The organism is Janthinobacterium sp. SUN026 (assembly GCF_030397625.1).
GTDB classification, from domain to species: domain Bacteria; phylum Pseudomonadota; class Gammaproteobacteria; order Burkholderiales; family Burkholderiaceae_D; genus Janthinobacterium; species Janthinobacterium kumbetense.
This window is the reverse complement of sequence record NZ_JAPQNU010000002.1, coordinates 743,137-800,807: the sequence shown is the minus strand read 5'-3', so window position 1 is coordinate 800,807 and position 57,671 is coordinate 743,137. Positions and strand designations below refer to the sequence as shown.

Below are 57,671 nucleotides of genomic sequence, written 5' to 3'. Positions count from 1 at the left end.
GGGTCGAGGCGATGGGCGTGTTGGCGGCGCCCGCAAACACGGCAACGAAGCCGATGGCGGCCAGCAGGGTGACGGGTTGGTGCAGCAGCGGCCCCAGCGCATTGCCCAGGGTCGCGCCGATGAAGAACAATGGCGTCACTTCGCCGCCCTTGAAACCCGTGCCCAGCGAGACGATGGTAAACGCCATCTTGCCGAGGAAATCCCAGGCGGCCAACGGTTCCTTCAGCGCATCGACGATGGTGGGGATGCCCAGGCCGATATAGCGATCCGTGCCCAGCAGCCACACGGCGAGCGCGACGACGAGGCCGCCTATCAGCGGGCGCAGCGGGGCGTAGGCAATCTTGCGTTTCATCAAGGCACTCAAGCCGTGCGTGGCTTGCGCAAACACTTTGCCGGTCACGCCGAACAGCACGCCCGCGATGACCATCGCGGACAAGGTCCAGGCAGAAATGGCGGGGGTCAAAGGTACGGCGTAATGCGTGTGAGCAATGTGCAAAAACGGACCCCACAGCAGGACCACCTGGTCAGCGATGACGGCGGCAGCCAGGCAGGGCAGCATGGCTTCGTAGCGCAGGCGGCCGATGGCCAGCACTTCCAGGCCGAAGAGGGCGCCCGCCAGCGGCGTGCCGAAGACGGAGGCAAAGCCGGCGCTGATGCCGGCCATCAGGATGATGCGGCGGTCTTCATTGTTCAAACGAAACATGCGGGTCAGCTGGTCGGCCAGGGCGCCGCCCATCTGCACGGCCGTGCCTTCGCGTCCGACGGAGGCGCCGAACAAATGCGAGACGACGGTGCCGCCCAGCACCAGCGGCGCCATGCGCAAGGGGATGATTTTTTTCGGGTCGTGGATTTCATCGATGAGCAGATTCGCGCCGCCTTCGACGCTGCTGCCATAGCGCAAATACAGCCAGCCGACGACAAAGCCCGCCACGGGCAGCAGCCAGATCAGCCAGGCGTGCGCCAGACGCGTGCGTGTGGCCCAGTCCAGCGCGAACAGGAAAGCGGCCGAGGCCGAGCCCGCCAGCACGGCCACGACGCTCGCCAGCAGCAGCCATTTCAACAGATGCTTTAACAGATCGGTGAGGGCGCTGAGGCGGTGCATCGGGCATCCAGTCAAGGTTGATGGGTGGAACGTTCTTACAATCCCAGTTCCGCCACCAGCGCTTGGCCGATGGCCCGCTGTTCGGCCAGGATGGCGCGCAAGTGGTGGGGGCGCGTCTTGACATTCGTCATGACCACGCGCAGTACATTGGTCGGGCCGGGGTAGCGCGTCGATTCGAGTACCGTGCGCGACACAAAGCTGTGGCCTTGCGCCTTTTGCCGGTTTTGCAGCTTGGCGTTCAAGGTGTTCAGCTGCTTGTTCAGTTCGGTCGCCGCGTCCACCTGGCCGCCGGCCAGCAAGCTGTCCATGCGCTGGCGCAAATGCGCGGGCACGTAGCGGTAGGTCAGGATGAAGGTGTCCGAGCGTGTGACGAGTTCGAAATCCTGCTGGTCGGCCAACAAGTCCTGCAACTGGCCGGACAAGGTGGCCGCCTGCTGCAGCAAGGTCGTGTAGCCGGACACGCCCAGCACCTTGAACGAGGTCCACAGTTTCAAGGCATCGAAGCGGCGCGAGCCTTCCAGCGAAGTCTGGCCCAGGTCGCCCGAGTTGTCGCGCAAGATGTAGTTGGCGTTGTGCTTCAGCAAGTTCAGGCTGGCGCTATCCTTGAACAGCACCATGCTTTGCGCCATCGGCACCCACAGCAATTTATGCCCGTCGATGACGACGGAGTCGGCCAGGGCGATGCCGTCGTACAGCGCGCGGTACTGTTCCGCGATCAGCAGCGCGCCGCCCCAGGCCGCATCCACATGGAACCAGATGCTTTCCCGCGCGGCAATGGCTGCCATGGCGGCCAGCGGGTCGATGGCGCCCGTTTCCGTCGTGCCGGCGATGCCGATCATGGCGACGACCTTGATATTGCGCAATTTCAAGTCGGCAATCGTCGCTTCCAGCGCCTGGACGTCGATGCGGTTGTCGCGGTCGACGGCCACCAGGTGCAAGGCGTTTTCACCGAGGCCCAGGGTCGCCAGCGCCTTCTTCACGGAATAGTGGCTGCGGGCCGAGCCGATCACGGCCAGTCCCGCGTAGCCGGATTCTTGCATGGCGGCAAACAGGCCACGCTTGCGCGTGCCGGGCAGCTGCTGTTCCAGCGCCACGGCCAGGGCCGTCAAATTGCCCATGGTGCCGCCATTGACGACATTGCCCAGCGCGCCGCTGGTGGCGGCCATGGCTTGCGTGTAGACATGTTCGGGCTGCTGGTACACCTGGCGGTGCAGCCAGCCCAGGATCTGTTTTTCGATCAGCGTCGACACATACGCCGTCTCGATCTTGACCTGGTTCTGGTTCAGGGTGGCCGTAAACGCTTCGGCCAGCACGCTGATCCACGGCAAGGCCTGGGTCATGTGGCCGATGTATTGCGGGTGGTTCAGCTGGGCCGTATTGGCCAGCACGGTGGTGTCGAGTTCTTGCAGGAAATCCGCCACGGGCATGCCGTGCGCGGGCAGGCGGGTGTCGGACAGCTGAGTCAGCAGTTCCGCATACGGCGTGTGCGGATAGGCCGTGTCGCGCTCGGCGGCCAGCCAGCCGCCCAGCATGCCCAGCGCCTGCCGCAGGGGCGCGGGCGCTTGCTGCAATGCATCGATGGAAAAATGCTGCTGCAGCAGCTGTTCGACAGGGGTATCGGTCATGGCGCGTTGTTTTCTCTACGGATTGCTGGTGCCACGGTGACAAACGAATTGCGCCCAGGCGGAAGCGGGATTTTACCCGACTCCGCCTGAGCGCATCAGTTTGCTATGTCAGTTTGCTATTGCTGCTGATCAGAAGTAGTTCAGGCCCAGCGCCGACTTGACTTCATCAGCCGTGCGGGCCGCCACTTCGCGTGCCTTGAAGGTGCCTTCTTTCAGCATCTGGATGACTTGTCCCTTGTCCTTGGCGAACTCTTCGCGGCGGGCGCGGATCGGCGCCAGCATTTCCTGCAAGACCAGGTCCAGGCGCTTCTTGACGATGCTGTCGCCCAGGCCGCCGCGCACGTAATGGGCTTTCATGTCGGCCAGCGCCGCTTTTTCCGGGTCAAACGCATCCAGGTACGTAAAGGCGATGTTGCCTTCCAGGTGGCCCGGATCTTCCACGCGCAGGTGCAGCGGGTCGGTATAGACTTTTTTCACGGCAGCCGTGATTTCGGCCGGGGTCGCGCCCAGGTTGATGGTGTTGCCCAGCGATTTGCTCATCTTGGCCTTGCCGTCGATGCCGGGCAGGCGGCCGATGTCCGGCACCAGCGCCTTGCATTCCATCAATACTTCGCGGTTATACATGCGGTTGAAGCGGCGCACGATTTCATTCGTTTGCTCGATCATCGGGATCTGGTCTTCACCCACGGGCACCACGCCCGCCTTGAAGGCCGTGATGTCGGCCGCCTGGCTGGCCGGGTAGGTCAAGAAGCCGGCCGGGATGTCGCGCTCGAAGCCGCGCAGGCGGATTTCTTCCTTGACGGTGGGGTTGCGCTCGAGGCGCGCCACGGTGACGATGTTCAGGTAGTAAAAGGTCAGTTCGGCCAGTTCCGGAATCTGCGACTGGATGAACACGGTGGTTTTCGTCGGGTCGATGCCGACGGCCAGGTAATCGAGCGCCACTTCGACGACATTGCGGTGCACCTTGTCGATGTCGTCCATATTGTCCGTCAGCGCCTGCGCGTCGGCCAGCATGATGAACTGCTTGTAGCTGTTCTGGTAACGCACGCGGTCGCGCAGGCTGCCCACGTAGTGGCCCAGGTGCAAGGGGCCGGTGGGGCGGTCGCCCGTCAGGATCACGGATTGCGAAGCGATGGCGGCAGCGGACAGCGGCGCGGCGTCGTTCTGGTCCTGGGTGTCGGGGGTATCGGGCGTATTAGGCAAGCTCATCAAGTTTCCTTTTGAGCCGCCTGCATCGGGGATGATCCAGGCTGAGCCTGTTACGCCACCGATCGAGGCGGCGTGGATCAAATTCACATCACTATGCAGTGGCCGCGCGAAAGTGAGCGGGACCACCAATTCAAGCAGGCGTGTTGTGAAGGGATAAATTTCATGGCGTTATGGTTGCAGTTCGGGCGCGTTCTGTCAAGTTTGCGCCCGGATTTATCTGCTGCGCCGCGTCAGAGGCTTGCCTTATGTAAAACTTGCTTTCCGGGTACTATTGCCGTTCGGCCACTTTTGCGTGGCATGAATCATTGGAGAACAGTATGCGCGTGTCGTCCCCCGTCCGGCTCACCGGCCTGGCTTTTGTTGTCAGCTCCCTATTCAGTTCCTTGTTTGCAGCACCCGCGATGGCGCAAACGCCGCCCATGACGCCCGATATCGGCGCCAAGCTGGTCATGCCCGATGTGAATGACTACGTCAAGCGCGTGGTGATGATCCCCATGCGCGACGGCGTCAAGCTGTACACGGTGATCGTCGTGCCGAAAGGCGCGCAAAAAGCGCCGATCATGCTCACGCGCACGCCGTACAATGCCGCCCGCCGCGCCCAGCGCGCCGCCAGCCCCAGCATGCTGGCCGCCTTGCCGCAGGGCGACGATACCCTGGTGGAAAACGGCTACATCCGCGTGTTCCAGGACGTGCGCGGCAAGCATGGCTCGGAAGGCGATTACGTCATGACGCGCCCCGTGCGCGGACCGCTGAACCATACCAAGGTCGATAACGTGACCGATGCGTGGGACACCATCGACTGGCTCGTGAAAAACGTGCCGGAAACGAATGGCAAGGTGGGCATGCTCGGTTCCTCGTACGAGGGCCACACGGTGCTGATGGCCCTGGTCGACCCGCATCCGGCGCTGAAGGTGGCCGTTCCCATGAGCGCCATGGTCGATGGCTGGCGCGGCGACGACTGGTTCCACAACGGCGCCTTCCGCATGCCGAGCCTGTCCTACCTGGCGTGGCAGACGAGCGCGCGCGGCAGTAGCGAGGCGCCGGCGCTGGGCGTGTATGACGAATACGATGCCTATCTGCGCATCGGCTCGGCCGGCGATTACGCGAAGAAGTTCGGCATCGACAAGCTGACCTACACGAAAAAGCTGTTCGAACACCCGGCCTATGACAGTTACTGGCAGGAACAGGCGCTCGACAAAATCCTCGCCAAGCGCCCGCTGATCGTGCCTACCATGCACGTGGTGGGGCAGTGGGACCAGGAAGACATCTATGGCCCGTACGCCACCTACACGGCGATGGAGGGGCGCGACAAGCGCAACAACCTCAATTACCTGGCCATCGGCCCGTGGCGCCATAGCGGCGTCAACTATGACGGCTCCAGCCTGGGCGCCCTGAAGTTTGACGGCGATACGGCGCGCCAGTTCCGCGAAAAAGTCATGCAGCCATTCCTCAATCAATACCTGAAGGATGGCGCGCCGGAAGCGAACACGGCGCCCGTGGTGTCGTACCAGACCGGCACCAACCAGTGGCAGCGCCTGCAGCAGTGGCCGCTGGCCTGCGAGACGTGCGACACCAAGCTGACGCCGATCTACCTGCAGGACGGTTCCAGGCTGGGTTTTGCGGCGCCATCGGGCGCTGCGGATGCGGCTGAAGGCGCCTTCGATGAATACGTGGCCGATCCCGCCAAGCCCGTGCCTTTCGTGCCCCGTCCCGTGCGTCTCACGGACCCCGATGTGTGGAAGCCATGGCTGGTCAGCGACCAGCGCGGCTATGCCGACCGCACGGACGTGCTCAGCTATATGTCCGAACCGTTGAAGACGGCCGTGCGCATCGCCGGCGCGCCGATGGTGAACCTGTTTGCCGCCACCAGCGGCACGGATGCCGACTGGGTGGTGAAACTGATCGACGTGTATCCGGACGAAGTGCCGTCGCAGCCGGCCATGGGCGGCTACCAGCTGGGCGTGGCGATGGATATCTTCCGCGGGCGCTACCGCGACAGCTTCGAGCACCCGACGCCGATACCGGCAGGTAAAGTGGAACGCTACCGCTTCGCCTTGCCGAACGCGAATCACGTCTTCCTGCCCGGCCACCGCATCGCCGTGCAAGTGCAGTCGAGCTGGTTCCCCCTGTACGACCGCAACCCGCAAAACTACGTGCCGAACATCTTCCTGGCCGACCCGGGCCATTATAGAAAGGCGACGCAGCGCGTGTACCACGCGACAGGGGCGGCCAGCGCGATCGAGTTGCCGATTGCGCCGCCCGACGCGCGCTAAGCGATTCGCATCAGGATGGCGCCCGCCGCGATCAGGCCGATGGCCAGGTAGCGGCGGGGGCTGATTTTTTCGCGCAGGAACAGGGCCGCGATGGCGATGGCGAACAGAATCGACGTTTCGCGCAGGGCCGCGATGGCGGCCACGGGCGCCTGCGTCATGGCCCACAGGGCCAGGCCATACGAGGAGAGGGTGCCGAAACCGCCAACGGCGGCCAGGCGCCATTGCGTTTGCGCATACGCAAGCAAATCGGCGGGACGGCGCAACGCCGTCCATAGCAGCAGTCCGGTCCCGTTCAAGACAAAAATCCACATGGTGTAGGCGGCCGGCGCGCCGGACAGGCGCACGCCGATGCCGTCGATCAAGGTATAGCTGGCGATGACGCAGGCGTTGCCCAGCGCAAAGGCGGTGGCGCGGCCCGTGTTTTTCGGCATCCTGCCGATGGTGCCCGTGCGCGCGGCCACGTACAGGCCGAGGATGCCTGCGCAGATGCAGGCGACGGCGCCCATCTGCATGGGGGAAAGGCGTTCGCCGATCAGCGGCCAGCTGGCCAGCGCCACGAGCAATGGCGCGCTGCCGCGCATCAAGGGGTAGGCATGGCTCATGTCGCCCGCCCTGTAGGCAGCCGCCAGCAGCGAGTAATACGCCAGCTGTGCCACGGCCGAGGCGGCCAGGTAGGGCCAGCTGGCGGGCGCGGGAGTGCTGACGAAGGGCAAGACGGCCAGCGAAATCAGGGCCGCGCCCACGGAAACGAGCACCGTGCTGAGGAAGGTATCCTTGCCCGACTTGACGATGGCGTTCCAGCTGGCGTGCAGCAGGGCGGCAAACAGGACGACGGCGACGACTAGACCGGACATGCAGGCCTTAGCGGGGGCGTATGCTCAGCGACAACAGTTCCTGGCGGTGATGGCGCTGGAAGCCGTCCATCACGGAGCCGGAGCGGCCCGCCCTGTCGAGCAGTTCGCGCAGGGTCGCCTGGTCTTCCGCCGTCAGCGACTTGCGCGACAGGTAGACGCCGCTCATGCCCCAAGGCAATTCCGGCAGCGCTTCCAGGCGCAGGCGGTCGGCCAGGCCATACACGCGCGCATCGTTTTGCGCCACGCCGGCGAGGATGGTGGGCGCCATGATGGTGGCATCGATGAAGCCGCTTTGCATCAGGCGCGCCACGGACAGGGCGTCGACTTCGTAGAACAGGCGGCCCTGGCTGCTCAGCTCCTTCGCCAGCGCCTGGTACGGTGCGCCATAGTCGTAGCCGCGCACGAGCGCCACGCGCAATTCGCGCCGCTCGATCAATTCCTGCATGGTGTTGATGGGCGGTCGCGCGCCCTGGAGCGAGATCAGCAGGGGGCGGCTGCCCAGCATGGGGATGAACAGGCCATGCTGGTCGCGCCGCAAGGTGCTGCTGGCCGGGATCAGCAAGTCGGCCTTGCCCGCCTCGAACATCGCTTCCAGGCGCGCGCGGGGTACGGCCGTGAAGATGAAATTGCAGCCGAGCTTGGCACCCATGCCGCGCAGCAAGTCGGGATAGATGCCGCTGATGGTGGCGCCATTCACCACCACGCTGGCGCCGATGGCCGAGACGGGCACCTGGATGTCGCGCGAGCATTGCGCGCCCGCCAGCGATGGCAGCGCCAGCGCCAGCATGGCCACGGTTCGGCGCCAGGCGCTGGAATAAAAGTCAGTCATACCCATCCTTGCTCACCATCGTATCGCCGGCGTCGGCAACGCCCGCTTGATTATCCCATTCTCGCCTATTTATTTCCCAAATACAATATTATCCCGCCGACTACTTTGTGGTGGAAACCATAAGTCTTGCCTGGCGTTGCGCCTTGAAGTAGCGCCAGGCCACCAGGATGCCCAGGGTTTGCATGATGGCGCACAGGTAGAAGGTGCTGCCGATGCGCCAGTCTTGCGGCGGCAAGTGGCTCACTTCGCCGAGGATCATGCTGCCGAGCAAAGGCATGAAGATGATGCCCAGGCTGCTGATCGATTGCAAGGAGCCCATCAGTTCTCCCTGTTCGCTGGCGTTGGACGATTTCGAGATGATGCCTTGCAGCGCCGGTCCGGCGGCAAAGGCCAGCAGGTTGCACAGGATCAACGCATACATCATCCAGCCCTGCGTCGCCAGGCCGTACAGCAGATAGGTGAGGGCGCCCGAGGCCATGCCCAGCAGGGACAGGCGCACTTCGCCGAAACGCTTGATGAGGATGCCCAGCAAGCCCGCCTGCACGACGGCCGCGCACAGGCCCACGCAGAACAGGGCGATGCCGTTCTGGCGCGGCGTCCAGTCGAAGCGGAAGTGCGTGTACAGCACCCAGGTGGTGTTGAGCATCATTTGCGCAAACGTCATCAGGCCGAAGGCCAGCACCAGGCCGCGGATTTCCACGCGGCGCACCAGCTTGAGCAGGGCGGCAAACGGGTTGATGCGCGCCAGGGTGAATGGTGCGCGCGGACCCGGCTGCAGCGATTCGGGCACGCAGAAATAGCCGTAGATGAAATTGGCCGCCGACAGGCCCGCCGCCACGTAAAACGGCAGGTGCAGGTTGATCTCGCCCAGCAGGCCGCCCAGCATGGGGCCGCAAATGAAGCCCAGGCCGAAGGCGGCGCCGATCTTGCCGAAGCTCTTGGCGCGGTTGTCGTGCGTGGAGACGTCGGACGCATAGGCGGACGCGACCGACATGCTGGCCGACGAGACGCCGCCGATGATGCGGCCGATGAACAGGCAGGCCAGGTTCGGCGCCCAGCCCGTGGCGAGAAAGTTGATGCCCATGCCGGCCATCGAATACAGCAGCACGGGACGGCGTCCCACGCGGTCGCTGATGGCGCCCAGCATGGGCATGAAGATGAATTGCAGCAAGCCGAAGACGGCCGCCATGATGCCGTACCAGAATGCCTGCTCATCCTTGCCGTTGACAAAGTCGCCGATCAGGATGGGCAGCACGGGCACGACCAGGCCGATGCCCAGCATGTCGATGAAGACGCAGACGAGGATGAAATTGAGGTTGCCGGCGCGCGCGGGCGCGGCGGGCGATGACGGTGAATGGCTGTCGGGGCTGGTTTTATCGGACATGCATGCTTTCGGCGCGCACCCCGCGCCGCCGTGCGGCGTGCGGAGTTCAGTTGTTGGCGTGGCGCCGGCGCGTGGCAGCTTCCTGCTGGCGCGCGGCGCGATAGCTGAGCCTTGCATTATAGACAGCGTGGGCCATGCTGGCTATCGCCACCCATGCTAGATGGCAATTCCCCATTCGTCGGCAAAGGCGGCGCGGAAATCCGTCAGCACGGCCAGCCGCTGTTCGGCCAGCGCGCGGCCCGCCGCCGTCTGCATCTTGCCGGGCAGCTTGTCGAGCTTGGTGACGATATGGTCGAGCGCGTAAGCCTTGTCGTCGAGCGGACGCTGCTGTGCCAGCGGGTCCGTGCCATGCGCCAGCGCGCTATCCATGCGCGCCGCCGTATAGAACAACCGCGCCAGTCCCACGGCGCCCAGCGCATCGATGCGGTCGGCATCCTGCACGATTTGCGCTTCGAGCGTGTGCGGCGGCAAGTTGGCGGAAAAACTGTGCGTCTCGATGGCGTGGGCCACGCCGGCCAATTTTTCTGCCGGAAAATCCAGTTCCGCCAACTGGCGGCAAGCCAGCGTTGCCGCCTGGCGCGAAGCCAGGTGGCGCTCGGGGTGGTTCTTGGGCAGGTTGACCAGGTCGTGCAGGTAGCAGGCGGCCATCACGGTGAGGGCGTCCGCGTCCGCATGGTCTTGCAGCAGGACACTGGCATTGCGCCAGACGCGGTGCAGGTGGTTGAGGTCGTGGGCGCCGTCATCGCCGAGGCCGGCCGTGGCCAGCGCCAGCAGGCGTGGTTGCCATTGGGAAAGCAAAGAATGCATGTTCACAGTCGTAAAAAGCAGGGGCCGCCAGTGTGGCATAAAACGTCGCAGCGCGTGGCGGGGGCCGGCGTGCCGTAATCGCCACATAAATTGCATCTTTGAAAATCAAAAATCAGACGGTCGCTCTTTTTTAGTGCATGTAAAATTTACATGGGGTAACATTGCCGCACGGAAATTAGAGGCATAAGCTAATTGCTAGAAAATATTTGCAAAAACACACAAGTGGCGGCCATCCCCTGTTGGGTGACTCTGCCACGTCCAAGGCTTGCTTGCAGCGTGCCTTGGCCTGCGCCCCAGGCGAGTTAACGAAAGGAATATCATGAACACCATTTCCAGCGACACTGGCGCAACCGTTGCCAAGGCTGCCGAATACCTGGCCTTTACCCTGGGCCAGGAAGAATATGGCATCGACATCCAGAAAGTCAGCGAAATCCGCAGCTATGAAACGCCGACCCGCATCGCCAACGCGCCCGAGTTCGTCAAAGGCGTGGTCAATCTGCGCGGCATCATCGTGCCTATCGTCGACATGCGCATCAAGTTCAACCTGGGCACGCCCAGCTATGACCAGTTCACCGTCGTCATCATCCTCAATATCGGCAACCGCGTCGTCGGCATGGTCGTCGACCGCGTTTCCGACGTCACCACCCTGATGCCGGAACAGATCAAGCCGGCGCCGGACATGGGCCGTTCGATCAACACGGAATACGTGATCGGCCTGGGCACCATCGACGAGCGCATGCTGATCCTGGTCGATATCGACCAGTTGATGTCCAGCGCCGATATGGGCTTGATCGAAAAATTGGCAGCCTAGGCCGCCAGGAAAAGTCCAGGACGGCGTTGCATTGCCTCGCCGTACATTCGTACTGTCTTCGGCAACGCGCCTTGCCCTGAACATTTCCTGACACCCTAGTGCGATAGGGTTTTTTAGAAACAATTGACCCCAAGCATTGTTTGCTTTTTCTGCAAGGCGCACGCTAGCGCATTTCCTGGCGCACGGTTCAGCCGAACCGTGCGCCAGTTTCACTTGAGTTTCACTTTTTACGCCCGTTTCGCCACGTCAGCCAGCCAGCGTCCGCCCTGAGTGGGAGCGCCAGCCGGCCGCCACGCCGGCATCCGGGTTTTTAGGATAGTCACATGAATTTATTACGCAACGTCAGCATCGGTGTCCGCCTGGGACTCGGTTTTGCCGTGATTTTGCTGTTTTCCATGCTCATTACGGGCATCAGCGTCTGGCGCCTGCACGACGTGGCCAGCGCCACGCGCGTCATGATGGAGCAGCCGCTGGCCAAGGAGCGCTATATTTCCGACTGGTATGGCCGCATCGACAGCGCCGTGCGCCGTACCATCGCCATTGCCCGCAGCAGCGATACCTCGCTGAGCGGCTATTTCGCCGAAGAATCGAAAGTCTCGTCGTCCAGCTCGGCCGAGCTGCAAAAGAAAATCGAGGCGCTGATCGACAAGCCGGAGGAAAAAGCCATGTTCGCGGGCTTGCTGGAACAGCGCAAGGTGTACATCGGTTCGCGCGACCAGGTCTACAAGCTGAAGGGCGAAGCGCAGGTCGATGCCGCCAATGAAGTGTTCGAAAAGACGTTCGTGCCGGCCGCCGCCAAATACCAGAAGATGGTCTCGGACTTGCTGGAACACCAGCGCGCCACGATCGACGCCACCGCGCGCGAGATCGACGCCGTCGCCAATACCAGCCGCAACCTGATGCTGGTGCTGGCCGCGCTGGCGCTGGCTTTCGGCGTCGTGTGCGCCTGGGTCTTGACGATGGGCATTGTGCGCCCCCTGCGCACGGCCGTGGACATCGCCCGCAAGGTGGCCGATGGCGACTTGACGGCGCAGATCGACGCCAGCGCCAAGGATGAAACCGGGCAACTTTTGCTGGCCCTGAAGGACATGAACACGAGCTTGCTCAATATCGTCGGCGAAGTGCGCAGCGGCACGGACAGCATCGCGACGTCGTCGACGCAAATCGCTGCCGGCAACCAGGATCTGTCTTCCCGCACGGAAGAGCAGGCCGGTTCCCTGGAAGAAACAGCGTCGTCGATGGAAGAACTGACCAGCACCGTGAAACAGAATGCGGACAATGCGCGCCAGGCGAACCAGTTGGCAGCCTCGGCTGCGCAAGTGGCCGTCAAGGGCGGCGCAGTCGTGGCGCAGGTGGTGGGCACGATGGAATCGATCAATGCTTCCTCGAACAAGATCGTCGACATCATCAGCGTGATTGACGGCATCGCCTTCCAGACGAATATCCTGGCCTTGAACGCAGCCGTGGAAGCGGCGCGCGCAGGCGAGCAGGGCCGCGGCTTTGCCGTCGTGGCATCCGAAGTGCGCAACCTGGCCCAGCGTTCGGCATCGGCGGCGAAAGAGATCAAGACCCTGATCGGTGCTTCCGTGGAGCAAGTCAACGCGGGCAGCATGCTGGTGGCGCAAGCCGGTTCGACCATGAACGATATCGTCGACAGCGTGCAGCGCGTGAGCGACATCATCACGGAAATCACGGCGGCCAGCAGCGAGCAAAGCGTGGGCATCGACGAGATCAACCGCGCCATCGGCCAGATGGATGCTGTGACGCAACAAAATGCGGCCCTGGTGGAAGAGTCGGCGGCCGCCGCCGAATCGATGCAGCACCAGGCGCACAACCTGGCGCAAGTCGTCAGTGTCTTTAAACTCAATGGCCAGCAGGCCGGCACCGGCGGCGTGAAGGGTGTGCAACACGCGCAGAAACGCCCGGCAGCGCCGCAAACCACTTTGCGCATCGGCACGCGCTGATGCCGCCGCGGCTGCCCCGGGCAGCCGCAACCCCTTTTATATAGTCTGGTTCCGCTTTTTTAGGATATTCACATGAATTTGTTAAGAAACGTCAGTATTGGTGTGCGCCTCGGCCTGGGTTTTGCCGTGATTTTGCTGTTTTCCATGCTCATTACGGGCATCAGCGTGTGGCGCTTGCACGACGTGGCCATGGCCACGCGCACCATGATGGAGCTGCCGCTGGCGAAGGAACGCTATATTTCCGACTGGTATGCAAAGATCGATAGCGGCGTGCGCCGCACCACGGCCATCGCGCGCAGCAGCGACACGTCACTGGGCGCGTATTTTGCGGAAGAGGCCAAGCAATCGTCCGTCGTGTCGGGCGAATTGCAAAAGAAAATCGAAGCCTTGATTTCCAGCCCGGAAGAAAAGGAACTGTTCCGCCTGGTGAGCGAACAGCGCAAGGTCTACCTCGATTCGCGCGCGCAAGTGTCGAAGCTGAAGGCGGATGGACAGGAAGCCGAGGCAGAAAAGGCGTTCCAGGGCATCTTCGTGCCCGGTTCGACGAAATACCTGAAAGTGGTCAACGACATGCTGCAGCACCAGCGCGCCAGCATCGACACGACGGCGCGCGAGATCGACGAGGTCGCCAAGACGAGCCGCAACTTGCTGCTGACCCTGGCCGTGCTGGCGCTGGGCTTTGGCGTCGTCTGCGCCTGGCTGTTGACGACGGGCATCGTGCGCCCCCTGCGCACGGCCGTGGAAATCGCCCGCAAGGTAGCCGATGGCGACTTGACGGCGCAGATCGAGGCCAGCGCCAAAGATGAAACTGGGCAACTTTTGCTGGCCTTGAAGGACATGAACACGAGCTTGCTCAACATCGTCAGCGAAGTGCGCGCAGGTACGGACAGCATCGCCACGTCGTCGACGCAAATTGCCGCCGGCAACCAGGACCTGTCTTCCCGCACGGAAGAGCAGGCCGGTTCCCTGGAAGAAACAGCTTCGTCAATGGAAGAGCTGACCAGCACCGTGAAACAGAATGCGGACAATGCGCGCCAGGCGAACCAGTTGGCGGCCTCGGCCGCGCAAGTGGCCGTCAAGGGCGGCGCAGTGGTGGCGCAGGTGGTGGGCACGATGGAATCGATCAATGCTTCCTCGAACAAGATCGTCGACATCATCAGCGTGATTGACGGCATCGCCTTCCAGACGAACATCCTGGCCTTGAACGCAGCCGTGGAAGCGGCGCGCGCGGGTGAGCAGGGCCGCGGCTTTGCCGTCGTGGCGTCCGAAGTGCGCAACCTGGCGCAGCGTTCCGCATCGGCGGCGAAAGAGATCAAGACCCTGATCGGTGCGTCCGTGGAACAAGTCAACGCGGGCAGCATGCTGGTGGCGCAAGCCGGTTCGACCATGAACGATATCGTCGACAGTGTGCAGCGCGTGAGCGACATCATCACGGAAATCACGGCGGCCAGCAGCGAGCAAAGCGTGGGCATCGACGAGATCAACCGGGCCATCGGCCAGATGGATGCCGTGACGCAACAAAATGCGGCCCTGGTGGAAGAGTCGGCGGCCGCCGCCGAATCGATGCAGCACCAGGCGCACAACCTGGCGCAAGTGGTCAGCGTCTTTAAATTGAATGGCCAGCAGGCCGGCGCCGGCGGCTTGAAGGCCGTGGGTGGCGGCAAGCGCCCGGCGGCCAAGGCGCCGCAAGAGGCATTGCAGATCGGCCGCGCCGCCTAAACGGTAAGGGGTGGAGGGTCTTCCTCCACCCAGCCGGCGATCGCCAGTTGCGACAGCCGGTCCGCCTCGCCATTGCGGTGGCGCGGCAGCCAGCGCAGCGTTACATCGTGTAATTGTTCCAGCAGGGCCACTACGGTGGCCCTGTGTATTTCCAGTCCCTTGGCGCCTGCCGCCGCCGTTCCCAATACATCGTTGATCACCACCTGGCTGTCGCCGTACAGCAGCAGTTGCGCGGGCGGCGGGCGCACGCCGAGTGCCGCCTTCAGCACGGCCGTCAGGGCCGCATATTCCGCGTCGCTGCTGCTGCCATAACCGGCCGCCTCGCTCACTTCGATACGTTCGCCGTTCGGCCCCAGCAGCAGGGCGCCGATGCCCAGCTTGCCCGGATTCGGGTGGGCGGAGCCGTCGAACCAGCCGCGCCATGCCGAAGCGGGGCCAGCCGGCAGGCGCTTGGCCGCTTGCGCCTGCTGGCGGTCGCTGATCTTTTGCGCCTTGCGCTGCGCGTCGGCCGCGCGCGCCTGCGTCCGCGCCGCCAGCAGGGCGGCAAGGCCCTGCGTGCCGGCCGCCTGTTCCAGTATGCGCTGCAGCGCCGCGTCGCCGGTGATGCCTTCCAGCGCCGCCAGCCGGCGCGCCTGTATCCGCTCGCTCTTGAACGCTGCTGCCAGCAATGTTTCCAATTCATCTTGCATGGGACTTTCCCTGTTCGTTGTGCCGCGAATCTACGCGAGTGCGGCGCGGACCGCAAGACAGGCTGCGCCTTTTTCGGCATGTCCGCTTGCGTCACATAACGCGGAGTGGTATAGTCTGTGTTATCAAATCAAGGAGAAAAAACATGACACAGCGCGTATTGATCATTGGTGCCGGCTTTGCCGGCTTGTGGAGTGCCCTGGCCGCCGTGCGCCGCCTGCGGCTGGAAAACGTTGCGGCAGGCGACATCGAAGTGGCGCTGGTGGCGCCGGAAGCGGTGCTGACGATGCGCCCGCGCCTGTACGAGCCGACGCCTGCCGGCATGGTGGCGCCGTTGCAGCAACTGTTCGACGACACGGGCGTGCGCTTCATCGCGGGCAAGGTCGAGGCCATCCGCAGCGCCAGCGACGAGGTCGACATCGTGGCCGCCGACGGCAGCCGTTCGACCCTGGCCTATGACCGTCTGGTGCTGGCGGCGGGCAGCAGCCTGTTCCGGCCGGATATTCCTGGCTTGCAAGAATTTGCCTTCAGCACCGACCAGCGCGACGACGCGGTGGCGCTCGATGCGCACCTGCATGGTCTGGCCGCCCGGCCCGCATCGGCCGCGCGCAATACGGTCATCGTTGCCGGCGGCGGCTTCACGGGCATCGAACTGGCGGCCGAGCTGCCGGCCCGCCTGCGCGCCATCCTGGGGCAGGATGCCGACATCAAGGTGATCATCGTCGAGCGGGCGCCCGACATCGGCCCCGACCTGGGACCGGGACCGCGTCCCGTGATCGAGCAGGCGCTGGCGGAGCTGGGCGTGGAATGCCGGCTCGGTTCGGCCGTCGCCGCCATCGACGCGGACGGCTTGACGACGGCCGATGGCGAACGCATCGAGGCGGCCACCGTGGTGTGGACGGCGGGCGTGCGGGCCAGTGCGCTGACGGCGCAGATTCCCGGCGACAAGGATGCGGCGGGCCGCCTGCGGGTGGCGCACGACTTGCGCGTGCCTGGCGCGGGCAAGGTCTTCGCCACGGGCGACGCGGCCGTCGCGGCCACGGACGACGCTGGCAATCACACGCTGATGAGTTGCCAGCACGCCATGTTCCTTGGACGTTCCTCGGGCGACAATGCCGTGGCCGACCTGCTGGGCCTGGCCACGCGCCCCTACCGCCAGCCGTATTATGTGACGTGCCTGGACCTGGGGGCGTGGGGCGCGGTCGTCACGCAGGGCTGGGAGCGCAAGGTATGGATGACGGGCAGCGAAGGCAAGGCCTTGAAGGTGGCCATCAATGGCCGCGTGATTTATCCGCCCGCCGACAGCGCGGCGGCGCTGGCGGCCGCCGATCCCGCGTTCGAGCTGGCGCTGTAGTCTTGCGGCTGCAAACGGGGAGTGCTACAGTCCCCGTTTTGCAACGGAGGAATGGCATCATGGCACATTATGGAAGCGGCACCGAGTATGGCTTGCATTGCCTGCTGTATCTGGCGCAGCCGCTTGCCGAGCCTGCCAGCAGCCGCGACCTGGCGGAGTTGCAGGGCATTTCCGTCTCTTTCCTGGCAAAAATCTTCCCCAAGCTGGAAAAGGCGGGCATCGTGACGGCGTCGGAAGGCATACGCGGCGGCTACCAGCTGGCGCGTCCGGCTGCCGAGATCAGCGTACTCGACGTGGTGGACGCCATCGAGGGGCCGAAACCGCTGTTCGATTGCCAGCAGATCCGCAGCCGCTGCACTCTGTACGAAGGCGAGCCGCCCGGCTGGATGACCAGCGGCGTGTGCGGCATCCATGCCTTGATGCTGCGCGCCGAGAAAAGTATGCGCGCCGAGCTGGCCAAGACGACCCTGGCCGACCTGGCGCAAGGCGTGGGCAGTGCGGCGCCGGCCGGCTTTGGCGAGGACTTGCAGGGCTGGTTCAGCGGCCGCGTGCAGGTGCGCAGCGAAGCGCGCATCGCCGCCGTGCGCGGACCGAAACCGCGCCGCGTCAAGGGCGATGCCGTCTGACGCCAGCGACCTTAGGGTTTCAATAGCATGGTATCGACGAGGCTGCCGATCCAGCACGCCACCAGCACACAAACGGCCACCGTCATGGCGGGGCCGTCATGGGCCGACAGCGCATCGACTTTTTCCACGATCAGCTGCACGTCGAGGGGCAGGGCGCCGCTGTCGATCTGTGCCATAACTTGATCCAATCGTGCCATGATCTGGCGCAATACGAGCACCAGCGCGACCAGCGCGGGCACAATGAACAGGCAGCCGCGCGCCTTGCGCTTTAATAAGAAATGCCCGCTGCCGGGAAACACGAGGCCCGACAGCAGCAGGGCCTGTGTGCGTTTGGATATGGATGAAGGTGAGGGGGAGCCGCTCATGCGTGCCTTGTGTAGGGGTATGAGCGGCCCATCATACTATTGCCAGCCGAATTTGCGCAGGTACACGCGTTTCATGAACGTCGTCAGCAGGGTGTAGCAGACGAGGATGCCCAGCAGCCAGGGGAAGTAGCCCAATGGCAAGGCTTGCAGCTTGAAGTAAGTCGCCAGCGGTCCCATCGGCAGGAATACGCCCACGGCCATGATCAGGGTGGTGGCCACCAGCAGGGGCACGGAAGCGATGCTGTCGATGAAGGGCAGCTTCGGCGTGCGGATCAGGTGCACGATCAGGGTTTGCGTCAACAGCCCCACGACGAACCAGCCGGACTGGAACAGGGTTTGCTGTTCCGGGGTATTCGCGCCAAACACATGCCACATCAGGATAAACGTGCTGATGTCGAAGATCGAGCTGATGGGGCCGAAAAACACCATGAAGCGGCCGATGTCGCGCGGGTTCCAGCTCAGCGGCTGCTGGATCAGTTCGGCGTCGACATTGTCGAACGGGATGGCGATCTGCGACACGTCATACAGCAGGTTTTGCACCAGCAAGTGCAGCGGCAGCATGGGCAGGAACGGCAGGAAGGCGCTGGCTACCAGCACGGAAAACACATTGCCGAAGTTCGAGCTGGCCGTCATGCGAATGTATTTGAGCATGTTGCTGAAGGTGCGGCGGCCTTCCAGCACGCCTTCTTCCAGCACCATCAGGCTCTTTTCCAGCAGGATGATGTCGGCCGCTTCCTTGGCGATATCGACGGCGGAATCGACGGAAATGCCGATGTCTGCCGCGCGCAGGGCGGGCGCGTCGTTGATGCCGTCGCCCATGAAGCCGACGATATGGCCATTGCCGCGCAGGGCGCGCACGAGGCGCTCCTTGTGCAGCGGGCTGAGCTTGGCAAACACGGTATTCTCTTCGGCTGCCCTGGCCAGGGTCGCGTCGTCCATGTCGTCCAGTTGCGGGCCTTGCAGCACGCCATGCACGGCCAGGCCCACTTCGCGGCAAATCTTCGCCGTCACGAGGTGGTTGTCGCCCGTCAACACTTTCACGGTGACGCCGTGTTCCGCCAGCGCGCGCAGGGCGGGCGCCGTCGATTCCTTCGGCGGATCGAGGAAGGCGACATAACCGATCAGGGTGAGCGCCGTTTCATCGGCCACGCCGTACACGGTTTTGTGCGGCGGCACTTCCTTGACGGCCACGGCCACCACGCGCAAACCTTCCGCATTCAGGCCATGCGTGGTTTCCAGCACCTTGTCCAGCAGGGCCGCGTCGAGGGGAATATTCACGCCGCCCAGGCGCAGGTGGCTGCAGGCGGCGAGGATTTCCTCGACGGCGCCCTTGCAGATCAGTTCATGGTGATCATTCTTTTCGGAAACGACGACGGACATGCGGCGGCGCACGAAATCGAAGGGGATTTCATCGACTTTCACGTAATCGCGGGCCAGCTGCATTTCCGTCTGCAATTCCACATGGTCGAGCACGGCGCGGTCCAGCAGGTTTTTCAAGCCCGTCTGGTAGTGGCTGTTCAAATAGGCGAATTGCAGCACTTCATCGGATTGCTGGCCGAACACGTCGGTATGGCGCTCGAGCACGATCTTGTCCTGCGTCAAAGTACCCGTCTTGTCCGTGCACAACACGTCCATGGCGCCGAAGTTCTGGATGGCGTCCAGGCGCTTGACGACGACTTTCTTTTTGGACAGTTTCACGGCGCCCTTGGCCAGGGTGCTGGTGACGATCATGGGCAGCATTTCCGGCGTCAGGCCGACGGCCACGGACAGGGCGAACAGGAACGCTTCCATCCAGTCGCCCTTGGTCCAGCCGTTGATCAGGAAGACGAGCGGCGCCATCACGAGGGCGAAGCGGATCAAGAGCCAGCTGACGCTGTTCACGCCCGCTTCGAACGCCGTCGGCGTGCGCTCGGTGGCCGTCACGCGCGTGGCGATGGTGCCGAAATACGTGCGGTTGCCCGTGGCCAATACCAGCGCCGTGGCGGCGCCCGAGATCACGTTCGTGCCCATGAACAGCAGATTGGCCAGTTCCATGGGATCTTTGCCATGGGCGTCGGCCAGTTCGGCCATCTTTTCCACGGGCAAGGATTCGCCCGTCATGGCGGCCTGGCTGACGAACAGGTCTTTCGCGGACAGCAGGCGGCAGTCGGCGGGGATCATGTCGCCGGCCGACAGCACGATGAGGTCGCCCTGCACCAGCTGGCGGATGGGCAGCTCGACTTGCTGGCCATTGCGCAGCACGGTGGCTGTATTGCTGACCATGGCTTTCAGGCGCTCGGCGGCCCGGTTCGAGCGGCCTTCCTGCACGAAACGCAGCAGGGTCGACAAGATCACCATGGTGCCGATGACGATGGTTGCCTTCGGATCTTCCGTCAGGTAGGAAACGATGGCCAGCACGGTCAGCAGCAGGTTGAACGGATTCTTGTAGCACAGCCACAGGTGCTGGTACCAGGCCAGCGGTTTTTCATGCTCGACCTCGTTCGGACCCGTTTGCGCGCCGATCACTTGCGCTTCGGCATCGCGCAAGCCTTCCAGGCGCGTGTGCAGGCGGTTCAGGGCGCTATCGAGGTCTTCATGGGCGGCGGCCAGCAACTGGCGCGCCAGGTGGTCGGGCACGGGGCGGGCCGTGCTGTTTTCCAGCGGCATGGCGTGGCGGCGGAAGTTGCCTGCCGTATGGCGCTTGCGCAGGAACGATTCGAATAAGCGGGTGAAGAGATTCATTGCTCTTCCTTTCACGACGAGGTGTTGACGGGCGGCGCAGCCGCAGGCAAGACTTGCGTGCCGCCAAAGCACGATAGTGCTGGCGGGCAATCCGGGTCAGTAGCCGGTCGCGATCGGAAAGAGGGGGGAGAGGCGTGCGGCCATACTGGCCGCGCGAGACACCGCACCTTGCTCAGCAAGGCACGGAGGAAAGAGAGTTCCGCGTTGCTTGCTGTTTAGCTGCCGAGGCAATCGCCGATACAAGATCGGCTACTGTCACTAGAACAAGTACCCACGTGGGACTCCGTAAATGAATAATGGGGGCATCTTATGCACATGCTGCAAGAGTGTCAACTGAAGAAATCTTAGGTTTCCAAAGTGTAATGTGACTGTGGCAGGCCGCATGCTCAGCCATGTTGCGTGGCCATCGCCAGCGAATCGGACAGTATCTGCCACAGCGCCGCATGGCGCTGCTGCAGCGCGGCGCCGCCCGCGTAGATCAGTTCCACGTGCAGGCTGTCGACGATGCCCAGGTAGGCTTGCGCATACAGGTCGATGCGCTGCGGCGATAACGTGGGCGCGAGACGGGCCAGGCTCTGCACGTAATACTGCTGCAGCTGCGCCAGCAAGGCTTCGTAGCCCGTGCCCACTTCCACGCGCAGGGGTGCGGGCGGCAAATATGCCGTGCGCAGCAGAAAGCGCAAATGGGCCGAATCCGCATAGCGCTGCGCCATGCGGTCGCAGTACAGGGCGCCGGCTTGCTGGCCGCCGGGCGCCGCCAGCGCCGCTTCGTCGGCGAAGCAGCTGTCCATGAAGGCTTGCTCTTCGGCCAGGGCGTCGGCAAACACGTCGAGGAAGAGGGCGTCCTTGCCGGCGAAGTGCGAGTACAGCGAAGCCTTGCGCATGCCCGCCTGCGCGGCGATGTCGCTGAGGGACGAAGCGTCGTAGCCGTGTTCCGAAAAGTGGACGACGGCGACGGCACAGATGTTATCGGCCGAGGCCGAGCGTTTTTTCATCATGGGGGTGATATGGGGTGAGGCGTCAGTGCGCTCCCAGGCTGCTGGCATGGACCGGATGGACGCGCGCAGTGGCCAGGGTCAGCCATGATACCAGCAGGCCGGCCACGGTCAAGAACAGCAGCCACGGCAGCGGCCCCCATTCGGACAGGCTGGCCGCCAGCGGCGTGGCCAGCGACGACAAGGTCATCTGGATGGCACCCAGCAGCGCGGCCGTGGAACCGAGCGCGCGCTGCTGGGAACCCATGGCCATGGCCATCAGCGCCGCTTCCGCGATGCCCAGGCCAAACAGGGCCACGAACATGCCCGGCACGACGGCGGCGATGCCTGCTCCCGCCCAGGCGCCGAGCAGCGCCAGCCCCGCGCCGCCCAGCATGGCCGCGCTGCCCGCCACGCAAAGGCGCGCCACGCCGTGCTTTTCCACCAGGCGGCCGCTGGCCATGGCACCGAGCAGCACGGCCACGCCCGTGGCGCCGAAGACGAGGCCGAAGCTGCCCGCGGACAGGCCGAAATCGCGCTGGTACACGAGCGACGCTCCGCCGATATAGGCAAACAGGAAAAAGAAAGTGGCGGACAGGGCCAGCGCGGGCAGCAGGAAGGCGCGGTCCAGCGCGATGCGCGCATACGTGCGGTGCATGCCGCGCGGCGCGACGCGCCTGGCTGCTGGCAGGGTTTCTGGCAGGAACAGCGCGCTATTGAGCAGGGTCAAGAGACCCAGCGCGGCCAGGGCCAGCATCACGGCGCGCCAGCCGTAATGCGCGTCGAGCAAGCCGCCCACGGCGGGCGCCAGCACGGGCGCCAGGCCGACGATGGTCATCAAGAGGGCAAACAGCTGCGCCGCTTTGACGCCATCGGCCACGTCGCGCACCATGCTCATCACCACGACCAGGGTCAGCGCGGCGCCCAGGCCCTGCAGCAAGCGCGCCAGCAGCAGGGTGCTCAATTGGTCCGCCTGCGCCGCCCACACGGCGGCAAGAATGTACACGGCAATGCCGGTCAGCAACGGACGGCGCCGGCCCAGCATGTCGGTCAGCGGCCCGCACAGCAATTGCCCGCCGCCCAGGGCCAGCAGGAAAACCGTCAGGCTCAGCTGCACGTTCGCATACGAGGTGTGCAGCTCGCGCGCCATGGCGGGCATCGAGGCCAGGTACATGTCGATGCCCGCCGGGCCGAGCACGGCCACCAGGGCCAGGGAAGCCGCCAGCCCGAGACTGGCGGCGGGGAGATGGGTTTGCTGCTGCATTGCGCTTCCTTTGTATCGTCAAAAAACACGGCATGGACACTGCCGTCTTTTTTATTGTACACTGACTACCTACCGATAGGTAGCTAACTCAATAAAGGCAAAGGATGACGACGATGATGAATGTAACAATGGCGGCTGCGCCGCATCTGCGGGGAGAGCGGACATGACGGAAGTGGGTATTTCGCTCAGCGGCGTGGCCGTGGCCTTGCTGTTCGCCGCCTGGAGTTCGCACCGCGCCCGCTGCGAGCGGCGCGATGTCGTGCTGCTGACGATGCTGGGCACCGCCCTGGGATTGCCGGGCGCGGCCTTGCTGGCGCTGTAACGCGGCGCATAAAAAAACGGCAGACCTTGCGGCCTGCCGTTCTGTGTTCCTCCTGCCCGGCTAGCCGGGCAGATGGCGTTTACTCTTCTTCGTAGGAACTGATCGGTGCGCAACCGCAGAACAGGTTGCGGTCGCCGTACACGTTGTCGGCGCGGCCGACCGGCGGCCAGTATTTGCGCTGGCGCAGGGAAGCGACGGGGTAGGCGGCGATTTCGCGGCTGTACTTGCGTTCCCAGTTGTCCGACATCAATACCTGTGCCGTGTGCGGCGCATTTTTCAGCGGGTTGTCGTCGTGGTCGAATTCACCGCTGGCGACCTTGGCGATTTCCGCGCGGATGGCGATCATGGCGTCGATGAAGCGGTCGATTTCCACTTTCGATTCGCTTTCCGTCGGCTCGATCATCAGGGTACCGGGCACGGGGAAGCTCATGGTCGGCGCATGGAAGCCGAAGTCCATCAAACGCTTGGCCACGTCTTCGTTGCTGATGCCGGTGGCGTCCGTGATCGGGCGCAGGTCCAGGATGCACTCGTGGGCGACCAGACCGTCGTGGCCCGAGTACAGCACCGGGTAGTGCGGCGCCAGGCGGCGCGCGATGTAGTTCGCCGCCAAAATCGCCGTCTCGGTGGCGGCCGTCAAGCCTTCCGCGCCCATCATGGCGATGTACATCCACGAAATCGGCAGGATGCTGGCCGAGCCGAACGGCGCGGCGCTGACGGCGCCGATGCCGGCAGCATCGCGCTGGTAGCCCGAGGAACGCTGGTTCGGCAGGAATTTCGCCAGGTGGGCGCCGACGCCGATCGGGCCTACGCCTGGTCCGCCGCCGCCGTGCGGGATGCAGAAGGTCTTGTGCAGGTTCAGGTGGGACACGTCGCCGCCAAACGAGCCGGGAGCGGCCACGCCGACCAGCGCGTTCATGTTGGCGCCGTCGATGTAGACTTGGCCGCCGTGCGCATGGATGATTTCGCACAGTTCCTGGATGCCTTCTTCAAACACGCCGTGGGTAGACGGGTAGGTGACCATCACGCAAGCCAGGTTGGCGCTGTGCTTTTCCGCCTTCGCCTTCAGGTCGGCCAGGTCCACGTTGCCGTTGGCGTCGCAGCTGGTGACGACCACCTGCATGCCGACCATGTTGGCCGAGGCGGGGTTGGTGCCATGCGCCGACGAGGGAATCAGGCAAATGTTGCGATGGCCTTCGCCGCGCGATTCATGGTAGGCCTTGATCACCAGCAGACCCGCGTATTCGCCCTGCGAGCCGGCGTTCGGCTGCAGTGAGACGGCCGCGTAGCCTGTCAAGGCGCACAGCATCTCTTCCAGCTGCGAAATCATCTCGCGGTAGCCGACCGTTTGCGCGTCCGGCGCGAACGGGTGGATGTTCGAAAATTCCGGCCAGGTGACGGGAATCATTTCGCTCGTCGCGTTCAGCTTCATGGTGCACGAGCCCAGCGGGATCATGGTGCGGTCCAGCGCCAGGTCCTTGTCGGCCAGGCTGCGCAGGTAGCGCAGCATTTCGTGTTCCGAATGGTAGCTGTTGAAGACGGGGTGGGTCAGGTAGGCACTCTCGCGCGCCAGTTGCGCCGGCAGCGCGCTGGTCACATTTGCTTCCACGCTGTCCAGGTCCGGGGCGGCAGGCGCGTTGGCCAGGCCGTGCGCGAACACTTTCCACAGCAGCGCGATATCGTCGCGCGTGGTGGTTTCATCGAGCGACACGCCCACGTGGGTATTGTCGATCTTGCGCAGGTTGACGCCGTGGTGCATGGCCGTCGCGTGCAGCTGCGCCGCATCGGCGACGTTGATGGTCAGGGTGTCGAAGTAGCTCGCATTGACGACGCCATAGCCCAGGGTCTTCAGGTTGGCCGCCAGCACGCCCGTAAAGCGGTGCACGCGGCGGGCGATCTGCAGCAGGCCGGCCGGGCCGTGGTAGACGGCGTACATCGAGGCCATCACGGCCAGCAGCACTTGCGCCGTGCAGATGTTGGAGGTCGCTTTTTCGCGGCGGATATGCTGTTCGCGCGTTTGCAGGGCCAGGCGGTACGCCTTGTTGCCTTGCGCATCGACGGTCACGCCCACCAGGCGGCCCGACATATTGCGCTTGAATTCATCGCGCGTGGACAGATAGCCCGCGTGCGGGCCGCCGAAGCCGAGCGGCACGCCGAAGCGCTGGCTGTTGCCGACGACGACGTCGGCGCCCCATTCGCCCGGAGGCGTGAGCATGGTCAGGGCCAGCAGGTCGGCCGCGACGATGACCATGGCGCCGTTCGCGTGCAGTTTTTCCACGCCGGCGCGGTAGTCGCGCACGACGCCGTTCACGCCAGGGTATTGCAGCAGCACGCCGAAGCAGGCGTCCAGCGATTCGATTTCAGCCGGATCAAACGTGCGCACTTCGATGCCGATCGGCTGGGCGCGCGTCTGCACCACTTCCAGCGTTTGCGGCAGCACGTCATTGGCGACATACAGCACGTTCGACTTCGACTTGCCCACGCGCTGGATCAGGGTCATCGCTTCGGCGGCGGCCGTGCCTTCGTCCAGCATCGAGGCGTTCGAGATGCCCATGCCGGTGAGGTCCGTGATCACTTGCTGGAAGTTCAGGATCGCTTCCAGGCGGCCTTGCGAAATCTCAGGCTGGTAAGGCGTGTACGCCGTGTACCAGGCCGGATTTTCAAAGATGTTGCGCAAAACGACACCGGGCGTGAACGTGTTGTAGTAGCCTTGGCCGATCAGGGATTTGAGAACCTGGTTCTTGCCGGCGATGGCTTTCAGGCGCGACAGGGCTTCCTGTTCCGGCATTGGCTGCGAATACGCGCCCAGGGGCAGGGCGCCCTTGTTGCGGATGTTGGCCGGTACCAGGGCGTCGATCAGCGCGGCGCGCGATGGATAGCCGAGGGTCGCCAGCATGGCTGCTTGTTCGGTGTGGGAAGGGCCGATGTGGCGGGCGATGAAGGCATCGCGTGCTTCGAGTTGGGTCAGGCTGGTGCGGGTCATGATATAGAGGCCAAAAAAGACTGAAAAACCGGGATGCGGCGCGCGGGCGCAGCGCAGAAAAAATGCAAACGGGCCGCGATTGCGGCCCGTGAGTCAAACGCGATTACGCGCCGGTGGTGGCGCCATAGGCGGCAGCGTCGAGCAAGCCGTCCAGGGCCGACACGTCGGCTGGCTTGATCTTGAACAGCCAGTTGGCGTAGGCGTCGGCGTTGATCGACTCTGGCGAGTTGACCACGTCGTCGTTGACGGCCACGACTTCGCCGGCGATCGGCGCGTAGATGTCGCTCGCTGCCTTGACCGATTCCACCACGGCGGCGTCGTCGCCGGCGCCGTAGGTGTTGCCCACGGTTGGCAGTTCGACGAAGACGATGTCGCCCAGTGCGTCCTGCGCGTACTCGGTGATGCCGACGGTGATCGTGCCGTCGCCTTCAAGGCGTACCCATTCGTGGGAAGCGGTGTACTTCAGGTCTGCAGGAATGTTCATGTGTGGCTCCAGATGGTAAGTGTTCGTTATTGATTATGGTTGTACGGTCTTGCGGGCGGCTCTATAAAACCTTACGCAGCCAGGATTTTACCGTTACGCACGAAAGGCAGCTTGACGACGGAAGCGGCCAGCTGCTTGCCGCGGATTTCCACGTGCACGGTGTCGCCCACGGCGACGCCGTTCGGCACGCGCGCCAGCGCGATCGCTTCCTGCATCGTCGGGCTGAAGGTGCCGCTGGTGATTTCGCCCGTGGCTTCGCTGCCGGCGATGATGACTTTTTGATGGGCGCGCAGCACGCCGCCTTTTTCGCGCAGGATCAGTCCCACGAATTGCGCGTTCTGGCCTTTCGCCAGCAGGGCGGCCTTGCCGATGAAATCGCGTTCGCTGACGAGGTCGATGGTCCACGCCAGGCCCGCGTCGAGCGGGTTGACGGTTTCATCCATGTCCTGGCCGTACAGATTCATGCCCGCTTCCAGGCGCAGGGTGTCGCGCGCGCCCAGGCCGGCAGGCTTGACGCCGGCCGCCGCCAGGGCGTTCCACAGCGCTTCCACCTGGGTCGCGGCCACGCCGATTTCAAAGCCGTCTTCGCCCGTGTAGCCGGTGCGCGCCAGCATGACTTCGCCGAAGGCCGTGTCCTTGACGATGACGACATTGAATGGCTTGATGGCTTCGGACGCGGCTTGCGTTTCCGGCAGCACTTGCCACACCTTGGCGCGCGCGTTCGGGCCTTGTACGGCCACCAGGGCCATCGGATTGTTGGCATTGCGGCGCTCGGTGATCGTCAGGCCGCTGTTGGTGTTGGTGTTTTGCTGCTGCATCCACGCCACGTCTTTTTCAGCCGTGCCCGCGTTGACGACGAGGCGGAACCAGTTTTCGTTGAAGAAGTAGACGATCAGGTCATCGATGACGGTGCCTTCGGCATTGAGCATGCACGAGTACAGCGCCTTGCCCGACACTTGCAGCTTGTCAACGTTGTTGGCCAGCAAGCTGCGCAGGAAGGCGCGCACGTTCGGACCTTCGATATCGACCACGCACATATGGGACACGTCGAACATGCCGGCATCGCCGCGCACGGCGTTGTGTTCTTCGATTTGCGAGCCGTAGTTGACGGGCATGTCCCAGCCGCCGAAATCGACCATGCGGGCGCCGAGGGCACGGTGGGCGTTATTGAGTGGGGTCGCTTTGAGCGTCATGGATTCCTCGGGACGAAGGTAAAAGGGGAGTTAACAAAACATAGAATAGCCAAACACGGCTTTCCAGCGTGATCACTGACCCCCCTGTCCTTTGTACCTGAGAGATTACGGGGGCTTGCCCCGTGCGCCCCTTCGGTGGGCCGCCGGCAATAGCCGCGGCCGCTCTCCAGAGTTGAGCTGAAACGTGTCGCCAAAGCAACAGCTTCAGTCCGCCTGATCGGTCCTTTTGCCTGAGAGTTTTTGGGTAGTGCCCCTTCGGCGGCAACGCTGGTTTGCCCTCTCCCGATCAAGTGGGAGGAATATATGCCAGCAGGGTGTTTCTGTCAATCTGAAAAGACGTTGCCAAATTGCAGCAAAAGCCCCGGTTTGCGGGGCTGTCAGGGGGCTGGAGACGCCGCAAAAGGGCGCCCGGCCGCGCGGGAATGCGCTATGATGAAATTCTGGCTTTCTTGCGGGTGCCTGCCATGAACACTACACAAAGCGAGACGCAAAACAACACCGAGCAGCACGGTTACTTTACCCTCTCGGGCGACGTCAACAGCGATATGGTGCGGCGCGTCTTCAACGCCGCGGCCGACATCACGGAAGACAAGCTCACCACCGCGCACATCCTGATCCAGTCGAACGGTGGCTACGTCAGCGACGGCATCTGTCTGTACAACTTCCTCAGCAAGTTGCCGCTCGACATCATCACCTATAACGCGGGCGCCGTGGCCTCCATCGCCGTCACCCTGTTCCTGGCGGGGCGGCACCGCCATGCCAGCGACACGGCCCGCTTCATGGTGCACAAGTCGCATGCGACAGCCTCGCCCGGTTCCCGCCCCGACGCGCTCAGCATCATCGTCGAGGGCTTGCGCGCCGACGACATGCGTACCGAGCGCATCCTGCGCGGCCACGTCAGCCTGACGGAAGAGCAGTGGCAGGTGCACGCGTATTCCGACCTGCACCTGACGGCCGACCAGGCGCTGGAAGTGGGCATGATCGAATCGATCCGCGACTTTGCGCCGCCCAAGGGCAAGCGCCTGACGAATATCTGACGCGGGCCTTGCGCTTGCTGGCCGGACAGTTTTGGCGCGGAATTTTTGTAATCGAATGTAATTCTTCGCTGCAGCACAGCAAAAGCCGCGCGGAACAGGGCAGAGTCGTGGCATAGTGCAAGCTGATCATGAAATAAGTGCAGGCGCGATGACTTGGTGGAATGGGATTTCTTTTGCGGCCGATATGTCCGTGATGGGGCCGGCTGGCGTGGCGATTGCCCTGTGGCTGCTCGTCTCGCGCCAATGGCGGCTGGTGCTCAGCTGGAGCCTGTGGTACGGCGGCGGCCTGGCCCTCGTGGTGCTGTCGAAGCTGGCCTTCATGAGCTGGGGCGTGGGCAGCAGCGCGCTCGATTTTACGGGCTTCAGCGGCCACGCCATGCGCGCCGGCGCCGTGTTTCCCGTGCTGATGTATGTGCTGCTGCAGCGGGCCGCACCCCGCTGGCGCCATGCCGGCGTGCTTGTCGGCGTGGCCTTTGCCGTGCTGGTGGCCATTTCGCGCGTGGTCGTGCATGCGCACAGCGTGTCGGAAGCCGTCAGCGGCTGCGTGCTGGGCCTGGCGCTGGCGCTGGGCTTCACGTGGAGCGCCCGCGGCGCCGTGAATATCGCCGTCAGCCATGCGCTGGCCCTGGCCAGCCTCGTGCTGATGGTGGGGCTCAGCTTCAAGGCGGAGCCCATGCCGACCGAGCAATGGCTGCAAAAACTGGCCCTGGCGCTGTCCGGCCATGAGCGTGTTTTTTCCCGCGAAGACTGGAAACTGGCGCAGGATGGCCGCCCAGCCCCGTAAGGCGGGGCACGCCGGCGCCTGGCGCTGCGGTTTTTTGGCCAGAAAAGCATTAGGAAATGGTATGATGAACCACTCCCTGCGGTGAGTGGCCGGACTGTTGCCGCAAGGGTGGCCAAGGTGGCCATGAACTGAATATGAACCGGGTTCACCCAAATATAACCGCCAGCATAGGCCAGGAACTCTAAAACACGTGCGTCTCTCTTCCATCAAGTTGTCGGGATTTAAGTCTTTCGTCGATCCCACCAATTTTCAGGTGCCAGGCCAGCTCGTGGGCGTGGTCGGGCCGAATGGCTGCGGCAAGTCGAACATCATCGACGCCGTGCGCTGGGTGCTGGGCGAATCGAAAGCGTCGGAATTGCGCGGCGAATCGATGCAGGACGTCATTTTCAATGGCTCCACCCACCGTAAACCGGCCGGGCGCGCTTCCGTGGAACTGGTGTTCGACAATAACGATGGCAAGGCGTCCGGCCAGTGGGGCCAGTACGCCGAGATCGCCGTCAAGCGCACCCTGACGCGCGACGGCACCTCCACCTATTACATCAATGGCCAGCCCGTGCGCCGGCGCGACATCCAGGACATCTTCCTCGGCACCGGCCTCGGTCCGCGCGCTTACGCCATCATCGGCCAGGGCATGATTTCGCGCATCATCGAATCGCGCCCGGAAGAATTGCGCGTCTTCCTCGAAGAAGCGGCCGGCGTATCGAAATACAAGGAACGCCGCCGCGAGACGGAAAACCGCTTGCAGGACACGCGCGAAAACCTGTTGCGCGTGGAAGACATCTTGCGCGAACTCAATGCCAACCTGGAAAAGCTGGAAGCGCAGGCCGCTGTCGCCACCCGTTTCCACGCCTTGCAGGCGGACCAGGAAGAAAAGCAGAAGCTGTTGTGGCTGCTGCGCAAGAACGAGGCGCAAAACGAGCAGACGCGCTATTTCCGCGAAGTGGAACAGGCGCAGACGGACCTGGAAGAGCAGACGGCCAAGCTGCGCAACGTGGAACTGACCCTCGAGCAGATGCGCCAGGCGCACTTTGCCGTGGGCGACCGCCTGCATACGGCGCAAGGCCATCTGTACCAGACGAATGCGGAAATCGGCAGCCTGGAAGCGCAGATCAAGTTCGTCATCGAATCGCGCGCCCGCCTGCAGGCGCAGCTGGCCACCCTGACGGCCCAGCGCGACCAGTGGACGAGCCAGGGCGGCGAATACCAGGAACAGATCGAGGAGGCGGAATTCCACCTCGAAGAGCTGGCTGCGAAGGTGGAACAGTCGCAAATGATGGCGGAACAGAAGGGCGAGCAATTGCCCGAGCTGGACGCCGCCTGGCGCGCCGCGCAAAACAAGAGCACGGAATCGCGCGCCCGCATCATGCAGGCCCAGCAGCAGCTGGAGCTGGAATCGGCGCACCAGCGCAACGCCTCGAACATCCTGGCCAGCCTCTTGAGCCGCCGCGAGCGCCTGCAGCAGGAAAAGAACAGCCTCAGCCTGCCCGACAGCAGCCACCTGGAAAACCTGAAGCTCCAATTGGAAGAAAAGCAGCAAACCCTGGAAGAACAGGGTTTCTACCTGGAAGAGGCGCTGGAGCAGCAACCCAAGCTGGAGCAGGAGCGGGCCGAGGCGCAGGCGCAAGTCAATGCCGAGACGGCGGCGAATGCCCAGCTGGAAGCGCGTCTTTCCGCTTTGAAACAATTGCAGGAACGGGTACAGACGCAGGGCAAGGTCCAGCCCTGGCTGAAAAAGCACGAGCTCGACACCTTGCCGCGTCTGTGGCAAAAGCTGCAGATCGAAGCGGGCTGGGAAGCGGCCATGGAATCGATCTTGCGCGAGCGCACGTCGGCCTTGCAACTGTCGAATATCGACTGGGCCAAGGCCTTCTTTGCCGACGCGCCGCCGGCCAAGCTGGCCCTGTACGCGCCATCCACGGTGGCGCCCCTGCCGCTGCCGGAAATCGCCGGCCTGAAACCGTTCCTGAACTTGTTGAAACTCAACGATCCGGGCTTGCGCGGCTTGTTGCAGGATTGGCTGTACAACGCCTATGCCGTGGAAGACGCGGCCGAAGCCCTGGCCGAACGCGGTAAATTGCCGCCGGGCGGCTATTTCGTCACGCGCGCCGGTCACGTCGTGACGGCCACCAGCGTGCGCTTCTATGCGGCCGATTCTGAGCAGGAAGGCATGCTGGGCCGCCAGCAGGAAATCGACAATATCGGCAAGCAGTTGCGTGCCCAGCAATTGCTGGCTGAAGAGGCGCGCGCCCGTTCCGTGCGAGCCGATGCGGCCGTTGCCACCCTGACGCGCAATCTGTCCGACTTGCGCTTGCGCATACAGCAACTGACGTCTTCCGTGCATACTCTGCAACTGGACGTGGTGAAACTGTCGGAAGTGGAAGCGCGCTTCAACCAGCGCAGCACGCAGATCGGCGCCGACCTGGCCGAGATCGCCGCGCAGGAAGCGGAGCAGATGCAGACCAAGCTGGAATCGGAAGAGAAATTCGAACAGCTGGACATGGAGCTGGGCAACTTGCAGGAAGCGCACGAAGACGGCCACACGGATTTCCTGCAGAAGGAACAGCGTCTGGCAGAGGCGCGCGAAGCCTTGCGCGACCTGGAACGGGCCGCCAAGGATACGGAATACGCGGAAAAAGCCCACCGCGCGAAGATCGAGGAATTGCGCCGCAACATCGCCACGGCCAGCACGCAGGCGCAGCAAGTGACGGAAAGCCTGCAGGCGGGCGAACTGGAACTGGCCAACCTGGAAAGCGGCGCGGCCGCCGACGGATTGCAGGACTTGCTCGAACGCCGCACGACGCAGGAGCGGGCGCTGGCGGACGCGCGCCACGAACTCGATCAGATTACGCAGCAGCTGCGCCTGTCCGAAGATGCGCGCACGCAATCGGAACGCAGCTTGCAGCCGCAGCGCGACAAGATCATGGAAATGCAGCTCAAGGAACAGGCTGGGCGCCTGAACCAGGAGCAATTCGCCCAGCAACTTCTGGAAGCGGGCGCCGACGAGGCCGCGCTGACGGAAAAATTGCACCCGGACATGCGTCCATCGTATCTGCAGGGCGAAGTGACGCGCCTGACGAACGCCATCACGGGTCTGGGCGCCGTCAACCTGGCCGCGCTGGACGAGCTGGCGCAGGCATCCGAGCGCAAGAATTTCCTCGACGCCCAGAATGCCGACCTGACGGAAGCGATCAATACGCTGGAAGACGCGATCCACAAGATCGACAAGGAAACGCGCGACTTGCTGCAAGACACGTTCGACAAGGTCAACCATCACTTTTCCGAACTGTTCCCGATTCTGTTCGGCGGCGGCCAGGCCAAGCTCACCATGACGGGCGACGAGATTCTCGATTCCGGTGTACAAGTCATGGCGCAGCCTCCCGGCAAGAAAAATGCCACCATCCACCTGTTATCGGGTGGAGAGAAGGCGCTGACCGCGACCGCATTGGTGTTTTCCATGTTCCGCCTGAATCCGGCGCCGTTCTGCCTGCTCGACGAAGTCGATGCACCGCTGGACGATTCGAACACGGAACGCTTCTGCCGCATGGTCAAGCGCATGTCCGACCAGACCCAATTCCTTTTCATTTCGCATAACAAGATTGCGATGGAAATGGCCCATCAATTGATCGGTGTGACGATGCAGGAGCAGGGCGTATCGCGCATCGTGGCGGTGGACATGGAGTCCGCCGCAAATTTTGCAACCGAGGCACAAGCAGCATGACAGACCTTCAAATTACCTTGTTCGGCGCCGGCGGCGTCTTTATCGTCGGCGTTTTCTCGTACAACAAATGGCAGGAATACAAGGCCAAGAAAAGCGTGGAACGGGCTTTTTCCACCGACCACGACGACGTGCTGATGCGCGAGGGCGATGCCCCTGCCGTGGAAGCCCAGGAACCCGTGCTGCGCCAGGAACCGCGCTTCGATGCGGCGCTCGCCGCCAAGGCCGAGCCGTCGTTCGGCGCGCCGCCGGCGGCCGTGGTGCCGGACGCGCCCGTGCATGCGGAACCGTCGCTGGCCGATGCCGACCCTGCACCCGCCGCTCCTGCCGCGCCGGCGCAGCCGGAAGTCAGCGCCGCCAGCGAACAGGCGACCAGCCTGGTCGACCCGCTGATCGATTGCCTGCTGCCTTTGTCGCTGGAAGCGCCCGTGCGTGGCGACAAGATCCTGCCCGTGCTGCAAACCCTGCGCCTGGTGGGCAACAAGCCCGTCCACTTCATCGGTTTGCACGTGAATGGCGACTGGGAACCGATCACGCATGGCGGTGTCTACACCAAGATGCAGGGCGGCGTGCAGCTGGCCAGCCGCAGCACGGCCCTGAATGAACTGGAATACTCGGAACTGGTCACGCGCCTGCGCGGCGTCGCCGACGAGATCGGCGCCGAACCGGAAGTGCCCGACATGATGGAAGTGATGGCCGAAGCGCGCAATCTGCACCGCTTCGTGGCCGGTCACGATGCCCAGCTGGGCGTCAACCTGCACACGAATGGCGCGCCATGGGCTATTTCCACCTTGCTGTTCGCGCTGGAAAAGCAGGGCTTCGACGTGCGTCCGGACGGCCGTTTCGTCATGCCGGACGGCGAAGGCGGCTATCTGTTCTCGCTGTCGACGAATGTCACCCTGGCCGAGGAAACGACGCCGCGCCTGACCTTGCTGCTGGACGTGCCATGCGTGGCGCCCGCGCGCGACGGCTTCGGCGCCATGGTCGCTTGCGCCAAGGCACTGGTGGGCCGCCTGGACGCCACCATCGTCGACGATTACAACCAGGCCTTGTCCGATGCGGCGCTGGCCGAGATCGCCGGCCAGGTGCAAGAGTTTTACCAGGAAATGGACGCGGCCGACATTCCGGCCGGTTCCACCCGCGCCCTGCGTTTATTTAGCTGAAGAATCCCGCAATAATGACTGATCCGATCAACCAGGACGCCGCCCAGCGCGTCCTGGCACTCACAGCCGAACTCAATCGGCATCTGCACGCCTACCACGTGCTCGACAATCCCACCATCCCCGACGCCGAGTACGACAAGCTGTTCGTCGAACTGCAGGCGCTGGAAGCGGCCCATCCCGACTTGCGCACGCCCGATTCGCCCACCTTGCGCGTGGGCGCGGCGCCCTTGCCGCAATTCGAGCAAGTCACGCACACGGTGCCGATGTTGTCGTTGAACAATGGTTTCACCGATGACGATATTGTCAACTTCGACCGCCGCGTGCGCGAAGGCCTGGACCTTGACGGCGCCGAAGTCGATTACGCTGCCGAAGTGAAATTCGACGGCCTGGCGATCAACCTGCGCTATGAAAACGGCCTGTTCGTGCAGGCGGCCACGCGCGGCGATGGCGCCACGGGCGAGGATGTGACGGCGAATATCCGCACCATTTCCGGCATCCCGTTGCGCCTGCACGGCGACAGGATTCCTGCCGTGCTCGACGTGCGTGGCGAAGTCATGATGTTCAAGGCCGATTTTGCCCGCCTGAACGAACGCCAGCGCGAAGCGGGCCAGAAGGAATTTGCCAACCCCCGCAATGCGGCGGCCGGCAGCCTGCGCCAGCTCGATTCGCGCATCACGGCGCAGCGCAAGCTGCGTTTCTATGCGTATGGCATCGGCGCCCTCGATGGCGCCGCCATGCCCGTGTCGCATTCGGCCTTGCTGGACTGGTATGAAACCTTGGGCATTCCCGTATCGAAGGAGCGCCGTGTGGTGCAGGGCGAGCAAGGCTTGCTCGATTATTACGCGGACATCGGCGCGCGCCGTCCCGCCTTGCCGTATGAAATCGACGGCGTCGTCTACAAGGTGAACGCGACGGAAGACCAGCAAGAGCTGGGTTTTGTGTCGCGCGCGCCGCGTTTTGCGCTGGCGCACAAGTTCCCCGCCGAAGAGGCGCTGACGCAGGTGCTGGATATCGATATCCAAGTGGGCCGCACGGGCGCCATGACGCCCGTGGCGCGCCTGGCGCCCGTCTCCGTGGGCGGCGTGACGGTGACCAACGCCACCTTGCACAATGAAGACGAGGTGCTGCGCAAGGATGTGCGCGTGGGCGATACGGTTATCGTGCGGCGCGCCGGCGACGTGATTCCGGAAGTGCTGTCCGTGGTGCTGGAAAAACGGCCGGAACCGGCGCCGCCGCCGTTCAAGATGCGGGAAACGTGCCCCGTGTGCGGCTCGCACGTGGTGCGCGAAGAGGGCGAGGCGATTGCCCGCTGCTCGGGAGGCCTGTTCTGCTCGGCGCAGCGCAAGGAAGCGTTCCGGCATTTCGCGGGCCGGCGCATGATGGATATCGAAGGCCTGGGCGAACGTTATATCGATACCCTGGTCGAACTGGAATACGTGCATGGCCTGGCGGACTTGTACAGCCTGACCCTGGATAAATTGCTGGAAATGAAAGTGCGCGCCGACGAGCGCGACGGTTCGACGCCGGAAACAGTGCAACAAGGCAAGATTCCCACCAAGTGGGCGGAAAACTTGCTGGCCGGTATAGAAGCGAGCAAGCGCCCGCCGCTTGAGCGCTTCCTGTTCGCGCTGGGCATCCGCCACGTGGGCGAATCGACGGCCAAGACCCTGGCCGAGTGGCTGGGCAGCCTGGCGTATGTGCGGCAAGCGCCCGCGGCCTTGCTGCGCGTGCTGCCCGACATCGGCGGCACGGTCGCCGAGTCGATTGCCGATTTCTTTGCCGAAGAAAAGAACCAGCAGGCGCTGCAGGCGTTGCTGGACGCGGGCGTCGCGCCGCAAGGCGAACATGCGCCCAGCGCCAAGCTGCGCACGCAGCTCGAACAAACCACCTTGCTTGCCGCCATCGGCATCCCGAAGCTGACGGAGCCGCGCAGCAAGCAGCTGGTGGAGCGGGGCGTGACCCTGGCCAGCCTGGCCGCGCAAGGCGCCAGCTTCCATGCGGGCTTGCCTGCCGCCGTGGCCGAGTCGCTGGCGCAATGGCTTGCCGATGAGAACAATGTCAAGCTGCTTGGTCAACTGGACGCCCTGCGAAATGAATTACTGTCACAATTGCCTGAAATGCCAGCCGCTGGCGGCAAGCTGGACGGCAAGACTTTCGTCCTGACGGGCACCTTGCCCAATATGAGCCGCGACGAGGCGGCGGAGCTGATCGAAGCGGCCGGTGGCAAGGTCAGCGGTTCTGTTTCGAAGAAGACAGGATATGTCGTGGCCGGCTCGGACGCCGGCAGCAAGCTGGCCAAGGCCCAGGAACTGGGCGTGGCCATCCTCGACGAGGCGGGCTTGCTGGCCTTGCTCGCGCAGGACTAATCCTTAAAATATTGCAGAAGACCCATGAAAAAAATCAGAAAAGCAGTCTTTCCCGTCGCCGGCCTGGGCAGCCGCTTCTTGCCAGCGACCAAGGCACAACCGAAGGAAATGTTGCCCATCGTCGATAAACCATTGATCCAGTACGCGGTGGAAGAAGCCGTGGCGGCCGGTATCACGGAAATGATCTTCATCACGGGGCGCAACAAGCGCGCCATCGAAGACCATTTCGATACGGCTTACGAGCTGGAATCGGAGCTGGAAGCGGCCGGCAAGCGCCAGTTGCTCGATATGGTGCAAAACGTCATTCCCAAGCATATCAATTGCATTTACATCCGCCAGTCGGCGCCGCTGGGCCTGGGGCATGCCGTGCTGTGCGCCCGTCCCGTGATCGGCGACGAGCCGTTTGCCGTCTTGCTGGCCGACGATTTCATGGATGTGCAAGAGGGTGTGCGCCCCGTGCTGGCGCAGATGACCGATGTCTTCCAGTATGAAAATTGCTCGCTGCTGGCCGTGCAGGATGTGCCGCGCGCGGAAACCAAGCAGTACGGTATTGTGTCGGCAAAGAATTATCAGCCCGACTTGGAGCTGGTCTCGGCCATCGTGGAAAAGCCCGCGCCCGAAGAGGCGCCGTCAACCCTGGCCGTGGTGGGCCGTTATGTGCTGACCAGCCGTATCTTTAACCATCTGGAAAATATCGGCACGGGCGCCGGCGGCGAAATCCAGTTGACGGACGGCATCGCCGCCCTGATGCGCGAAGAGCGCGTGCTGGCTTACCGCTACCAGGGACAGCGCTATGATTGCGGCTCCAAGCTTGGTTACCTGAAGGCAACGACGGCGATGGGCATGAAACATCCGGAAACGGGCGCCGCCTTCCGCACTTACCTGCAACAACTGCAAGCGACACTGGAAACAAAATGACGGTACGTGACATCCTCAAGATGGGCGATCCGCGCCTGCTGCGCATGGCCGAGCCCGTGCGTGAATTCGATACGCCCGAACTGCATGCCTTGATCGCCGACATGTTCGACACCATGCATGCGGCCAATGGCGCGGGCCTGGCGGCGCCGCAGATCGGCGTCAACCTGCAGCTGGTGATTTACGGCTTCAAGCAGAACCTGCGCTACCCCGATGCGCCGCAAGTGCCGGAAACCGTGCTGATCAACCCTGTGCTGACGCCTTTGTCGGAACGCAAGGAAGAGGGTTTCGAGGGCTGCCTGTCCGTGCCCGGCCTGCGCGGCAGCGTGCCGCGCTGGAGCGAGCTGCACTACGAAGGCGTGGACCAGTTCGGCCAGCCCATCAGCCGCGACTGCGACGGTTTCCATGCGCGCGTGGTGCAGCATGAAGTGGACCACTTGCACGGCATTTTGTATCCGATGCGTATCGTTGATTTTACGCAATTCGGTTATACGGAAGTCATGTTCCCGGATTTAGATCCAAACGACGACGATTGATCGGCGGCTGAGAAAACGCCCATGGCGGCGTTGCATTGCCTCGCCGTACTATTCGTACTGTCTTCGGCAATGCGCCTTGCCCTGAACGTTTTTCAGGCGCCTTGTGACTTTAGCTGTTAAACAAAAAATGGCCGCGCAGCATCAGCTGGGCGGCCATTTTTCATGCGTGAAGCAAAGCTAGCGCACCTTGCGGCTGCTGCCCAGGTTATCGAGCAGTACTTTCAATTCATCCTCCATGGCTTCCGTCAGGTTCAGGAAGCGGCAGCCGATCTGCACCTGCTCGCCCAGCAGGAAGGAGCGGAAGGTGCGCGACAGGCGGATTTCCAGGTCGGCGATCATGACCTTGTTCGGTCCCAGCTCCAGGCGCACGCGCGACAGCTTGCGCCCCACGTACAGGCCTACTGTGTCGCGTGGATGGGCGCGCATGCCGATGCCGCCGGCCGAGAAATCATACAGCTGCAATTCATACGGACGGCCCTCGAGCACGAAGGCGGCCAGGTAGTACACGCCCAGCGGCGTTTCCAGGCGTGCCGATTCGCGCCGTTCCAGCACCAGGCAATGGCTGGGGAAGTTCGTCAGGTACACGTTCGGCCGCTCGGGATACGCTTCCCATTCGCCATTGATGGTAAATTGCAACTTGGCGCTTTGCACCCACGACACAAACGTGGCGCCGCCTTCGGGCAGGGTGGCGCCTTCATTCAGTTCCAGCACGAATTGCGGCAAGTCGTCGTCGACGGACAGGATGCGCGCCATGATGACGTCTTCGCCGCCCGCCGGGTAGATGGAAATGGCGTCGCCGTTGTCTGCCAGGCTGCACAGGGTTTCGCCGATATCCCACGGATCGCTCATATGGTGCGGCTTGGTGCCTGGCGCCATCGGCTCGGCCACGTCAGCCAGGCTGGGCGCGCCTTTGCGCAGGGGATTGGGGATGGGATCGTTCACGACAGCGTATCTCTTTTGTTCTGATGGGGAATAGTGTATAGGTTTAAAGCAATATTTACTAAGTAAATCACAATAATTGTTTTTATATCACTATATTCCTGTTGCTTATATGGCTTGGCATGCCACGCGGCATGCCACCTTGATGCCGTCGCTTAAAACTGTTCGTCCGCGCTCAGGTAACGCCATTGGCCCGTCGGCAAGTCGCCCAGCTTGACCTTGCCGATGCGCACGCGTTTCAGGCCCAGCACTTTCAGGCCGACGGCTTCGCACATGCGGCGGATCTGGCGTTTCTTGCCTTCGCGCAAGGTAAAGCTCAGCTGGTCTTCATTTTGCCAACGCACCTTGGCCGGCAGCAGCGGTTTGCCGTCGAGCCATAGGCCGTGGTTGAGCTTTTTCAGTTCGCTGTCGGGCAGGGTGCCGCCCTTGGTGTAGCTCACGCGCACCAGGTATTCCTTGTCGATATCGGTATCGTGGCCGATCAGCTGCTTGGCCACGCGGCCGTCCTGCGTCAGGACGAGCAAGCCGACGGAATCGATGTCCAGGCGGCCCGCCGCCACCAGGCTGCGCAGCTGGGTGGGGTGGAATTGTTCCGGGCTGCGGTCTTCCGCCCAGCGGTTTTCCGCCTTGATCAGGGCCACGGCCGGCGTGTAGCCGTCTTCGGCCTGGCCGCTGACGTAGCCGACGGGTTTGTTGATGAGGACGGTGACCCGCTTCGATTGCTCGGCCGCCGCCTGGCGTTCCACGGTGACCCGCTGGCTGGGGTAGACCTTGCTGCCCAGCTCGGACACCACCTTGCCATCCACACGGACCCAGCCGCGTGCGATCCATTCATCGGCTTCACGGCGGGAGCACAGGCCCAGTTCGGACATGCGTTTGGACAAGCGTAATAATTCTTCGGTCATGTTGTTTCAGTTTCAGTAAGGTAGGCGCTGCGCGGAAAGTCTACACTTTCAGCGCATCGAGTAAATCGGTTTCCAGCAATATCTGGTTGCGGGCATTGTTGAGCGCGGGACCGTCGACGAGGAAAACGTCTTCGACCCGCTCGCCCAGGGTCATGATCTTGGCCGTGTGCAAGTTGATGCGGTACTTGGTCAGCACGTTGGCAATCGCATACAGCAGCCCCGTGCGGTCGTTGGCCGCTACCGACAGCAAATAGTATTGGCCCTTTTCATCGGGCCGCAAATCCACGGTCGGCTGGAAGGGGAAGGTGCGCGACAGGCGCGACAGCCGTCCCTTGCCCGGCGGCGGCAGCGGCGTTTGCGACTGCAGCAGCTCGCCCAGCTCATGCTCGATCAGGCTGATGATGTCGCGGTAGCTCTTGGCGAAGTTTTGCTCCGTGACAAGGAACGTGTCGAGCGCATAGCCATTCTTGGTCGTGTGGATCTTCGCGTCGAGAATGCTGAAGTTCTTGCGGTCGAAATAGCTGCAGATGCGCGCGAACAGGTCGGGCTGGTCGGGAATGTACACGGCCACCTGCAAGCCTTCGCCGATGGGCGCCAGCCGGCATTTTACCACCGGCAACTTGCTGTCGAGCTTGTCATACAGCGAGCGTGTCTGCCAGGCGATGTCGGACGCGTCGTGGCGCAGAAAATACGCCACGTCCAGCTGCTGCCACAATTTCAGGTGCGCGTCCGGCGGCAAGCCGTACAGGCGCAGGGTGGCCAGCGCTTCCTGCTGGCGGTTTTTCAGTTCGCGGTCGGCCGTGTGCGGCTCGCCGCCCAGCACGCGCAAGGTGATCTTGTACAGGTCTTCCAGCAGCTTGCCCTTCCAGGCATTCCACACTTTCGGGCTGGTGCCGCGTATGTCGGCCACCGTCAGCAGGTACAGGCCCGTCAGGTGGCGCTCGTCCTTGACCACCTTTGCAAAGGCGGCGATGACGTCGGGATCGGACAAATCCTGTTTTTGCGCCACTTGCGACATGGTCAGGTGATTTTCCACCAGGAAAGCCACCAGTTCCGTGTCTTCTTCCGACAGGCCATGCTCCTGGCAGAACTGGGTGGCGTCGGCCACGCCCAGCTTCGAATGGTCGCCGCCGCGGCCCTTGGCGATGTCGTGGAACAGGGCCGCCACGTACAGCAGCCACGATTGCGAGAAATCGGCCATCAGTTGGCTGCAGAACGGGTATTCGTGCGCGTGTTCGCTCATGGTGAAGCGGCGCATGTTGCGCACCACCATCAAAATATGCTGGTCGACCGTGTACACGTGGAACAGGTCGTGCTGCATCTGGCCTACGATGCGGCGGAAATTCGGCAGGTAGCGCCCCAGGATGCTCATCTCGTTCATGCGCCGCAGCGCATGGATGATGCCGACCGGCGCTTGCATGATGCGCAGGAAGAGGGCGCGGTTGACGGGGTCCTGGCGGAAGGCGGCGTCGATCTTGAAGCGCGCGTGCCACAGGGCCCGCGTGGCGCGCGAGGTCATGCCCTTCAGGGCGGGGCGTTCCGTCATCAGCACGAAGACTTCCAGCATGGCCGATGGGTATTGCTCGAACGTATCGTCGGCGCTGATGTCGATCAGGCTGTTGACTTCATTGAAGCGTGCGTTGATGGGCACAGCCACGTCGTCTTGCGGAAACAATCGCGCTTCGATGTTTTGCAGCAAGATCGTGTTGAGCTGGGTCACCGTCTTGGCGGCCCAGTAGTAGCGCTGCATGAGGAATTCGCTGGCGCGGCGCATGTGCGGCCCGCTGCCCGTCGCCTGCAAGCCCAGCGATTCGGCGATGGCCGTCTGCACGTCGAACACGAGGCGGTCTTCGCGCCGCCCCGCATGCAGGTGCAGGCGCACGCGGATATCCTTGAAGGCGCGCTCCTTTTCCATCAGCTGGCGCGCTTCCGTCAGGGTGATCAGGCCGCCCGTGGCCAGGGTGCGCCACGAGTTTGCCAGGCCGGCCGCCTTGGCTACCCACAGGATCACCTGCAAGTCGCGCAAGCCGCCCGGGCTTTCCTTGCAATTCGGTTCCAGGCTGAAGGCCGTGTCTTCATATTTGGCATGGCGCTGGCGCATTTCCGCCGTTTTCGCCTGGAAAAACGCCTGCGGGTCCATGGCCGCGTCATAGCGTTGCTGCAATTGCGCGAACAAGTCCGCGTTGCCGCACACGAGGCGCGCTTCGAGCAAGCTCGTTTGCACGGTGATGTCGGCCTTCGATTCGACCAGGCATTCATCGACCGTGCGGATGCTGTGGCCGATTTCCAGGCCCAGGTCCCACAGCAGCTGCACCAGTTCCTCGAGCTTTTCCTGCGTGGCCCCATCGGGCGCCTGTTGCAGCAGGATCAGCAGGTCGACGTCGGAATACGGAAACAGTTCGCCGCGGCCATAGCCGCCCACGCCCACCAGGGAAGTGCCTGGCGGCAAGCCCGCTTCCTGCCAGGCGCGCGCCAGTACGCCGTCGACGCTGTGGCGCAGGCTGCGCAGCAGTTTTTCAGGCTTGCCGTCGGCCTGGAAGGCCGCAATGACGACCTGGCGGTCGGCTTTCAGTTGCTGTTTCAGCTGTTCCCGAACTTGCTTTTTCATCTGGGCCCTGGGTGGCGGTGCGTGGGGTGGAGAATCAGGCTTTGTTCAGGATCAAGGCCGGTGGCGGCGGCATGCCGGGCGAGACGGTCAGCACTTCATAGCCCGTTTCCGTCACCAGCACCGTGTGTTCCCATTGCGCCGACAGGCTGCGGTCCTTGGTTTTGATGGTCCAGCCATCGTTCATTTCGCGGATTTCGCGGCGGCCCGAGTTGATCATCGGTTCGACGGTGAAGATCATGCCCGCTTCCAGGCGTTCCAGGGTGCCTGGTTTGCCGTAATGCAACACTTGCGGTTCTTCATGGAAGACCTTGCCGATGCCGTGGCCGCAGAATTCGCGCACCACGCTGTAGCCGGCCTTTTCCGCGTGCTGCTGGATGGCGTGGCCGATATCGCCCAGGTGGGCACCGGGCTTGATCTGGGCTATGCCCAGCCACATGCATTCATAGGTGATTTCCGACAGGCGCTTGGCCAGGATGGTCGGCGTGCCGACGAGGAACATGCGGCTGTTGTCGCCGTGGTAGCCATCCTTGATGACGGTGATGTCGAGGTTGACGGAGTCGCCGCTTTTCAAGACCTTGTCGCCGGGGATGCCATGGCAGATGACGTCGTTGACGGAGGTGCAGATGGCTTTCGGGTAGGGCGTGTAGCCGGGCGGGCAATAGTTCAGCGGGGCAGGGATGGTGCCTTGCACGTTGACCATGTATTCGTGGCACAGGCGGTCCAGTTCGCCGGTCGTGACGCCGACCTTGACGAAGGGGGTGATGTAGTCGAGCACTTCGGCGCCGAGTTTGCCGGCAACGCGCATGCCTTCGATGTCGGCGGCGGTATTGATACGGATGGTGGACATGATGTAATTCGCAATCTGCAAGTTGTTCGGGTGAAAAGCACAGACGAATCTCAGCGTAGGAGGAAAAGTCTGCAAATATGTCGAAATTATAAACGAGGCGCCCTGTATCCGCCGCCTCCATCCTATGGCAGGTTGGCGTTTTTTGCGGGAATGGCCATGGCGGATACGCCTTGCACCAGCGTGGTGCAACGCTTGCCGTCGCTGCGCGCGCGATTTGCGCCGTGGACTTGATGAAATGGGCATTTCGGTGTAGAATCCCGGGTTGCTTGAATTCTCTTTTAAGCAATGTAGTAAAACAGTGTCTTTAATTTATATAAACACGCGAATCCGGTCGACAAGGGTGCCTGTATGGTGACTGATCGGATTCCAGACCCAACCCTGGAGTTAATAATGTCCGTAACAATGCGCGAAATGCTGGAAGCCGGTGTCCACTTTGGTCACCAAACCCGTTTTTGGAATCCAAAAATGGCACCGTTCATCTTTGGCCATCGCAACAAGATCCACATCATCAACCTGGAAAAAACCATGGCGATGTACCAGGACGCAATGAAGCACGTGCGTCAACTGGCTGCAAACCGTGGCACCATCCTGATGGTTGGCACCAAGCGTCAAGCTCGCGAAATCATCGCTGCTGAAGCACAACGCGCTGGCGTGCCTTTCGTTGATCAACGTTGGTTGGGCGGCATGCTGACCAACTTCAAAACGATCAAAACCTCGATCAAGCGTCTGAAAGACATGGAAGTGATGATCGAAGACGGTTCGATCGAGAAGCTGTCGAAAAAAGAAGCGCTGATGTTCTCCCGCGAAATGATCAAGCTGCAAAAATCGATCGGCGGCATCAAGGACATGGGCGGCATTCCTGACGCAATCTTCGTCGTCGACGTCGGCTACCACAAAGGTGCGATCACCGAAGCAGCTAAACTGGGTATCCCGGTCATCGGCGTTGTCGATACCAACCACTCCCCAGAAGGCGTGAACTTCGTGATCCCAGGTAACGATGACTCCTCGAAAGCCATCATGTTGTACGCTCGCGGTGTTGCTGATGCAATCATCGAAGGCCGTGCAGCTGCCGGTAACGAAGTTGTTGAAATGGTTAAAGCAGCCGCTGGCGACGAATTCGTCGAAGTAAACGAACAGGCTTAATGGCCAGGCTATCGCAGGATAGCCGTTTGTAAGCACAGCAGTAAGGGAAAAGGGGTGGCAGCAGCTCCCCCTTTTTTTTAACAAAAAAACGATAGTGACCGCTGGCGAGGCATGCATGCCCGGCCGCGACTATCGACTCACCGAATCAGGAGAAACACATGGCAGCGATTACAGCAGCGATGGTAGGCGAATTGCGCGGCAAAACCGACGCACCAATGATGGAATGCAAAAAAGCACTGACCGAAGCCGAAGGCGACATGGCTCGTGCGGAAGAGATCCTGCGCGTCAAACTGGGCGGCAAGGCATCGAAAGCATCGGCACGCATCACCGCTGAAGGCGTCGTGGCAACTTACATCGCCAATGGCGTAGGCGCCCTGGTCGAAGTGAACTCGGAAACCGACTTCGTTGCGAAAAACGACGATTTCCTGGCACTGGCCAACAACGCTGCCCGTCTGGTAGCAGAACACAACCCGGCTGACGTCGCTGCCCTGCTGGCCCTGCCACTCGATGGCAAGACCCTGGAAGACGTGCGCGCTGCCCTGATCGGCAAAATCGGCGAAAACATGACCATCCGCCGCTTCCAGCGTTTCGAAACCAGCGCCAAGCTGGCTTCGTACCTGCACGGTTCGCGCATTGGCGTGATCGTCGAATTCGACGGCGCCGATGAGCAAGTCGGCAAAGACGTGGCCATGCACATCGCTGCCATGAAGCCAGTGTCGCTGTCGTCGAACGAAGTTCCTGCGGAACTGATCGAAAAAGAGCGTTCGGTTGCACAACTGAAAGCCGAAGAAGACGCAGCCAAAGCGGCCGCCGAAGGCAAACCAGCGCAATCGCCGGAAATCCTGGCCAAGCGCCTGGAAGGTTCCGTACAGAAGTTCCTGAAAGAAGTTTCCCTGCTGAACCAAGCTTTCGTGAAAAACGACAAGCTGTCGGTTGAGCAAATGCTGAAGGCGGCTAACACCAGCGTCAAAGGTTTCGCCATGTACGTAGTGGGCGAGGGCATCGAGAAGAAGCAAGACGACTTCGCAGCAGAAGTCGCAGCACAGATGGCTGCCTCCCAGGGAGCGTAAGTAAAGCGGGCCGAGAGGCCCGTTTTTTTGGCCCGCCCGCACCTGTCGTGCCGGGCGGCGGCATGGGCAGCTTCCTCCCGCCTATCCGGCGCTGCAAGGCGCTGCGCCATGTCATACTCGAATAACCTCATTTATGGAGCCCCAGCTCATGTCAAAACCAGCCTACAAGCGCGTCCTCCTCAAGTTGTCCGGCGAAGCCCTGATGGGTGATGATCCCTACGGCATCAACCGCGCCACGATCGAGCGCATGGTGGCCGATGTGGCCGAGGTGGCAAAGTTGGGTGTGGAACTGGCAATCGTGATTGGCGGCGGCAATATCTTCCGCGGCGTCGCGCCTGGTGCGCAAGGCATGGACCGCGCCACCGCCGACTACATGGGCATGCTTGCCACGGTGATGAACGCCCTGGCCCTGGCCGATGCCATGCGCCACGTCGGCATCACCGCGCGCGTCATGTCGGCCATCGGCATCGAGCAAGTGGTCGAGCCGTATGTCCGCCCGAAAGCCCTGCAATACCTGGAAGAAGGTAAAGTGGTCGTCTTCGCCGCCGGTACCGGCAATCCGTTCTTCACCACCGACACGGCAGCCGCCCTGCGCGGTTCCGAGATCAGCGCCGAGATCGTCCTGAAGGCCACCAAGGTCGACGGCGTCTACACGGCCGATCCCAAGAAGGATCCGAACGCCACCCTGTTTCACACGATTACGTTCGACGACGCCATCGCCAAGCACCTGCAAGTGATGGATGCCACCGCATTCGCCCTGTGCCGCGACCAGAAACTGCCAATCAAAGTGTTTTCGATCACCAAGCCGGGCGCGCTGATGCGCGTCATCATGGGTGAAGATGAAGGCACGCTGGTTCACGTATAAGGGAAGCGGAGCGCCGAGAAACCGCCCATGGCTGCGTTGCAGCGCCTCGCCGTACATTAAGTACTGTCTTCGGCGCTGCGCCTTGCCCTGAACGGTTTTCGGCACTCCCGGCTGCGGTACCATTCAACCCGCAAGCGCAATAGAATATTCATTATTATCAAGACAAGGAGTAGGTAATGTCCTTAGCTGACGTTAAAAAGAACACCCAGGAACGCATGACGAAGTCGCTGGAAACACTGCGGGCCGACTTGGCCAAAGTACGTACCGGCCGCGCCCATACGGGTATCCTGGACCACGTGATGGTCGATTACTACGGTTCGCCGACGGCGCTGACCCAGGTCGCCAACGTGACCCTGATCGACGCGCGCACCATTGGTGTGCAGCCGTACGAAAAGAAGATGGCCAACACCATCGAAAAAGCCATCCGCGACGCCGACCTGGGTTTGAACCCGTCGGCACAGGGCGACCTGATCCGCGTTCCGACGCCGCCGCTGACGGAAGAGCGCCGCAAGGAAATGGTCAAGCTGGTCAAGAGCGAAGCGGAAGACGCGAAGATTGCCGTGCGTAACATTCGCCGCGATGCGAACGAGTCGCTGAAGAAACTGGTCAAGGAAAAAGCCTGCTCCGAGGACGATGAGCGCCGCTCGTCGGAAGAAGTGCAGAAGCTGACGGACAAGTTTATTGCCGACATCGACAAGATGGTGGTCGACAAAGAAAAAGAAGTGCTGACGGTCTAGTTTTCAGTTCTTTTGACGCTGCCCGGAAAAGCATGGCTTTTCCGGGCAGTGCTATTTGGCGCATAATAGCTATCTTTTATTTTTGGTATTCGTGTTTTCATGATCTATTCGAGTTCGACAACGGCAGTACCTGAGGTGGGCACGGTGCCGCGCCATGTGGCAATCATTATGGATGGCAATGGCCGCTGGGCAACCAAGCGCTTCCTGCCCCGCGTGGCTGGCCACGTCAAGGGCGCCGACGCCGTGCGCGGCATCGTCGAGACTTGCCTCGATCGCGGTGTCGAGTACCTGACCCTGTTTGCCTTCAGTTCGGAAAACTGGCGCCGCCCGGAAGAAGAGGTGTCGATGCTGATGCGCCTGTTCGTTACCATGCTGGAACGCGAAGTGGTCAAGATGCACGCCAATGATATCCGCCTGAAGGTCGTGGGCGACCTGTCGCGCTTCAATGAGCAGTTGCAAACCCTGATCGCCAATGCGGAGCGCAAGACGGCGAACAACACGCGCCTGACGGTGTCCATCTGCGCCAATTACGGCGGCCGCTGGGATATCATGCAGGCAGTCAACAAAATGACGGCCGAGGCGGCAGCCAACGGCCAGAGCGCCGGGCACGCCTACACGGAAGAGCAACTGGCGCCGCACCTGGCCATGGCTTACGCGCCCGAGCCCGACCTGTTCATCCGCACGGGCGGCGAGCAGCGCATTTCCAATTTCCTCCTGTGGCAACTGGCGTACACTGAGTTGTTTTTCACCGAGACTTTCTGGCCCGACTTCAATGACGAGTGCCTCGACGCGGCAATCGCGTCTTACCAGCAGCGCGAACGGCGCTTTGGCCGTACCAGCGCGCAACTAACTGAAAAGACAAACTGATGCTGAAAACACGGATAATCACCGCCCTGGTCTTGTTGGCGGTCTTGCTGCCGGTTCTGTATCTGAATTACTTCCCCGCCTTCGCCGTGATCGCCACGGCGTTCTTCGGCGCCGCCATCTGGGAAAGCTTCCGCATTTTCAAAAATCGCCAGGCGCTCTTGATTGCCGCCATCTGGACTGCCGCCTTCGCTTATACGTTTTTTGTCGGCAACGGCATGGCGCAGCTCAATTTCTGGTTCGCCCTGTGCGTGGCCATCTGGCTGATCCGCTTCGTGCCTTCGCTGGCGACGGGCTTGCCGCCCACCGAAGGCCTGGGCAATACCTTGCTCAGTCTGGTGTATCCAGTGACCATCGTCGGCTGCTTCGTCGCCATCATCGCCCTGTTCCTGCATAGCCCTTTGTACCTGCTGTCCGTCATGGCCCTCGTGTGGATCGCCGATATCGGCGCGTATTTCTCGGGCAAGGCTTTCGGCAAGCACAAGCTGGCGCCAAGTATTTCTCCTGGTAAATCCTGGGAAGGCGCCATCGGCGGCGGCATCGCCGTGCTCGTCATCGCCGCCATCACGATTTTCGCCGCGCCAGCGCTGCCGGTCTTGCAAGACACCTTTGCCGTGCAGCTGCAATTGCGCCGCGGTTGGCTGGTGGCCTTGCTGGTGCTGCTGCTGATCGTCGCCGCCAGCATCGTCGGCGACCTGTTCGAATCCCAATTGAAGCGCCGCGCCGGCATCAAGGACAGCAGCAACCTGCTGCCTGGCCATGGCGGTGTACTCGACCGTATCGACGCGTTGATCCCGGTCCTGCCATTTGCCGCCCTCGTGGCCAGCTGGCTTTAAGGAAACTCATGCAATACATCACCATCCTAGGCGCGACCGGTTCGATCGGCGTGTCCACCCTGGACGTGCTCGCGCGTCACCCGGAGCAATACAGCGTGTATGCGTTGAGCGCGCACAGCCGTGTCGCCGAACTGGCCGCCCAGTGCCTGCAATTCCGTCCCCAGCGCGCCGTCGTCGGCACGGCTGACGCCGCCCTTGAGCTGACGCGTTTGCTGCGCGGGCAGGGCGTCGATACGCAAGTCGAGTATGGCGTGGAGGCACTGTGCGCCATCGCCAGCGCGCCGCAAGTGACGGGCGTGATGGCAGCCATCGTCGGCGCGGCCGGCCTGGCGCCGACCCTGGCGGCGGCACGTGCCGGGAAGAAAGTGTTGCTGGCCAACAAGGAAGCGCTGGTCATGTCCGGCCAGCTGTTCATCGATGCCGTGCATGACAACGGCGCCGTACTGCTGCCGATCGACAGCGAACATAACGCCATCTTCCAATGCATGCCGCATGCTCATGGCCGCGCGCCCGGCGCCGCGGGCGTGGCGAAAATCGTGCTGACGGCTTCCGGCGGCCCCTTCCTCACGCGCGACGTCGAGACGCTCGACACGGTCACGCCGGACCAGGCTTGCAAGCATCCGACCTGGGCCATGGGGCGCAAGATTTCCGTCGATTCGGCCACCATGATGAACAAGGGCCTGGAAGTGATCGAGGCGCACTGGCTGTTCGGCGCGCCGGCGGAGCAGATCGAAGTGCTGATCCACCCGCAAAGCGTGATCCATTCGATGGTGTCGTACATCGACGGTTCCGTGCTGGCCCAGTTGGGTAATCCGGACATGCGCACGCCGATCGCGCATGCGCTGGCATATCCACAGCGTATCAACTCTGGCGTGGCGCAGCTTGACCTGGCGCAAGTGGCCACCTTGCAGTTCGAACGTCCCGATTTCCGCCGCTTCCCCTGCCTGGCGCTGGCCTTCGACGCCTTGCGCGCGGGCGGCACGGCGCCGGCCTTGCTGAACGCGGCCAATGAAGTGGCCGTGCAAGCCTTCCTCGACGAACAGATCGGCTTCCGCCAGATCGACCGCGTCATCGCGCACGTGATCGAGACGGTGCCGCACGGCGCCGCCTCCAGCATCGAGGCCGTGATGGAGCAGGACCGCCTGGCCAGAGCGGCCGCGCACGCGTACATTGCCCACAGGCTGGCCGCATGACCCTGATTACCACCTTGCTGGCGTTCATCGTCGCGCTGGGCTCGCTGATCACCCTGCACGAGCTGGGCCACTATCTGGTGGCGCGCTGGTGCGGCGTAAAAGTGCTGCGTTTCTCGATCGGCATGGGAAAAGTGGTGTATTCGCGCAAGTTTGGCAAGGACCAGACGGAGTGGGCGATTTCCGCGCTGCCGCTGGGCGGCTATGTCAGCATGCTCGACAGCCGCGCGCAAGACCTCAGCGACTTGCCGGAAAGCGAATTGCGCCGCGAATTCACGCGCCAGAGCGTCTGGCGCCGCATCGCCATCGTGGCTGCCGGCCCGCTGGCCAACTTCCTCGTCGCCATCGTGCTGTATGCGGGCCTGTTCATGCATGGCATCGAAGAGCCGTCGAGCAAGCTCGGCCCCGTGGCCGAGCAGACCGCCGCCTATGCGGCCGGCTTGCGCAGCGGCGATACGGTCGAAGCGGTGAATGGCAAGGCTGTGGCCAGCTGGTCCGAGCTGCGCTGGGAACTGATCCAGGCCACCCTCGACAAGCAGCCGGCGCGCATCGAAGTGCGCCGTCCCGACCGTGGCCAACAGGAAGCGACCTTGCCGACGGCCAGCCTGACGGAAGCGGACCTGGAAGGCGACGTGCTGGGCAAGCTGGGCCTGACCCTGGCCCGTTCCGCGCCCACCTTGATGGAAATCATGCCCGATGGCGCCGCCGCGCGCGCCGGCTTGCAGAAAAACGACCAGATCCTGGCCATCGACGAACAGCCCGTGCACGACGTGGCGGCCGTCATCGCCACCCTGAGCCAGGCGCCGGGCCGGACCTTGCAATTACAGCTCTTGCGCCAGGGCCAGGACCTGACCCTGTCCATTACGCCGGACGCCGTGCCGGGCGCCGGGGTAGAGGGAGCTGTAACAGTTGGTAAGATACAGGCAAAGCTGGGACAGGTGCCGGATATGATCACCGTGGCCTCCGGACCGTTCTCTGCCGTGGGCAAGGCGTCCGCCAAGGTCTGGGATACCAGTGTCATGAGCCTGAAAATGCTGGGCAAAATGATCACCGGCCAGGTCTCGCTGAAGAATGTGACGGGGCCCATTACCATCGCCGATTACGCGGGCCAGACGGCGCGCATCGGCCTGGTAAGCTACCTGAGCTTCATTGCCTTCATCAGTATCAGTCTTGGCGTGATGAATTTGCTACCCATTCCTGTTCTGGATGGCGGGCATTTGCTGTATTATTCGCTGGAAGTTTTGACCGGACGCCCCTTGCCGGAGCGCGTAGGCGAGATTGCCCAGCGCCTGGGGATCGGTTTGTTGCTGACCTTGATGGTGCTTGCCGTCTTTAATGACGTGTTGCGATTGCTGAATTAGGGCCGTGGTTGATGCCATTGCGTGAGTCGCACAAGCAATCTTTTGTGTATGTTGTCCATTGATTTACCCATTGAATAACCCCAATGAAATTACATTCTGCTCGTTTTGCCTTGCCTTCCTTTCGTCGCAGCCTGATCGGCGCCGCCGTCATGGCCATCTGTTCCGGCCACGCGCTGGCCGTCCAGCCATTTACTGTCAAGGACATCCGGGTCGAAGGGATCCAGCGTACCGAAGCGGGCACCGTCTTTGCCTACCTGCCGGTGCGGGTCGGCGAAACGTTCTCCGACGAGAAGAGCGTTGCCGCCATCAAGGCCCTGTATGCGACGGGCATGTTCAAGGATGTGCGCCTGGAAGCCGAGGGCGACGTGCTGGTGGTGCTGGTCGAGGAACGTCCGGCCATCGCTTCCGTGGCATTTACGGGTACCAAGGAATTTGAAAAGGATGTGCTGGTCAAGGCATTGAAGGAAATCGGCGTGGGCGAAGCCAAGATTTTCGACAAGGCGTCTGTTGACCGCGCGGAACAGGAACTCAAGCGCCAGTACCTGTCGCATGGCTTGTACGGCGTGAAGATCACCACCACCGTCACGCCGATCGAGCGCAACCGCGTCAACGTGGTGTTCGCCGTCGACGAGGGCGACGTGGCCCGCATCAAGCAAATCAACATCGTCGGCAACAAGGCCTTCACCGACAAGGAACTGCGCGAGCAGCTGGCCCTGAACACGGGCGGCTGGTTCAGCTGGTACACCAAGGCCGATCAATATTCGAAGACCAAGCTGACGGGCGACATCGAGTCGCTCAAATCCTACTACCTGGACCGCGGCTATATCGAAATGCAGGTCGACTCGACACAAGTGTCGATCACGCCCGATAAAAAAGACATTTACTTGACGATCAATATCACCGAAGGTGAAAAGTACAAGATCGCCGGCACCAAGTTCGAAGGCGAGATGTTCGGTCGCGAAGAAGAACTGAAAGCCCTGAACCTGATGCGCGAAGGCGAAATCTATTCGGGCGCGCGCCTGACGGCGACGAACAAGCGCATCCAGGACCGCCTGGCCACGTTCGGCTACGCGTTTGCCAACGTCAACGCCAATCCGGAAATCAACCGTGAAAAGCATGAAGTCGGTTTCACCTTCTTCATCGATCCGGGCAAGCGCGTCTACGTGCGCCACATGAATATCGCCGGCAATACCACCACGCGCGATGAAGTCATCCGCCGCGAATTCCGTCAGTTCGAATCGTCCTGGTATGACAGCAACAAGATCAAGCTGTCGCGCGACCGTGTCGACCGTCTGGGCTACTTCAAGGACGTGACCATCGACACGCCGGAAGCGCAGGGCACGACCGACCAGGTCGACGTCAATGTGACGGTGGTGGAAAAACCAACGGGTAACTTCCTGATCGGCGGCGCTTTCTCGCAATCGGAAAAATTCACCCTGTCGGCGTCGATTTCGCAGGCCAACTTTGCCGGTAGCGGCAACACGGTCGGTATTGAACTCAATACCAGCCATTACAGCCGCACGATTGCGTTTTCGCAAACCAATCCGTACTTCACGGACGACGGCATTTCGCGCAGCTTTGAAGTCTACCTGCGGACGACGGAACCGCCGGCGCTGAACATCGGCAGCTACAAGATCAAGCAAACCGGTGGCCGCGTCAGTTTCGGCGTGCCGTTCTCCGAAGTCGACACCGTCTTCTTCGGTATCGGCGGCGAGCGCTCGCGCATCGAGACCGACGTCACCAGCCCGATCCGCTTCAAGCAGTACGTGGTCGACAATGGCGGCCCGTCCGACGGTATCGGTTCGGCCACCACCAATTCCATCCCGCTGACGGCGGCATGGCAGCGCGACAGCCGCGACAGCGCCATGACGCCATCGATCGGCCGCTACCAGCGCATCAACCTGGAGGCTGACCTGATCGGCGACCAGAAGTACTTCCGTGCCATCTACGAGCACCAGTACTTCCGTCCGCTGTTCAGCAAGATCACCCTGGCGCTGAAGGGCGAGATCGATTACGGCCACGGTATCGGCAAGCACGTGTATCCGGTCTTCAAGAACTTCTACGGCGGCGGCATCGGTTCCGTGCGCGGCTATCTGAGTTCCTCGCTGGGCGCGGTTGAACCGAGCACCAACGATGCCCTGGGCGGCGCTTCGCGCCTGATCGGTAACGCGGAACTGCAGATGCCATTCCCCGGTTCGGGCAATGACCGCAGTCTGCGCTGGTTCGGTTTCCTTGACGGCGGCCAGGTCTACCAGGAAGGCGAAAAAATGCGGATTTCGCAATTGCGCTATTCTGCTGGCTTGGGCATCAGCTGGATTTCACCGGTGGGCCCGCTCAAGCTGAGCTATGCCAAGCCGCTGAACGCCAAGCCGACGGACCGCCTGGAGCGCTTCCAGTTCCAGATGGGCACCGGTTTCTAACCGGCCATCTGAACCGGGGCGACAGCTTTTACTTTTTGACCATGGAGTATCATGAACACCGCATCCGCTACCCTGCCCAAGTCCCTTGCCATGATTGCATTGTGCTGGAGTTCGCTGTTGCCGGTGCAGGCGCAGGCTCAGGAGTCGAAGATCGCCTGGATCAGCAGCGAACGTATTTATAACGAATCGAGGCTGGCCAAGCTGGCCAGCGCCAAGCTGGCCGAAGAGTTCCGCTCGCGTGAAAAAGCCGTGCAGGAACTGGCCAGCCGCTTCAAGGTCGCCAACGAAGCCCTGGAAAAGGACATGCCGACCCTGAGCGAGGCGGAGCGCGCCAAGCGCCAGCGCGAGTTTTTCGAGCTGGACAAGGAGCTGCAACGCCGCCAGCGCGAGTTCCGCGAAGACCTGAGTCAGCGCACGAACGAAGAGCGCAGCGCCATCGCGGAAAAAGCCAACACCATCATCCAGCAGATGGCGCATATCGAAGGATATGACATCGTGCTGCAGGAAGCCCTGTGGGCCAGCCCGCGCATCGACATTACCGACAAGGTCTTGAAGGCGCTGGACAAGTAATCGAAACGGTTTCAAGCCTGCCAGTGCATGCTCTGCGTGCACTGGCAGGCGTATTTATAAAGGTAATCAGATGGGCACTCGACTAGGAGAATTGGTCGAACGCTTCGGCGGGCAATTGGCGGGCGATCCGAACCTGGAAGTCACAGGCATCGCACCGCTGGCCGACGCCGGCGCTTCGCACATCAGCTTTCTCAGCAATAGCAAATTCCGCGCACAGGCGGCCAGCAGCGGCGCTGCCGCGCTGATCCTCACGCCGGCCGACGACGCGCTGATCGGCGACGAGTACGCCGGCGCGCGCATCGTCACACCGAATCCCTATGTGTATTTCGCGCGCGCGGCGCAGTATTTCGCCGCCTTGCACGAGATCAAGGCCCCGGTCGGCATCCATCCGGGCGCCTTTGTCGACGCCAGCGCGCAGGTTGACGCCAGCGCCTCCATCGGCGTGCATGCGGTGATCGAAGCGGGCGCCGTGATCGGTGCCGGCTGCGTCATCGGGCCTGGCTGCGTGGTGGGGCGCGACGCCGTCATCGGCGCAGGCACGCAACTGCTGGCCAACGTGACCTTCCATGCGCGCTGCGTGATCGGCCAGCGCGGCATCATCCATTCGGGCGCCGTGATCGGCACCGACGGATTCGGCTTTGCCAACGAAGGCGGCGTGTATATCAAGATTCCGCAGACGGGCAGGGTGGTGATCGGTGACGATGTCGATATCGGCGCCAACACCACCATCGACCGCGGCGCACTGGCCGACACCATCATCGAAGATGGCGTCAAGCTCGATAACCAGATCCAGATCGGCCACAACTGCCATATCGGCGCACACACGGCCATGGCCGGCTGCGTCGGCGTGGCCGGCAGCGCCGTCATCGGCAAGTACTGCACCTTTGGCGGCGCCGCCATGGTGCTGGGCCACCTGACCATTGCCGACCGCGTCCACGTGGGCTCGGGCAGCATGGTCTCGCGTTCGATCGCGGAGCCGGGCCAGTACACGGGTTTTTATCCGCTGGCCAAGAACGCCGACTGGGAAAAGAGCGCCGCCATCGTGCGCAACCTGTCAAGCATGCGCGAGAAGATCCGCGCGCTTGAAAAAACAATTAAAACACTGACCACGCAAGACGAAAAATGACTACTGAAAAAAAGACCCTCGACATCCTGGCCATCAAATCGCTGCTGCCGCACCGCTATCCGCTGCTGCTGGTTGACCGCGTGCTGGACTGGGAAGCGAACAAAACCATCACCGCCATCAAGAACGTGACGGTCAACGAAGAGTTCTTCCAGGGCCATTTCCCGCACAAACCGGTCATGCCCGGCGTGCTGATGATCGAAGCGCTGGCGCAAACGGCGGCCTTGCTGTCGTTCCTGTCGATGGGCGTGAAACCGGACGAAAATTCGGTGGTGTACTTCGTCGGCATCGACAATGCGCGCTTCAAGCGTCCTGTCGAACCGGGCGACCAGCTGAAAATGGATGTGGAAATCCTGCGCGTCTCGCGCGGCATCTGGAAATACAAGGCAGTCGGCTCCGTCGACGGCAAGGTGGCGCTGGAAGCGGAACTGATGTGCACCATCCGCAGCGCGCAGGATGCGAGCCAGTCTGCGAGCCAGCCAGCGGGGCAGTAATATGGCGGCCATCCACTCCACGGCAGTCATCGATCCGAAGGCCGAGCTCGACAGCTCGGTCGAGGTGGGTCCGTACACCATCATCGGTCCGCATGTGCGCATCGGCGCCGGCACCAAGGTCGGCCCGCACGTGGTCATCGACGGCCATACGACGATCGGCAGCGACAACCACCTGTTCCAGTTTTCTTCCATCGGCGCGCAGCCGCAGGATAAAAAATGGGCGGGCGAGGCGACGCGCCTGGAAATCGGCGACCGCAACACCATCCGCGAATTCTGCACCTTCAACACGGGTACCGTGCAGGGCGGCGGCGTGACGCGCCTGGGCAACGACAACTGGATTTCGGCATACGTGCACCTGGCGCACGACTGCCTGGTGGGCAATAACACCATCTTTTCGAACAACGCCCAGTTGGCGGGCCACGTGGAGATCGGCGACTGGGTCATCATGAGCGGCTTCGCCAACGTGCACCAGTTCTGCAAGATCGGTGCGCATGCCTTTGTCGGCATGAGCACCAGCCTGACGCAGGACGTGCCGCCTTTTGTGCTGTTGAACGGCAATCCGGCGCAGGCGCATGGCGTCAATATCGAGGGCTTGAAACGCCGCGGCTTTACGCGCGAGCAGATCAACGGCATCCGTACCGCGTATAAACTCATCTACCGCTCGGGACTGACCCTGGAGGAATCGAAGGCAGCCCTGTTCGAAGAAGAAGCGGCGTCGTCGCCCGAGGTGGCGCAACACATTCGCGCCATGCGCGAATTCCTTGGCGTGGCCTCGCGTGGCATCGTCCGCTGACCAGGCCAGCGGCCTCGCTGTCGCCAACGTCGCCATCGTCGCCGGCGAGGTGTCGGGCGACCTGCTGGCCAGCCGGCTGCTGTCCGGCCTCGTGCCGCAGCTGCCCGGCACGCGCTTCCACGGCATTGGCGGCGAGCACATGGCCAAGCAGGGCTTTGTATCCGACTGGCCGCTCGACAAGCTGACGGTACGGGGCCTGTTCGAAATCATTCCCCGCTACCGCGAAATCAAGGGCATCCAGAACGCGCTGCGCGACCAGTTGCTGGCCGAGCGTCCCGCCGTCTTCATCGGCGCCGATTACCCCGGCTTCAATCTGGGCCTGGAACAGCAGCTCAAGGAAGGCGGCATCCCCACCGTGCACTACATCGGGCCGCAGATCTGGGCCTGGCGCGGCGGGCGCATCAAGAAAATCATCAAGGCCGTCTCGCACATGCTGGTGATCTTCCCGTTCGAGGAAGAGATCTACCGCAAGGCGGGCGTGCCCGTCACCTATGTCGGCCATCCGCTGGCCGAAATGATCCCCTTGCAGCCCGACGAAGCGGCCGCGCGCCGCACCCTGGGCTTGCCGGACGACGCGAACGTCGTGACCCTGATGCCGGGCAGCCGCATGGGCGAGCTCAAATACAATACGGTGGCGTTCGTGGCTGCCTGCAAGCTGCTGCTGGCGCGCGACCGCTCCCTGCGTTTCGTCGCGCCCATGGCCGGTGAAAAACAGCGCCAGTACTTTTTGCAGCTGATCCGCGAAGCGGGCCTGCAGGACGTCGAGATACTGCTGACGGATGGCGGCTCGCATACGGCCATCTGCGCCGCCGATGCGGTGCTGGTGGCGTCCGGCACGGCCTC

Annotated in this window: 47 protein-coding genes and 2 riboswitches (2 of these 49 only partly in view); of the genes, 28 read left to right on the top strand and 19 right to left on the bottom strand. The window is 62.6% G+C overall.

The window, feature by feature from the left end; genetic code table 11:
- The 3 genes from OX459_RS13115 to trpS all read right to left on the bottom strand — a co-directional run.
- Positions 1-1,102 carry the 5' portion of a voltage-gated chloride channel family protein gene (locus OX459_RS13115; protein WP_289905358.1) on the bottom strand. It extends 152 nt beyond the left edge of the window, so 1,102 of the gene's 1,254 nt are visible here — the first part of the coding sequence; its start codon is at positions 1,100-1,102; its stop codon lies beyond the left edge, outside the window.
- Between the two features lie 35 nt (positions 1,103-1,137).
- On the bottom strand, positions 1,138-2,727 hold the full coding sequence (locus OX459_RS13110; protein WP_289905357.1) for a pyridoxal-dependent decarboxylase: 1,590 nt from the start codon (positions 2,725-2,727) through the stop codon (positions 1,138-1,140).
- A 129-nt stretch (positions 2,728-2,856) separates the two neighbouring features.
- Positions 2,857-3,936, bottom strand: coding sequence for a tryptophan--tRNA ligase (gene trpS / locus OX459_RS13105; RefSeq protein WP_251349144.1), 1,080 nt, complete (start codon positions 3,934-3,936; stop codon positions 2,857-2,859).
- Between the two features lie 317 nt (positions 3,937-4,253).
- Between trpS and OX459_RS13100 the strand changes: the two genes are divergently transcribed.
- On the top strand, positions 4,254-6,209 hold the full coding sequence (locus OX459_RS13100; RefSeq protein WP_289905356.1) for a CocE/NonD family hydrolase: 1,956 nt from the start codon (positions 4,254-4,256) through the stop codon (positions 6,207-6,209).
- Here OX459_RS13100 and OX459_RS13095 read toward each other — a convergent pair.
- From OX459_RS13095 to OX459_RS13080, 4 genes are all read right to left on the bottom strand, one after another.
- On the bottom strand, positions 6,206-7,063 hold the full coding sequence (locus OX459_RS13095; RefSeq protein WP_289905355.1) for a DMT family transporter: 858 nt from the start codon (positions 7,061-7,063) through the stop codon (positions 6,206-6,208). The genes OX459_RS13100 and OX459_RS13095 overlap by 4 nt on opposite strands.
- 7 nt (positions 7,064-7,070) lie before the next feature.
- Positions 7,071-7,892 carry a transporter substrate-binding domain-containing protein gene (locus OX459_RS13090; RefSeq protein WP_289898344.1) on the bottom strand — a complete coding sequence of 274 codons (822 nt, stop codon included), beginning with the start codon at positions 7,890-7,892 and terminating at the stop codon, positions 7,071-7,073.
- Between the two features lie 100 nt (positions 7,893-7,992).
- Positions 7,993-9,276 carry a TCR/Tet family MFS transporter gene (locus OX459_RS13085; protein WP_099664352.1) on the bottom strand — a complete coding sequence of 428 codons (1,284 nt, stop codon included), beginning with the start codon at positions 9,274-9,276 and terminating at the stop codon, positions 7,993-7,995.
- Positions 9,277-9,432: 156 nt separating this feature from the next.
- The gene (locus tag OX459_RS13080) at positions 9,433-10,083 is read right to left on the bottom strand and encodes an HD domain-containing protein (RefSeq protein ID WP_289905354.1); all 651 of its coding nucleotides are present in this window, start codon (positions 10,081-10,083) and stop codon (positions 9,433-9,435) included.
- Positions 10,084-10,402: 319 nt separating this feature from the next.
- Here OX459_RS13080 and OX459_RS13075 point away from each other — a divergent pair, with 319 nt between their 5' ends.
- From OX459_RS13075 to OX459_RS13065, 3 genes are all read left to right on the top strand, one after another.
- The gene (locus OX459_RS13075; protein WP_035818113.1) at positions 10,403-10,894 is read left to right on the top strand and encodes a chemotaxis protein CheW; all 492 of its coding nucleotides are present in this window, start codon (positions 10,403-10,405) and stop codon (positions 10,892-10,894) included.
- Between the two features lie 323 nt (positions 10,895-11,217).
- Entirely contained in the window at positions 11,218-12,858 is a 1,641-nt protein-coding gene (locus OX459_RS13070; protein WP_289905353.1) for a methyl-accepting chemotaxis protein, read from the top strand.
- A gap of 72 nt (positions 12,859-12,930) precedes the next feature.
- Entirely contained in the window at positions 12,931-14,577 is a 1,647-nt protein-coding gene (locus OX459_RS13065) for a methyl-accepting chemotaxis protein (protein ID WP_289905352.1), read from the top strand.
- Here OX459_RS13065 and OX459_RS13060 read toward each other — a convergent pair.
- Positions 14,574-15,266: a ribonuclease HI family protein gene (locus OX459_RS13060; protein WP_289905351.1), complete on the bottom strand. Its 693-nt coding sequence runs from the start codon at positions 15,264-15,266 to the stop codon at positions 14,574-14,576. The genes OX459_RS13065 and OX459_RS13060 overlap by 4 nt on opposite strands.
- Positions 15,267-15,409: 143 nt before the next feature.
- On the opposite strand from OX459_RS13060, the gene OX459_RS13055 reads away from it, so the two are divergent.
- Together OX459_RS13055 and OX459_RS13050 are read left to right on the top strand one after the other, a co-directional pair.
- The gene (locus OX459_RS13055) at positions 15,410-16,618 is read left to right on the top strand and encodes an FAD-dependent oxidoreductase (protein ID WP_289905350.1); all 1,209 of its coding nucleotides are present in this window, start codon (positions 15,410-15,412) and stop codon (positions 16,616-16,618) included.
- A gap of 59 nt (positions 16,619-16,677) precedes the next feature.
- Entirely contained in the window at positions 16,678-17,244 is a 567-nt protein-coding gene (locus OX459_RS13050) for an Rrf2 family transcriptional regulator (protein WP_289905349.1), read from the top strand.
- Positions 17,245-17,255: 11 nt separating this feature from the next.
- On the opposite strand, the gene OX459_RS13045 is transcribed toward OX459_RS13050, so the two are convergent.
- The 4 genes from OX459_RS13045 to OX459_RS13030 all read right to left on the bottom strand — a co-directional run bounded on the left by OX459_RS13045 (position 17,256) and on the right by OX459_RS13030 (position 22,568).
- Positions 17,256-17,609 (bottom strand): hypothetical protein, encoded by a 354-nt coding sequence (locus tag OX459_RS13045; protein WP_289905348.1) that lies wholly within the window; start codon positions 17,607-17,609, stop codon positions 17,256-17,258.
- Positions 17,610-17,645: 36 nt separating this feature from the next.
- A complete protein-coding gene (mgtA, locus tag OX459_RS13040) occupies positions 17,646-20,330 on the bottom strand; it encodes a magnesium-translocating P-type ATPase (protein WP_289905347.1) in 2,685 nt (894 codons plus the stop codon).
- Positions 20,331-20,716: 386 nt separating this feature from the next.
- Complete coding sequence (locus OX459_RS13035) at positions 20,717-21,328, bottom strand: TetR/AcrR family transcriptional regulator (protein ID WP_289905346.1); 612 nt, start codon at positions 21,326-21,328, stop codon at positions 20,717-20,719.
- 22 nt (positions 21,329-21,350) lie between these two features.
- Entirely contained in the window at positions 21,351-22,568 is a 1,218-nt protein-coding gene (locus OX459_RS13030; RefSeq protein WP_289905345.1) for a Bcr/CflA family efflux MFS transporter, read from the bottom strand.
- 163 nt (positions 22,569-22,731) lie between these two features.
- Here OX459_RS13030 and OX459_RS13025 point away from each other — a divergent pair, with 163 nt between their 5' ends.
- A complete protein-coding gene (locus tag OX459_RS13025; RefSeq protein ID WP_171985004.1) occupies positions 22,732-22,890 on the top strand; it encodes a hypothetical protein in 159 nt (52 codons plus the stop codon).
- 79 nt (positions 22,891-22,969) lie between these two features.
- On the opposite strand, the gene gcvP is transcribed toward OX459_RS13025, so the two are convergent.
- The 3 genes from gcvP to gcvT form a co-directional block, all read right to left on the bottom strand.
- Positions 22,970-25,870, bottom strand: coding sequence for an aminomethyl-transferring glycine dehydrogenase (gene gcvP, locus OX459_RS13020; RefSeq protein ID WP_289905344.1), 2,901 nt, complete (start codon positions 25,868-25,870; stop codon positions 22,970-22,972).
- A 103-nt stretch (positions 25,871-25,973) separates the two neighbouring features.
- Positions 25,974-26,354, bottom strand: coding sequence for a glycine cleavage system protein GcvH (gene gcvH, locus OX459_RS13015; protein ID WP_077403327.1), 381 nt, complete (start codon positions 26,352-26,354; stop codon positions 25,974-25,976).
- Between the two features lie 71 nt (positions 26,355-26,425).
- Positions 26,426-27,547, bottom strand: coding sequence for a glycine cleavage system aminomethyltransferase GcvT (gene gcvT / locus OX459_RS13010; RefSeq protein WP_289905343.1), 1,122 nt, complete (start codon positions 27,545-27,547; stop codon positions 26,426-26,428).
- A 74-nt stretch (positions 27,548-27,621) separates the two neighbouring features.
- Positions 27,622-27,727: riboswitch (glycine riboswitch) on the bottom strand.
- 28 nt (positions 27,728-27,755) lie between these two features.
- A riboswitch (glycine riboswitch) is annotated at positions 27,756-27,842 on the bottom strand.
- A gap of 169 nt (positions 27,843-28,011) precedes the next feature.
- On the opposite strand from gcvT, the gene OX459_RS13005 reads away from it, so the two are divergent.
- The 7 genes from OX459_RS13005 to def all read left to right on the top strand — a co-directional run bounded on the left by OX459_RS13005 (position 28,012) and on the right by def (position 38,063).
- Positions 28,012-28,584 carry an ATP-dependent Clp protease proteolytic subunit gene (locus tag OX459_RS13005; protein ID WP_251349129.1) on the top strand — a complete coding sequence of 191 codons (573 nt, stop codon included), beginning with the start codon at positions 28,012-28,014 and terminating at the stop codon, positions 28,582-28,584.
- A 148-nt stretch (positions 28,585-28,732) separates the two neighbouring features.
- On the top strand, positions 28,733-29,368 hold the full coding sequence (locus OX459_RS13000) for a phosphatase PAP2 family protein (protein ID WP_289905342.1): 636 nt from the start codon (positions 28,733-28,735) through the stop codon (positions 29,366-29,368).
- Positions 29,369-29,558: 190 nt separating this feature from the next.
- Positions 29,559-33,086 carry a chromosome segregation protein SMC gene (smc, locus tag OX459_RS12995; RefSeq protein WP_289905341.1) on the top strand — a complete coding sequence of 1,176 codons (3,528 nt, stop codon included), beginning with the start codon at positions 29,559-29,561 and terminating at the stop codon, positions 33,084-33,086.
- Positions 33,083-34,246 (top strand): cell division protein ZipA C-terminal FtsZ-binding domain-containing protein, encoded by a 1,164-nt coding sequence (locus tag OX459_RS12990; protein ID WP_289905340.1) that lies wholly within the window; start codon positions 33,083-33,085, stop codon positions 34,244-34,246. Before smc ends, OX459_RS12990 begins: the two co-directional genes overlap by 4 nt.
- Before the next feature lie 14 nt (positions 34,247-34,260).
- On the top strand, positions 34,261-36,612 hold the full coding sequence (gene ligA, locus OX459_RS12985) for an NAD-dependent DNA ligase LigA (RefSeq protein WP_289905339.1): 2,352 nt from the start codon (positions 34,261-34,263) through the stop codon (positions 36,610-36,612).
- Between the two features lie 24 nt (positions 36,613-36,636).
- Positions 36,637-37,530, top strand: coding sequence for a UTP--glucose-1-phosphate uridylyltransferase GalU (gene galU / locus OX459_RS12980; RefSeq protein WP_289905338.1), 894 nt, complete (start codon positions 36,637-36,639; stop codon positions 37,528-37,530).
- Positions 37,527-38,063, top strand: coding sequence for a peptide deformylase (def, locus tag OX459_RS12975; protein WP_076569759.1), 537 nt, complete (start codon positions 37,527-37,529; stop codon positions 38,061-38,063). Before galU ends, def begins: the two co-directional genes overlap by 4 nt.
- Positions 38,064-38,240: 177 nt before the next feature.
- On the opposite strand, the gene OX459_RS12970 is transcribed toward def, so the two are convergent.
- The 4 genes from OX459_RS12970 to map form a co-directional block, all read right to left on the bottom strand.
- Positions 38,241-39,005 carry a PilZ domain-containing protein gene (locus OX459_RS12970; RefSeq protein WP_099664334.1) on the bottom strand — a complete coding sequence of 255 codons (765 nt, stop codon included), beginning with the start codon at positions 39,003-39,005 and terminating at the stop codon, positions 38,241-38,243.
- A 152-nt stretch (positions 39,006-39,157) separates the two neighbouring features.
- Positions 39,158-39,907 (bottom strand): pseudouridine synthase, encoded by a 750-nt coding sequence (locus OX459_RS12965; RefSeq protein ID WP_034752263.1) that lies wholly within the window; start codon positions 39,905-39,907, stop codon positions 39,158-39,160.
- A 40-nt stretch (positions 39,908-39,947) separates the two neighbouring features.
- On the bottom strand, positions 39,948-42,515 hold the full coding sequence (locus tag OX459_RS12960) for a [protein-PII] uridylyltransferase (RefSeq protein ID WP_289905337.1): 2,568 nt from the start codon (positions 42,513-42,515) through the stop codon (positions 39,948-39,950).
- Positions 42,516-42,549: 34 nt separating this feature from the next.
- Positions 42,550-43,362: a type I methionyl aminopeptidase gene (map, locus tag OX459_RS12955; protein ID WP_099668116.1), complete on the bottom strand. Its 813-nt coding sequence runs from the start codon at positions 43,360-43,362 to the stop codon at positions 42,550-42,552.
- Positions 43,363-43,752: 390 nt separating this feature from the next.
- Between map and rpsB the strand changes: the two genes are divergently transcribed.
- The 14 genes from rpsB to lpxB form a co-directional block, all read left to right on the top strand.
- Positions 43,753-44,505 (top strand): 30S ribosomal protein S2, encoded by a 753-nt coding sequence (gene rpsB / locus OX459_RS12950; RefSeq protein WP_010397614.1) that lies wholly within the window; start codon positions 43,753-43,755, stop codon positions 44,503-44,505.
- 158 nt (positions 44,506-44,663) lie between these two features.
- On the top strand, positions 44,664-45,575 hold the full coding sequence (gene tsf / locus OX459_RS12945) for a translation elongation factor Ts (RefSeq protein ID WP_034752260.1): 912 nt from the start codon (positions 44,664-44,666) through the stop codon (positions 45,573-45,575).
- Positions 45,576-45,723: 148 nt separating this feature from the next.
- Positions 45,724-46,440 (top strand): UMP kinase, encoded by a 717-nt coding sequence (pyrH, locus tag OX459_RS12940; protein ID WP_034752258.1) that lies wholly within the window; start codon positions 45,724-45,726, stop codon positions 46,438-46,440.
- 176 nt (positions 46,441-46,616) lie between these two features.
- Entirely contained in the window at positions 46,617-47,177 is a 561-nt protein-coding gene (gene frr, locus OX459_RS12935) for a ribosome recycling factor (RefSeq protein ID WP_034784152.1), read from the top strand.
- 99 nt (positions 47,178-47,276) lie between these two features.
- Positions 47,277-48,044, top strand: a complete 768-nt coding sequence (uppS, locus tag OX459_RS12930) for a polyprenyl diphosphate synthase (RefSeq protein WP_099664331.1) — start codon at positions 47,277-47,279, stop codon at positions 48,042-48,044.
- Positions 48,044-48,877 (top strand): phosphatidate cytidylyltransferase, encoded by an 834-nt coding sequence (locus tag OX459_RS12925; RefSeq protein ID WP_289905335.1) that lies wholly within the window; start codon positions 48,044-48,046, stop codon positions 48,875-48,877. Before uppS ends, OX459_RS12925 begins: the two co-directional genes overlap by 1 nt.
- 8 nt (positions 48,878-48,885) lie before the next feature.
- Entirely contained in the window at positions 48,886-50,070 is a 1,185-nt protein-coding gene (gene ispC, locus OX459_RS12920; RefSeq protein WP_099664329.1) for a 1-deoxy-D-xylulose-5-phosphate reductoisomerase, read from the top strand.
- Positions 50,067-51,428, top strand: coding sequence for an RIP metalloprotease RseP (rseP, locus tag OX459_RS12915; protein ID WP_289905334.1), 1,362 nt, complete (start codon positions 50,067-50,069; stop codon positions 51,426-51,428). Before ispC ends, rseP begins: the two co-directional genes overlap by 4 nt.
- Positions 51,429-51,511: 83 nt before the next feature.
- The gene (bamA, locus tag OX459_RS12910) at positions 51,512-53,848 is read left to right on the top strand and encodes an outer membrane protein assembly factor BamA (protein ID WP_289905333.1); all 2,337 of its coding nucleotides are present in this window, start codon (positions 51,512-51,514) and stop codon (positions 53,846-53,848) included.
- 51 nt (positions 53,849-53,899) lie between these two features.
- Complete coding sequence (locus OX459_RS12905) at positions 53,900-54,418, top strand: OmpH family outer membrane protein (protein ID WP_099379860.1); 519 nt, start codon at positions 53,900-53,902, stop codon at positions 54,416-54,418.
- 70 nt (positions 54,419-54,488) lie between these two features.
- On the top strand, positions 54,489-55,544 hold the full coding sequence (gene lpxD / locus OX459_RS12900; RefSeq protein WP_289905332.1) for a UDP-3-O-(3-hydroxymyristoyl)glucosamine N-acyltransferase: 1,056 nt from the start codon (positions 54,489-54,491) through the stop codon (positions 55,542-55,544).
- The gene (gene fabZ / locus OX459_RS12895) at positions 55,541-56,035 is read left to right on the top strand and encodes a 3-hydroxyacyl-ACP dehydratase FabZ (protein WP_071077748.1); all 495 of its coding nucleotides are present in this window, start codon (positions 55,541-55,543) and stop codon (positions 56,033-56,035) included. The genes lpxD and fabZ overlap by 4 nt, the downstream gene beginning before the upstream one ends.
- 1 nt (position 56,036) lies before the next feature.
- On the top strand, positions 56,037-56,828 hold the full coding sequence (gene lpxA, locus OX459_RS12890; RefSeq protein WP_034784140.1) for an acyl-ACP--UDP-N-acetylglucosamine O-acyltransferase: 792 nt from the start codon (positions 56,037-56,039) through the stop codon (positions 56,826-56,828).
- Positions 56,812-57,671, top strand: partial view of a lipid-A-disaccharide synthase gene (lpxB, locus tag OX459_RS12885; RefSeq protein WP_289905331.1) — the 5' portion only. Its footprint extends 325 nt past the window's final position; only the first 860 of its 1,185 coding nucleotides appear in the window; the start codon lies at positions 56,812-56,814; the stop codon falls past the right edge of the window. Before lpxA ends, lpxB begins: the two co-directional genes overlap by 17 nt.

Bases quoted from the DNA above. Each gene is read 5' to 3' on its own strand.
- gcvP (WP_289905344.1), bottom strand. From the start codon at position 25,870: ATGACCCGCACCAGCCTGACCCAACTCGAAGCACGCGATGCCTTCATC.
- lpxA (WP_034784140.1), top strand. From the start codon at position 56,037: ATGGCGGCCATCCACTCCACGGCAGTCATCGATCCGAAGGCCGAGCTC.
- OX459_RS13000 (WP_289905342.1), top strand. From the start codon at position 28,733: ATGACTTGGTGGAATGGGATTTCTTTTGCGGCCGATATGTCCGTGATG.
- OX459_RS13100 (WP_289905356.1), top strand. From the start codon at position 4,254: ATGCGCGTGTCGTCCCCCGTCCGGCTCACCGGCCTGGCTTTTGTTGTC.
- OX459_RS13065 (WP_289905352.1), top strand. From the start codon at position 12,931: ATGAATTTGTTAAGAAACGTCAGTATTGGTGTGCGCCTCGGCCTGGGT.
- def (WP_076569759.1), top strand. From the start codon at position 37,527: ATGACGGTACGTGACATCCTCAAGATGGGCGATCCGCGCCTGCTGCGC.
- OX459_RS12960 (WP_289905337.1), bottom strand. From the start codon at position 42,515: ATGAAAAAGCAAGTTCGGGAACAGCTGAAACAGCAACTGAAAGCCGAC.
- OX459_RS13095 (WP_289905355.1), bottom strand. From the start codon at position 7,063: ATGTCCGGTCTAGTCGTCGCCGTCGTCCTGTTTGCCGCCCTGCTGCAC.
- OX459_RS13005 (WP_251349129.1), top strand. From the start codon at position 28,012: ATGAACACTACACAAAGCGAGACGCAAAACAACACCGAGCAGCACGGT.
- frr (WP_034784152.1), top strand. From the start codon at position 46,617: ATGTCCTTAGCTGACGTTAAAAAGAACACCCAGGAACGCATGACGAAG.
- uppS (WP_099664331.1), top strand. From the start codon at position 47,277: ATGATCTATTCGAGTTCGACAACGGCAGTACCTGAGGTGGGCACGGTG.
- OX459_RS13080 (WP_289905354.1), bottom strand. From the start codon at position 10,083: ATGCATTCTTTGCTTTCCCAATGGCAACCACGCCTGCTGGCGCTGGCC.
- fabZ (WP_071077748.1), top strand. From the start codon at position 55,541: ATGACTACTGAAAAAAAGACCCTCGACATCCTGGCCATCAAATCGCTG.
- OX459_RS13045 (WP_289905348.1), bottom strand. From the start codon at position 17,609: ATGAGCGGCTCCCCCTCACCTTCATCCATATCCAAACGCACACAGGCC.
- galU (WP_289905338.1), top strand. From the start codon at position 36,637: ATGAAAAAAATCAGAAAAGCAGTCTTTCCCGTCGCCGGCCTGGGCAGC.
- OX459_RS12925 (WP_289905335.1), top strand. From the start codon at position 48,044: ATGCTGAAAACACGGATAATCACCGCCCTGGTCTTGTTGGCGGTCTTG.
- OX459_RS13110 (WP_289905357.1), bottom strand. From the start codon at position 2,727: ATGACCGATACCCCTGTCGAACAGCTGCTGCAGCAGCATTTTTCCATC.
- rpsB (WP_010397614.1), top strand. From the start codon at position 43,753: ATGTCCGTAACAATGCGCGAAATGCTGGAAGCCGGTGTCCACTTTGGT.
- OX459_RS13050 (WP_289905349.1), top strand. From the start codon at position 16,678: ATGGCACATTATGGAAGCGGCACCGAGTATGGCTTGCATTGCCTGCTG.
- OX459_RS13055 (WP_289905350.1), top strand. From the start codon at position 15,410: ATGACACAGCGCGTATTGATCATTGGTGCCGGCTTTGCCGGCTTGTGG.
- OX459_RS13060 (WP_289905351.1), bottom strand. From the start codon at position 15,266: ATGCAAGATGAATTGGAAACATTGCTGGCAGCAGCGTTCAAGAGCGAG.
- pyrH (WP_034752258.1), top strand. From the start codon at position 45,724: ATGTCAAAACCAGCCTACAAGCGCGTCCTCCTCAAGTTGTCCGGCGAA.
- OX459_RS13070 (WP_289905353.1), top strand. From the start codon at position 11,218: ATGAATTTATTACGCAACGTCAGCATCGGTGTCCGCCTGGGACTCGGT.
- OX459_RS12905 (WP_099379860.1), top strand. From the start codon at position 53,900: ATGAACACCGCATCCGCTACCCTGCCCAAGTCCCTTGCCATGATTGCA.
- ispC (WP_099664329.1), top strand. From the start codon at position 48,886: ATGCAATACATCACCATCCTAGGCGCGACCGGTTCGATCGGCGTGTCC.
- gcvH (WP_077403327.1), bottom strand. From the start codon at position 26,354: ATGAACATTCCTGCAGACCTGAAGTACACCGCTTCCCACGAATGGGTA.
- OX459_RS13075 (WP_035818113.1), top strand. From the start codon at position 10,403: ATGAACACCATTTCCAGCGACACTGGCGCAACCGTTGCCAAGGCTGCC.
- lpxD (WP_289905332.1), top strand. From the start codon at position 54,489: ATGGGCACTCGACTAGGAGAATTGGTCGAACGCTTCGGCGGGCAATTG.
- bamA (WP_289905333.1), top strand. From the start codon at position 51,512: ATGAAATTACATTCTGCTCGTTTTGCCTTGCCTTCCTTTCGTCGCAGC.
- OX459_RS13090 (WP_289898344.1), bottom strand. From the start codon at position 7,892: ATGACTGACTTTTATTCCAGCGCCTGGCGCCGAACCGTGGCCATGCTG.
- OX459_RS12965 (WP_034752263.1), bottom strand. From the start codon at position 39,907: ATGACCGAAGAATTATTACGCTTGTCCAAACGCATGTCCGAACTGGGC.
- OX459_RS13025 (WP_171985004.1), top strand. From the start codon at position 22,732: ATGACGGAAGTGGGTATTTCGCTCAGCGGCGTGGCCGTGGCCTTGCTG.
- OX459_RS13035 (WP_289905346.1), bottom strand. From the start codon at position 21,328: ATGATGAAAAAACGCTCGGCCTCGGCCGATAACATCTGTGCCGTCGCC.
- map (WP_099668116.1), bottom strand. From the start codon at position 43,362: ATGTCCACCATCCGTATCAATACCGCCGCCGACATCGAAGGCATGCGC.
- gcvT (WP_289905343.1), bottom strand. From the start codon at position 27,547: ATGACGCTCAAAGCGACCCCACTCAATAACGCCCACCGTGCCCTCGGC.
- ligA (WP_289905339.1), top strand. From the start codon at position 34,261: ATGACTGATCCGATCAACCAGGACGCCGCCCAGCGCGTCCTGGCACTC.
- tsf (WP_034752260.1), top strand. From the start codon at position 44,664: ATGGCAGCGATTACAGCAGCGATGGTAGGCGAATTGCGCGGCAAAACC.
- mgtA (WP_289905347.1), bottom strand. From the start codon at position 20,330: ATGAATCTCTTCACCCGCTTATTCGAATCGTTCCTGCGCAAGCGCCAT.
- OX459_RS12990 (WP_289905340.1), top strand. From the start codon at position 33,083: ATGACAGACCTTCAAATTACCTTGTTCGGCGCCGGCGGCGTCTTTATC.
- trpS (WP_251349144.1), bottom strand. From the start codon at position 3,936: ATGAGCTTGCCTAATACGCCCGATACCCCCGACACCCAGGACCAGAAC.
- rseP (WP_289905334.1), top strand. From the start codon at position 50,067: ATGACCCTGATTACCACCTTGCTGGCGTTCATCGTCGCGCTGGGCTCG.
- OX459_RS13030 (WP_289905345.1), bottom strand. From the start codon at position 22,568: ATGCAGCAGCAAACCCATCTCCCCGCCGCCAGTCTCGGGCTGGCGGCT.
- OX459_RS13085 (WP_099664352.1), bottom strand. From the start codon at position 9,276: ATGTCCGATAAAACCAGCCCCGACAGCCATTCACCGTCATCGCCCGCC.